The sequence below is a fragment of the Mesorhizobium norvegicum genome (genome assembly GCF_004919685.1).
GTDB lineage: Bacteria > Pseudomonadota > Alphaproteobacteria > Rhizobiales > Rhizobiaceae > Mesorhizobium > Mesorhizobium norvegicum.
This window is the reverse complement of sequence record NZ_SMYZ01000087.1, coordinates 1-55,075: the sequence shown is the minus strand read 5'-3', so window position 1 is coordinate 55,075 and position 55,075 is coordinate 1. Positions and strand designations below refer to the sequence as shown.

General features: G+C 60.2%; 59 protein-coding genes and 1 pseudogene (1 of these 60 cut by a window edge). 41 read left to right on the top strand and 19 right to left on the bottom strand.

Annotated elements, in window-relative coordinates; all coding sequences use genetic code 11:
• The 6 genes from FCU66_RS32695 to FCU66_RS32670 form a co-directional block, all read left to right on the top strand.
• Nucleotides 1-172, top strand: the end of a protein-coding gene (locus tag FCU66_RS32695; RefSeq protein WP_127385890.1) for an MFS transporter. 1,046 nt of this gene lie to the left of the window's left edge; only the last 172 of its 1,218 coding nucleotides appear in the window; its start codon lies off the left edge, out of view; its stop codon occupies nt 170-172.
• A 46-nt stretch (nt 173-218) separates the two neighbouring features.
• The gene (locus FCU66_RS32690) at nt 219-770 is read left to right on the top strand and encodes a phosphatase PAP2 family protein (RefSeq protein WP_127385889.1); all 552 of its coding nucleotides are present in this window, start codon (nt 219-221) and stop codon (nt 768-770) included.
• Between the two features lie 22 nt (nt 771-792).
• Nucleotides 793-1,500 (top strand): hypothetical protein, encoded by a 708-nt coding sequence (locus FCU66_RS32685; protein WP_245465263.1) that lies wholly within the window; start codon nt 793-795, stop codon nt 1,498-1,500.
• 64 nt (nt 1,501-1,564) lie between these two features.
• Complete coding sequence (locus FCU66_RS32680) at nt 1,565-3,640, top strand: bifunctional DedA family/phosphatase PAP2 family protein (protein ID WP_136620801.1); 2,076 nt, start codon at nt 1,565-1,567, stop codon at nt 3,638-3,640.
• A gap of 93 nt (nt 3,641-3,733) precedes the next feature.
• Nucleotides 3,734-4,663, top strand: coding sequence for a diacylglycerol/lipid kinase family protein (locus tag FCU66_RS32675; RefSeq protein WP_127385892.1), 930 nt, complete (start codon nt 3,734-3,736; stop codon nt 4,661-4,663).
• 21 nt (nt 4,664-4,684) lie between these two features.
• Nucleotides 4,685-5,569 carry a metallophosphoesterase family protein gene (locus tag FCU66_RS32670; protein WP_136620800.1) on the top strand — a complete coding sequence of 295 codons (885 nt, stop codon included), beginning with the start codon at nt 4,685-4,687 and terminating at the stop codon, nt 5,567-5,569.
• 103 nt (nt 5,570-5,672) lie between these two features.
• Here the strand turns inward: FCU66_RS32670 and FCU66_RS32665 are convergent, their stop codons facing one another.
• The gene (locus FCU66_RS32665) at nt 5,673-6,272 is read right to left on the bottom strand and encodes a TetR/AcrR family transcriptional regulator (RefSeq protein ID WP_246094137.1); all 600 of its coding nucleotides are present in this window, start codon (nt 6,270-6,272) and stop codon (nt 5,673-5,675) included.
• Nucleotides 6,273-6,510: 238 nt separating this feature from the next.
• Here FCU66_RS32665 and FCU66_RS32660 point away from each other — a divergent pair, with 238 nt between their 5' ends.
• A complete protein-coding gene (locus tag FCU66_RS32660; protein WP_206077172.1) occupies nt 6,511-7,632 on the top strand; it encodes a ferredoxin--NADP reductase in 1,122 nt (373 codons plus the stop codon).
• 54 nt (nt 7,633-7,686) lie between these two features.
• On the opposite strand, the gene FCU66_RS32655 is transcribed toward FCU66_RS32660, so the two are convergent.
• From FCU66_RS32655 to FCU66_RS32645, 3 genes are all read right to left on the bottom strand, one after another.
• Nucleotides 7,687-8,631 carry an NAD(P)/FAD-dependent oxidoreductase gene (locus FCU66_RS32655; protein ID WP_127385848.1) on the bottom strand — a complete coding sequence of 315 codons (945 nt, stop codon included), beginning with the start codon at nt 8,629-8,631 and terminating at the stop codon, nt 7,687-7,689.
• Nucleotides 8,632-8,653: 22 nt separating this feature from the next.
• Nucleotides 8,654-10,708 (bottom strand): multicopper oxidase domain-containing protein, encoded by a 2,055-nt coding sequence (locus tag FCU66_RS32650; protein WP_136620799.1) that lies wholly within the window; start codon nt 10,706-10,708, stop codon nt 8,654-8,656.
• Nucleotides 10,709-10,824: 116 nt separating this feature from the next.
• Nucleotides 10,825-11,028: a heavy-metal-associated domain-containing protein gene (locus FCU66_RS32645; protein ID WP_127385546.1), complete on the bottom strand. Its 204-nt coding sequence runs from the start codon at nt 11,026-11,028 to the stop codon at nt 10,825-10,827.
• A gap of 268 nt (nt 11,029-11,296) precedes the next feature.
• On the opposite strand from FCU66_RS32645, the gene FCU66_RS32640 reads away from it, so the two are divergent.
• The 4 genes from FCU66_RS32640 (at nt 11,297) to FCU66_RS32625 (ending at nt 16,295) form a co-directional block, all read left to right on the top strand.
• On the top strand, nt 11,297-13,762 hold the full coding sequence (locus FCU66_RS32640; protein ID WP_246094136.1) for a heavy metal translocating P-type ATPase: 2,466 nt from the start codon (nt 11,297-11,299) through the stop codon (nt 13,760-13,762).
• Nucleotides 13,763-13,831: 69 nt separating this feature from the next.
• The gene (gene cueR / locus FCU66_RS32635) at nt 13,832-14,296 is read left to right on the top strand and encodes a Cu(I)-responsive transcriptional regulator (protein WP_127385548.1); all 465 of its coding nucleotides are present in this window, start codon (nt 13,832-13,834) and stop codon (nt 14,294-14,296) included.
• Nucleotides 14,297-14,344: 48 nt separating this feature from the next.
• On the top strand, nt 14,345-15,841 hold the full coding sequence (locus FCU66_RS32630; RefSeq protein ID WP_127385549.1) for a multicopper oxidase family protein: 1,497 nt from the start codon (nt 14,345-14,347) through the stop codon (nt 15,839-15,841).
• Nucleotides 15,842-15,854: 13 nt separating this feature from the next.
• Nucleotides 15,855-16,295: a YqaA family protein gene (locus FCU66_RS32625; RefSeq protein WP_136620797.1), complete on the top strand. Its 441-nt coding sequence runs from the start codon at nt 15,855-15,857 to the stop codon at nt 16,293-16,295.
• On the opposite strand, the gene FCU66_RS32620 is transcribed toward FCU66_RS32625, so the two are convergent.
• Nucleotides 16,278-17,147 carry a cytochrome b gene (locus FCU66_RS32620; RefSeq protein WP_246094135.1) on the bottom strand — a complete coding sequence of 290 codons (870 nt, stop codon included), beginning with the start codon at nt 17,145-17,147 and terminating at the stop codon, nt 16,278-16,280. The genes FCU66_RS32625 and FCU66_RS32620 overlap by 18 nt on opposite strands.
• On the opposite strand from FCU66_RS32620, the gene FCU66_RS32615 reads away from it, so the two are divergent.
• A complete protein-coding gene (locus FCU66_RS32615; protein WP_246094134.1) occupies nt 17,121-17,732 on the top strand; it encodes a YdcF family protein in 612 nt (203 codons plus the stop codon). The genes FCU66_RS32620 and FCU66_RS32615 overlap by 27 nt on opposite strands.
• Nucleotides 17,733-17,880: 148 nt before the next feature.
• Here FCU66_RS32615 and FCU66_RS32610 read toward each other — a convergent pair whose 3' ends face one another.
• Nucleotides 17,881-18,597: a HoxN/HupN/NixA family nickel/cobalt transporter gene (locus tag FCU66_RS32610; RefSeq protein WP_136620795.1), complete on the bottom strand. Its 717-nt coding sequence runs from the start codon at nt 18,595-18,597 to the stop codon at nt 17,881-17,883.
• A 271-nt stretch (nt 18,598-18,868) separates the two neighbouring features.
• Here FCU66_RS32610 and FCU66_RS32605 point away from each other — a divergent pair, with 271 nt between their 5' ends.
• From FCU66_RS32605 to lgt, 6 genes are all read left to right on the top strand, one after another.
• Complete coding sequence (locus tag FCU66_RS32605; protein ID WP_127385554.1) at nt 18,869-19,144, top strand: metal/formaldehyde-sensitive transcriptional repressor; 276 nt, start codon at nt 18,869-18,871, stop codon at nt 19,142-19,144.
• 17 nt (nt 19,145-19,161) lie between these two features.
• Nucleotides 19,162-21,174, top strand: coding sequence for a heavy metal translocating P-type ATPase (locus tag FCU66_RS32600; RefSeq protein ID WP_136620794.1), 2,013 nt, complete (start codon nt 19,162-19,164; stop codon nt 21,172-21,174).
• 2 nt (nt 21,175-21,176) lie between these two features.
• Nucleotides 21,177-21,374 carry a DUF1289 domain-containing protein gene (locus tag FCU66_RS32595; RefSeq protein ID WP_127385816.1) on the top strand — a complete coding sequence of 66 codons (198 nt, stop codon included), beginning with the start codon at nt 21,177-21,179 and terminating at the stop codon, nt 21,372-21,374.
• Between the two features lie 255 nt (nt 21,375-21,629).
• Nucleotides 21,630-21,911, top strand: a complete 282-nt coding sequence (locus FCU66_RS32590; RefSeq protein ID WP_127385817.1) for a metal-sensing transcriptional repressor — start codon at nt 21,630-21,632, stop codon at nt 21,909-21,911.
• Between the two features lie 8 nt (nt 21,912-21,919).
• Nucleotides 21,920-23,260: a cation diffusion facilitator family transporter gene (locus FCU66_RS32585; protein WP_136620793.1), complete on the top strand. Its 1,341-nt coding sequence runs from the start codon at nt 21,920-21,922 to the stop codon at nt 23,258-23,260.
• 111 nt (nt 23,261-23,371) lie between these two features.
• The gene (gene lgt, locus FCU66_RS32580) at nt 23,372-24,226 is read left to right on the top strand and encodes a prolipoprotein diacylglyceryl transferase (RefSeq protein ID WP_136620792.1); all 855 of its coding nucleotides are present in this window, start codon (nt 23,372-23,374) and stop codon (nt 24,224-24,226) included.
• A 172-nt stretch (nt 24,227-24,398) separates the two neighbouring features.
• Here lgt and FCU66_RS32575 read toward each other — a convergent pair whose 3' ends face one another.
• The gene (locus FCU66_RS32575) at nt 24,399-24,602 is read right to left on the bottom strand and encodes a hypothetical protein (RefSeq protein WP_127385909.1); all 204 of its coding nucleotides are present in this window, start codon (nt 24,600-24,602) and stop codon (nt 24,399-24,401) included.
• A 228-nt stretch (nt 24,603-24,830) separates the two neighbouring features.
• Between FCU66_RS32575 and FCU66_RS32570 the strand changes: the two genes are divergently transcribed.
• Genes FCU66_RS32570 through FCU66_RS32555 form a run of 4 tightly spaced genes read left to right on the top strand, consistent with a single transcriptional unit; the run spans nt 24,831 to nt 28,808 of the window.
• Nucleotides 24,831-25,811, top strand: a complete 981-nt coding sequence (locus FCU66_RS32570; RefSeq protein ID WP_136620791.1) for a hypothetical protein — start codon at nt 24,831-24,833, stop codon at nt 25,809-25,811.
• Complete coding sequence (locus FCU66_RS32565; protein ID WP_136620790.1) at nt 25,808-26,551, top strand: transglutaminase-like domain-containing protein; 744 nt, start codon at nt 25,808-25,810, stop codon at nt 26,549-26,551. Before FCU66_RS32570 ends, FCU66_RS32565 begins: the two co-directional genes overlap by 4 nt.
• A 4-nt stretch (nt 26,552-26,555) precedes the next feature.
• A complete protein-coding gene (locus tag FCU66_RS32560; RefSeq protein WP_246094133.1) occupies nt 26,556-28,310 on the top strand; it encodes a peptidoglycan D,D-transpeptidase FtsI family protein in 1,755 nt (584 codons plus the stop codon).
• Between the two features lie 12 nt (nt 28,311-28,322).
• Nucleotides 28,323-28,808, top strand: coding sequence for a hypothetical protein (locus FCU66_RS32555; RefSeq protein WP_136620789.1), 486 nt, complete (start codon nt 28,323-28,325; stop codon nt 28,806-28,808).
• Nucleotides 28,809-28,867: 59 nt separating this feature from the next.
• Here FCU66_RS32555 and FCU66_RS32550 read toward each other — a convergent pair whose 3' ends face one another.
• From FCU66_RS32550 to FCU66_RS32540, 3 genes are all read right to left on the bottom strand, one after another.
• Complete coding sequence (locus FCU66_RS32550; RefSeq protein ID WP_127385867.1) at nt 28,868-29,200, bottom strand: four-helix bundle copper-binding protein; 333 nt, start codon at nt 29,198-29,200, stop codon at nt 28,868-28,870.
• A 45-nt stretch (nt 29,201-29,245) separates the two neighbouring features.
• The gene (gene copM / locus FCU66_RS32545; protein ID WP_127388846.1) at nt 29,246-29,662 is read right to left on the bottom strand and encodes a CopM family metallochaperone; all 417 of its coding nucleotides are present in this window, start codon (nt 29,660-29,662) and stop codon (nt 29,246-29,248) included.
• Nucleotides 29,663-30,300: 638 nt separating this feature from the next.
• A complete protein-coding gene (locus tag FCU66_RS32540; RefSeq protein WP_136620788.1) occupies nt 30,301-30,909 on the bottom strand; it encodes a transglutaminase-like cysteine peptidase in 609 nt (202 codons plus the stop codon).
• A 289-nt stretch (nt 30,910-31,198) separates the two neighbouring features.
• On the opposite strand from FCU66_RS32540, the gene FCU66_RS32535 reads away from it, so the two are divergent.
• Entirely contained in the window at nt 31,199-31,939 is a 741-nt protein-coding gene (locus FCU66_RS32535; RefSeq protein ID WP_136620809.1) for a pyridoxine 5'-phosphate synthase, read from the top strand.
• 49 nt (nt 31,940-31,988) lie between these two features.
• Here FCU66_RS32535 and FCU66_RS32530 read toward each other — a convergent pair whose 3' ends face one another.
• The 4 genes from FCU66_RS32530 to FCU66_RS42350 form a co-directional block, all read right to left on the bottom strand.
• Nucleotides 31,989-32,657, bottom strand: a complete 669-nt coding sequence (locus FCU66_RS32530) for a DUF1007 family protein (RefSeq protein WP_136620787.1) — start codon at nt 32,655-32,657, stop codon at nt 31,989-31,991.
• Nucleotides 32,658-32,794: 137 nt separating this feature from the next.
• On the bottom strand, nt 32,795-34,768 hold the full coding sequence (locus FCU66_RS32525; RefSeq protein ID WP_127385599.1) for a M23 family metallopeptidase: 1,974 nt from the start codon (nt 34,766-34,768) through the stop codon (nt 32,795-32,797).
• A 244-nt stretch (nt 34,769-35,012) separates the two neighbouring features.
• Complete coding sequence (locus tag FCU66_RS32520) at nt 35,013-35,912, bottom strand: acyltransferase family protein (RefSeq protein ID WP_246094132.1); 900 nt, start codon at nt 35,910-35,912, stop codon at nt 35,013-35,015.
• The gene (locus FCU66_RS42350; protein WP_246094131.1) at nt 35,909-36,154 is read right to left on the bottom strand and encodes a hypothetical protein; all 246 of its coding nucleotides are present in this window, start codon (nt 36,152-36,154) and stop codon (nt 35,909-35,911) included. Before FCU66_RS42350 ends, FCU66_RS32520 begins: the two co-directional genes overlap by 4 nt.
• Before the next feature lie 267 nt (nt 36,155-36,421).
• Between FCU66_RS42350 and FCU66_RS32515 the strand changes: the two genes are divergently transcribed.
• The 3 genes from FCU66_RS32515 to FCU66_RS32505 all read left to right on the top strand — a co-directional run bounded on the left by FCU66_RS32515 (nt 36,422) and on the right by FCU66_RS32505 (nt 38,387).
• A complete protein-coding gene (locus FCU66_RS32515; protein ID WP_136620786.1) occupies nt 36,422-36,958 on the top strand; it encodes a sigma-70 family RNA polymerase sigma factor in 537 nt (178 codons plus the stop codon).
• 1 nt (nt 36,959) lies between these two features.
• The gene (locus FCU66_RS32510) at nt 36,960-37,598 is read left to right on the top strand and encodes an NrsF family protein (RefSeq protein ID WP_127385596.1); all 639 of its coding nucleotides are present in this window, start codon (nt 36,960-36,962) and stop codon (nt 37,596-37,598) included.
• 174 nt (nt 37,599-37,772) lie between these two features.
• Nucleotides 37,773-38,387 carry a transglutaminase-like cysteine peptidase gene (locus FCU66_RS32505; protein WP_127385595.1) on the top strand — a complete coding sequence of 205 codons (615 nt, stop codon included), beginning with the start codon at nt 37,773-37,775 and terminating at the stop codon, nt 38,385-38,387.
• A gap of 32 nt (nt 38,388-38,419) precedes the next feature.
• Here FCU66_RS32505 and FCU66_RS32500 read toward each other — a convergent pair whose 3' ends face one another.
• From FCU66_RS32500 to FCU66_RS32490, 3 genes are all read right to left on the bottom strand, one after another.
• Complete coding sequence (locus FCU66_RS32500) at nt 38,420-38,608, bottom strand: DsbA family protein (protein ID WP_127385594.1); 189 nt, start codon at nt 38,606-38,608, stop codon at nt 38,420-38,422.
• A gap of 150 nt (nt 38,609-38,758) precedes the next feature.
• Nucleotides 38,759-40,603, bottom strand: a complete 1,845-nt coding sequence (locus FCU66_RS32495; RefSeq protein ID WP_136620785.1) for a peptidoglycan L,D-endopeptidase MepK — start codon at nt 40,601-40,603, stop codon at nt 38,759-38,761.
• 259 nt (nt 40,604-40,862) lie between these two features.
• A complete protein-coding gene (locus FCU66_RS32490; RefSeq protein ID WP_246094138.1) occupies nt 40,863-41,819 on the bottom strand; it encodes a L,D-transpeptidase family protein in 957 nt (318 codons plus the stop codon).
• A gap of 495 nt (nt 41,820-42,314) precedes the next feature.
• Between FCU66_RS32490 and FCU66_RS32485 the strand changes: the two genes are divergently transcribed.
• The 11 genes from FCU66_RS32485 to FCU66_RS32435 all read left to right on the top strand — a co-directional run bounded on the left by FCU66_RS32485 (nt 42,315) and on the right by FCU66_RS32435 (nt 50,399).
• Complete coding sequence (locus FCU66_RS32485; RefSeq protein WP_246094130.1) at nt 42,315-42,677, top strand: hypothetical protein; 363 nt, start codon at nt 42,315-42,317, stop codon at nt 42,675-42,677.
• 149 nt (nt 42,678-42,826) lie between these two features.
• Entirely contained in the window at nt 42,827-44,245 is a 1,419-nt protein-coding gene (locus FCU66_RS32480) for a multicopper oxidase family protein (RefSeq protein WP_136620807.1), read from the top strand.
• Between the two features lie 64 nt (nt 44,246-44,309).
• Nucleotides 44,310-44,750, top strand: coding sequence for a DUF411 domain-containing protein (locus tag FCU66_RS32475; protein WP_136620783.1), 441 nt, complete (start codon nt 44,310-44,312; stop codon nt 44,748-44,750).
• 169 nt (nt 44,751-44,919) lie between these two features.
• Nucleotides 44,920-45,522: a DsbE family thiol:disulfide interchange protein gene (locus FCU66_RS32470; protein WP_136620806.1), complete on the top strand. Its 603-nt coding sequence runs from the start codon at nt 44,920-44,922 to the stop codon at nt 45,520-45,522.
• Nucleotides 45,519-46,043 carry a TlpA family protein disulfide reductase gene (locus tag FCU66_RS32465; protein ID WP_136620782.1) on the top strand — a complete coding sequence of 175 codons (525 nt, stop codon included), beginning with the start codon at nt 45,519-45,521 and terminating at the stop codon, nt 46,041-46,043. Before FCU66_RS32470 ends, FCU66_RS32465 begins: the two co-directional genes overlap by 4 nt.
• A gap of 14 nt (nt 46,044-46,057) precedes the next feature.
• A complete protein-coding gene (locus tag FCU66_RS32460; RefSeq protein WP_136620781.1) occupies nt 46,058-46,384 on the top strand; it encodes a hypothetical protein in 327 nt (108 codons plus the stop codon).
• A gap of 44 nt (nt 46,385-46,428) precedes the next feature.
• Nucleotides 46,429-47,118: an SCO family protein gene (locus FCU66_RS32455; protein WP_136620805.1), complete on the top strand. Its 690-nt coding sequence runs from the start codon at nt 46,429-46,431 to the stop codon at nt 47,116-47,118.
• A gap of 179 nt (nt 47,119-47,297) precedes the next feature.
• Nucleotides 47,298-47,978 carry a DsbA family protein gene (locus FCU66_RS32450; protein WP_246094128.1) on the top strand — a complete coding sequence of 227 codons (681 nt, stop codon included), beginning with the start codon at nt 47,298-47,300 and terminating at the stop codon, nt 47,976-47,978.
• 12 nt (nt 47,979-47,990) lie between these two features.
• Entirely contained in the window at nt 47,991-48,725 is a 735-nt protein-coding gene (locus FCU66_RS32445; protein ID WP_136620779.1) for a cytochrome c biogenesis CcdA family protein, read from the top strand.
• 61 nt (nt 48,726-48,786) lie between these two features.
• Nucleotides 48,787-49,305, top strand: coding sequence for a hypothetical protein (locus tag FCU66_RS32440; RefSeq protein WP_181956579.1), 519 nt, complete (start codon nt 48,787-48,789; stop codon nt 49,303-49,305).
• Nucleotides 49,306-49,805: 500 nt separating this feature from the next.
• Nucleotides 49,806-50,399, top strand: a complete 594-nt coding sequence (locus tag FCU66_RS32435; RefSeq protein WP_136620778.1) for an SOS response-associated peptidase — start codon at nt 49,806-49,808, stop codon at nt 50,397-50,399.
• A gap of 2 nt (nt 50,400-50,401) precedes the next feature.
• Here FCU66_RS32435 and FCU66_RS32430 read toward each other — a convergent pair whose 3' ends face one another.
• Both FCU66_RS32430 and FCU66_RS32425 read right to left on the bottom strand, forming a co-directional pair.
• Nucleotides 50,402-50,746 carry a hypothetical protein gene (locus FCU66_RS32430; protein WP_136620777.1) on the bottom strand — a complete coding sequence of 115 codons (345 nt, stop codon included), beginning with the start codon at nt 50,744-50,746 and terminating at the stop codon, nt 50,402-50,404.
• A gap of 35 nt (nt 50,747-50,781) precedes the next feature.
• The gene (locus tag FCU66_RS32425; RefSeq protein WP_246094127.1) at nt 50,782-51,576 is read right to left on the bottom strand and encodes a hypothetical protein; all 795 of its coding nucleotides are present in this window, start codon (nt 51,574-51,576) and stop codon (nt 50,782-50,784) included.
• Nucleotides 51,577-51,694: 118 nt separating this feature from the next.
• On the opposite strand from FCU66_RS32425, the gene FCU66_RS32420 reads away from it, so the two are divergent.
• From FCU66_RS32420 to FCU66_RS32405, 4 genes and pseudogenes are all read left to right on the top strand, one after another.
• Nucleotides 51,695-52,156 carry a hypothetical protein gene (locus FCU66_RS32420; protein ID WP_023708333.1) on the top strand — a complete coding sequence of 154 codons (462 nt, stop codon included), beginning with the start codon at nt 51,695-51,697 and terminating at the stop codon, nt 52,154-52,156.
• A 561-nt stretch (nt 52,157-52,717) separates the two neighbouring features.
• Nucleotides 52,718-53,689: an ArdC family protein gene (locus FCU66_RS32415; protein WP_136620776.1), complete on the top strand. Its 972-nt coding sequence runs from the start codon at nt 52,718-52,720 to the stop codon at nt 53,687-53,689.
• Nucleotides 53,686-54,057 (top strand): DUF2958 domain-containing protein, encoded by a 372-nt coding sequence (locus tag FCU66_RS32410; protein ID WP_136620775.1) that lies wholly within the window; start codon nt 53,686-53,688, stop codon nt 54,055-54,057. The genes FCU66_RS32415 and FCU66_RS32410 overlap by 4 nt, the downstream gene beginning before the upstream one ends.
• A 177-nt stretch (nt 54,058-54,234) precedes the next feature.
• A pseudogene (locus tag FCU66_RS32405) lies at nt 54,235-54,873 on the top strand (ParB/RepB/Spo0J family partition protein); the annotation flags it as partial.
• Between the last annotated feature and the right edge of the window lie 202 nt (nt 54,874-55,075).

The window sequence follows — 55,075 nt, the reverse complement described above, 5'->3', positions numbered from 1 at the left end:
GTTCAACCTCGTCACCGGGTTGGCACTGCTCGTCGCCAGTGTCGTCGCTGGCGCGCTTTGGGACATGACAGGGCCGCAAGGCACTTTCCTCGCTGGCGCTGTCTTCACTTTGCTGACCTTGGCGGGCCTGCTCCCTGTCCGAGCGAGGTTGGGTAAGCGGAAGGCGTCATGACAGCAGGCCGTCTCGCGATTTCTTTTCGAAATGGAATGGTGATGGAATGGAAAAACTGGATGCGCAGGTTACGGGCTGGATCAACAACCTTTCAGGGCACAACAACCTGATCGATGTGTTCATGGTCGCCGTCACGCAGGCAGGCGTGCCCCTGTTGATCTTGGCCGTGGTGGCGTCCTGGTGGTGGGGTGGCGGCGGTCGTACCGAGAGGCACGTTGCGGTCGCCTGCGGCCTGTCGTTCCTGCTTGGACTGACTCTCAACCAGATCGTTCTGCTCCTAGTCCATCGCGTACGCCCTTATGACGCAGGTGTTTCACACCTCCTGATAGCGCGCAGCGCCGATCCGTCGTTTCCATCGGACCACGCCACCGCCAGCTTTGCCATTGTCTTCAGCTATGTGTTCAACGCCCGTGTCCGCAAGGCGCTGTGGTTCTTCGCTGCCGCCCTGCTCCTTGTGATTTCCCGTGTCTATGTCGGCACCCACTATGTCGGGGACATCCTGGGCGGGATCGCGACCGCGCTTATCGCCGCCGGGCTGGTCCGGATAGCTTATCGGGAGGGCACCCGGATCGATCGATGGGTGACCGGACTTCTCTAAATGAGCGTCGACGAAATCCTTGATGTCGGGGCAGGTGCCGCAGCTCGAAAATCGAGAGGGCTCAAAAATGGCGCACGAATCCTTTTCACCGAACCGGCTCAATTGCACCCGCTTGCGTGCCGTTGCCTACGTCTTGCTTGTCCTGTCGCTCGTGATCCCGGTTTCCACCAGCGCTGCTCTCGAAGCTAAAACGGCGGGCCTCGCGGATGCGACGGTGCTGATCATACGTCATGCCGAAAAGCCCGATAGCGGGACAGGGCTGTCTCCCGCGGGGGAGGCACGCGCGCAGGCGTATGTCGGATATTTTCAGCATCTGACACTGAACGGCGCCGTGTTTCGCCCTGATACGCTGATAGCGACCGCAGATTCCAAAAATAGCGCGCGCGAACGCCTGACCTTGGAGCCGTTAAGCCGGGCACTCGGGATTCCGCTGGACTTGAGATTCGACAACAAGAACATCGCGGGCCTCGTTCACGCACTGATGACCGAAAACCACCGAAAGTCTGTGCTCATTGCCTGGCATCACGGCACGTTGCCGCAGATCATAGAGGCGCTGGGTGGCGACCCGCACGCAGTCCTGCCGGATGGGTACTGGCCCGACAACGTCTTCGACGCCGTCGTGGCGCTTCGCTACGGCCATGACGGGAAATTCATTCCGGGCTCCGAGCAACTCATTCGCGAAGATTTCGCAAACCCGCCGGGCCTGGTCAGAGGAGCGAATTCCCAATGAGCCCCTCCCACGTAAAAAGCCTCCGCCGGGTGTTGCGGATCATCGGCCAAAACGAGGGACGATAATGTCTTTTTTCTTGGCGCTCACGGACTACATCGCTTCGCACCCGCATCTGGCGTATGCGGCGATCTTTCTTCTGGCTCTGTCGGAGTCCGTTCCGGTCATCGGCGCCATCGTTCCTGGAACGGCCATCATCGTCGGCCTTGCGGCTCTTGTCCCGAGCGGCGTGCTAATGCTCTGGCCGATGTTGATCGCAGCCTTTCTGGGCGCGATCGTCGGCGACGGGCTGTCCTTCTGGCTTGGCCATCGCTACCACCGTGAAATCCTCCTGCGGTGGCCGTTGAACCGTTATCCCGAACTCATCGCGCGCAGCGAGGCATTCTTCGAACGGCACGGCGGCAAGAGCGTCTTTATGGCGCGCTTCACGCCGGGCGTCCGCGCTTTCATCCCGCTCTTGGCAGGCATGTTGCGAATGCCGGCCCGTCGGTTCTACTACGCCAACATCCTCTCGGCATTCGTCTGGGCGCCTTCGCACATCTTGCCTGGCGTGTTCGTCGGCGCGTATTTCAGCTTTGCCGGCGCTGCCGCGGGTCGGCTCGCGGTGCTCCTTGTCGCGCTGATTATTATCCTGTGGGTCATCGTTTGGGTTGTGCGTCACATGGTACGCAGGGGCATTCCCATCCTTCTGGTCTATCTGGAGCGCCTTAGACGCTGGGCAGATGCCCGCGATACCTGGACGAGCCGTCAAATCCGCTCCTTGCTCGATCCGGCCCAGAAGGAAACGAAAATACTCGCGGCGCTGGCACTGCTGCTCGTCACCGCCGCCTGGACCTTCTTCGGCATCCTCGAGGATGTCGTCAGCGGCGATCCGCTGGTGCGCACCGATGCCGCAGTCTATCAAATCCTTCAGGATCTCCGAACGCCGTTGGGCGATTCCTTGATGGTCAGCTTCACGGAACTTGGTGACACGGCTGTCGTGATTGCGATTGCCGTCCTCGTGTTCCTTTGGCTGGCCTGGAAGCGCGCCTGGCGCACCGCCGCTTACTGGGTGGCAGCCATCGGCGGCGCCTCAGCCATCAACACGGGCATCAAGGTGGCCCTCCATCGCGCCCGTCCCACCGAGAACCTCTATTCCGGTTGGAGCGATTTTTCCTTTCCAAGCGGCCACAGTACAGAAAACGCCGTGCTGTACGGTTTTCTGGCTTTCCTGATCGCACGGCGCGTTCGGCCAGCTTGGGGTCTCCCGGTTGCGCTTGCGGCGGCCGTCTTGGTGGCCCTGATCGCCTTCTCCCGGCTCTATCTCGGTGCCCATTGGTTTTCCGACGTGGCGGGCGGACTGGCGTTCGCTACGGCATGGCTGGCCCTGCTCTGCATTGCCTACTTGCATCATCAACCGACCGAAAAGGGCGCCGGAGGTCTCCTGATCGTGGCGTGCGCAGGCCTGGTCGTCGCAGGCGGTGCCAATGTCTATCGCCGTCACGCTGCGGACATGGAGCGCTACGCAGTCCAATACGAGGCACCGTCGATCCTCGCGGCGGATTGGTGGGCGCGCGATTGGCAGCAATCGCCTGTGCAGCGGATCGATCTCGCGGGCGAGGCCGAGGAACCGTTGACATTCCAATGGGCAGGCGGCCTGGAACGCCTCGAAGCAGATTTGGCGCAAAAAGGCTGGCGCTCGCCAGCTCCGTGGACGTTGGCCGGCGCTCTCGTTTGGTTCACGCCGCACCCCGGTCCGATAGACCTTCCAACGTCGCCCTATATCGAGCGCGGGCGCTTGCCGAGTCTCACGCTGGTCCATCCGCGCGCCGAGTCGGACGGGACCAGTTCGCGCTTCGTGCTTCGCATGTGGGCAACCGACATTGACCTGCGGAACGGCCATCTGACGGAACTCTGGATCGGGTCCGTTGTCGACGAGAGGCTGGGCAATCGCTTCCCGCTCTTCACGCTGGCACAGGCGCAGCCCGACGCGAACGGGCCCCGCGACCTTCTTGCTGCGTCTCTCGGCGCCGGCCGCTTGGTGACCCGGGCCGATCATAGGTCAACCCCCGTTTGGGATGGTCAGGTCCTGCTGGCCCGTGAAGGAAGTATTCCCGCCAATCCAGGAATGGGAGCTTTGCCGGAAGGGTCTGCCAGCCGATAACCCAGAGGACTCCTGGAGGTGACGCCTCGCAATTATCAGATGCATGAGACGGGCAGAAGATACCAGTTTCACTCCTTAGCAAGTGGCACACATATGACAGTTTTGGTTCTACTCAATGCAGGGGCTGGCTCGATCAAGGGCGCCGACAGCGGTGACCTGGAAAACCGCCTTCGAAATGGATTCCAAGCGCGAGGGATCGAGACCGAGGTGCGCCTTGCGAAGGGCCGCGAGATCGCGGAGATGGCGCGTAAATTCGCAGTCTCGAAGTCTCGTGGCAAGAAGTCGCGGACGCTCGTGGTCGGCGGCGGCGATGGCACCCTCGGTTCCGCAGCGTCGGTCGTCGCGGGAACAGATGTTGTGCTTGGCGTCCTGCCGCTGGGCACCCTCAATCATTTCGCCAGGGATCTCGGTTTGCCGAACGATCTGGAAGCGGCCATGGACGTCATTGCGGCGGGCCACGTGCAGAAAATCGATGTTGCGGAGGTGAACGGCCGGGTCTTCCTCAACAACTCGTCCATCGGCATCTATCCGTTTCTTGTCGCCGAACGATCCGCAGAGCAAAAGCGGAGCGGGGTGGGAAAGCTTGCTGCTCTCGGCCCGGCGCTTCTCCTGACGCTCAAGGCATCATCCTGGCAAAGGGTCAGAATTTCAATCGACGACAAGGGGCGAGAACAGCGGACCCTGTGCGTGTTCGTTGGCAACAATTTCTACGATTTGAGCAAGCTCGGCCACCGCAGCAGCCCTACATCCGGGGAACTGTGCGTCTACGTCGTGAAGCAGCAGTCCTGGCTTGGACTTGCGCTGCTACCGTTCAAGGTCGCCTTCGGTTTGATCAACCCAGTCCACGATTTGGAACTATTCCGAGTGCAAAGTCTTGAGATCACAGCACGCCGACGACACATGCGAATTGCGATGGACGGTGAAACCGTCGAAGCGACAACTCCGTTGTGTTATCGGATACAGCCCGGTGCTCTGCGGGTTCTCGCACCCCTCTTGGCGAAGGCCGCCCCTCGAAACGCATGATGCTTTGATCGGATCGGCTTGATGAAGACGATTGCCCATCTTTCCGACCTGCATTTTGGCAGGATTGACCAGACAGTATCCGATGCACTCGCTGCCGAGGTTCGCGCAGCCGACCCTGACATTGTTGTCGTCTCGGGAGACATGACGCAGCGCGCACGCAAGCAAGAGTTCGCGCAGGCACGCGCATTTCTCGACACGTTGCCATACCCGCAGCTCGTCGTGCCTGGTAACCATGATGTCCCGCTCTACAACCTGTTCGCGCGCGCCTTCACGCCGCTCTCTCGTTACAAGCGCTATATCACAGCGGATACCGACCCGTTCTATGCCGGTCCGGAGTTAGCTGTCGCTGGGATAAACACCGCTCGTTCGTTAACGATCAAGGGAGGCCGCATCAACAGCGAACAGCTCGCGTGGGTGAGACGAGGTTTTGCCGATCAGCCGGATGAGACGACACGGATCGTGGTGACTCACCATCCCTTCGAAGGGGCCAGTGCAAATGACGATGACGGTATCGTCGGGCGGGCGAGGATGGCGATGGGAGTATTTTCACAAAGCCGCGTCGATGTGATCCTGTCGGGACATCTGCATCTGAACCGCATGGGCTCGAGTGCGGTCCGATACAATATTGAGGGCTACTCCGCCTTGCTGATCCAAGCTGGCACAGCGATTTCCTCACGCCGCCGCCAAGAGGCAAATTCTTTCAATCTCATTCGCATCGAGCGGCCAGAGATCCATCTGGAGTGTCGGGCATGGGACCTCGACGAGGTGAGATTCGTCAGATCGACGAGCAAGAGCTTCAAGCTCGGGCGGTCAGGCTGGGCGCCGACAAGCGGGACAACTATCCCTACACTCGTACAAAACGCTGACGACGGGATTGTACGGGCCGACCATCGAATCCACGGATAGCCGCCTTTAGAGACTATCGCCAATCTCCTCAGACTCGACGCAAGGGCATCTGCAAGGGAAACACCAGTTCCGCCGACTGTCCGACAGCAGCCGACCTTGTCGACTATGGCGAGCCGCCTTCAGCAAGGTGAGGCAGGATTCCATCGGTCGCCAAGCGCCTAAACATCCGATCCACCTCGGTGGGCGGCGGCTTCGCGCCGCGGTCGAGCCACCAGGTCAACACTGCCATGTAGGCGCCGACGACATACTGGACGACGAGTTCTCGCGGAATGGCGTCCGATGATTTCTTGTCGCCGGTTGCGGCAATTTCATCGCGGACTACATCGGACAGTATTTGGCGGATGATGCCAAGGGCAACCGTGCCGCCGCCGACGAGCCCCCGGTGAAGGTCGATATGGTCGCGGGCGTGCTCGAGCAATGTCAGGCTGAACCCCAGGCTTCGATGCCTAAGATCTCCTGGAGTTGCCAAAGCGTCCCGCTGCCGGTCAAAGAGCACCTGGCGCAAGTTCTCGATGCCGCTTCGCATCAGATCCTCCTTGCTCGTATAATGAGCGTAGAAGGTCGATCTACCGACGTTGGCCGCGTCGCAGATATCCCGGATGGTGATCGCTTCGTAGCCCTGTTTCAGGATCAGGGACATCAGGGTTTGGTGTAGCGTGGCCCTGGTGCGGGCGACGCGGCGGTCGATCGACGTCTTTGTCATCTGCATCACCATTCACGGTCAAATCGAACAGACTGCCCGGTACTAGACGTTCGTATCGATTTGTCCGGCAAAAGGATTTTGGACTGGATGCCCATTAACGTACACCTTGTCCAATTGTGCAACACCACTGTGAGTGGGGGCTCGTCCACAACAACCGACCGATCGAGGATGATGTGACGAAGGCCGCCGAGCCCTCGGCACACACGGTGCGTTATCGCGACGCAAAGGAAGACGCTTCATGGATGACGATCGCTATCGTCGCATGCATGGCCGCTCAGGCGCTTCGATGAAGCCGGCCTCATTTGAAGTGGAGTTTACGGGCAAGACGCAGATCGCGGACGACAGCTGGGCTTTCGTCTTTAAGAGACCGGACGGTTTTCGGTTCAAGGCCGGCCAGCATGTGCGCATCACGCTCATCGACCCCGCCGAAACGGACCGCGAGGGCGACAGCCGGTTTTTCTCGCTCGCCAGCACACCCCAGGAAGCCGATCTGGTGATCGCCATGAGAATGCGTGACACCGCATTCAAGCGGGTTCTCGGTCGGCTGCAAACCGGAGACAAGGTTCTCATCCAGGTGCTGCTGGATGTTCCGCACGGGGCATTTGCGCTGCATGAGGATCCCTCATGGCCGGCAGTTTTTCTCGCCGGCGGCATTGGCATCGTTCCGGCCTTCTCGATGATCAAGGACGCAATCGAGCGAAAGCTGTCGCACAGGCTGTTCCTGCTCTACTCGAACCGGCGACCGGAGGACGCCGCGTATCTGGAGGAGTTGCAGGCGTTCGCGGAGCAGAACCCATCTTTCAAACTGGTTGCGACGATGACCGAAGCGGCAGGCTCGCAGCTTTCTTGGACGGGCGAAACGGGGCGTATAGACCATTTCATGCTTGCAAGGCACGTCGATGATCCGCTGCTTCCGGTCTATTACATTTCCGGGCTGCCGGAGATGGTCAGCGCCATGAAGACGATGCTCGGCGGCTCAGGCGTGAGCGAGGCCAGCATACAGGCCGAGGAATTCACCGGATTCGATCTCAACAAGATCGGCCCAAATGAGATTGGCCACGTCGCCGGCCATGGGCGCAGGCGGATCATTCCGATGGTAGCAACGGCGCTGGCTGCGACCGCGCTGGTCATCTTGCACGCGGGCGCAGCCGTCTCGATATTTCGCAACGGCTTTGGTGGAGTCTCAGCTGCGAACCCGATCTGGTATGTAGTGATTGGGATGTTGCTCGTTCTTGGGATAATAAAGATCAGGTATCTTGCCGGTCACCATCTCTCAGGCAGGGACCGTGCCGGCAAGGCTTTTCGCGGACACGGCGATCATACAGAACATCCGCAGGATGGCCCCGTGGGCCCTTTGTAGATTGTTGCAGCACAGCACGCGGTCACCTGAGGTGATTTCATGGATCCCGCCAGGCTACCTCCGCAACGGGGTCGAGCGAGCCAGGTCGTTGCGGATTGCAACGGCGGCGACACCGCCTTGTCCCATTGCATAGGAGAGCTGATCAAGCCCGCGGACCACGTCGCCTGCCGCATATAGACCGGCTACCGAGGTTCTCTGGTGTTTGTCGACGATAAGACATCCGTCACGCGATACTTCGGCGTCCATCGCAACCGCAAGTTCCGATCGGACATCGGACCCTAAAGCCGCGTAGACCGTCGCGAACAAGCGGCGGCCAGTCGGTGTCGCGATCGCGATGCCATCCTGCAACAGTTCAAAACCGAGACACGGGCCGTCAACTGCTTGAATGGCGCCGTTATCGAGCCGCGATCTTTGCGCTGCGTCGAGCTCATGATCGCCCGTCTGTGCGATCAACGTCACATTGGCGGTGTAACTGCGCAGAAACTCCGCTTCGCTCGTTCCGTGTTCGCCGGTTCCTATCACCGCGACCGCGCTATCGGTCACCTCATAGCCATCGCAAATTGGACAATAACGCAATAAGCCACGCGACAGAGCCTCATCGTGGACATTGGCAGGCATACTCGGTCTCCGGTTAAAGACGCCCGTTGCCATCAACACGGAGCGCGCTTGAAACATCCCTTCCATTGTGTGAGCCACAAACAAGCCCGGCCCCCCTTTCAAGGAAACGACCTTTCCGGGCCAATGGCGTGCACCGTAGCGTCCTCCTTGCTCCCGCATGCGCGTGCGTAGCTCGGACCCTGCGATTCCATCGGGAAAGCCGGAAAAGTTACGGGTGAGGGGGATCAGATCAGCCCGGCTCTCACCACTATCTGCCACCAGGACGGAGAGGTGAAACCGAGCAAGGTATATCGCCGCTGTCAAACCGGCCGGTCCTCCTCCAATAATCAGACAATCGAGCGGCTCGGCTGCGTCGGAAGAAACATCAGAGACTGGGGGCATCGATCAAAAACCTCTGCCGACGCTAGTTAACATCGATGATCATCGTTAGCCCGCCGCCGCCCTTCTCCTCGACATTGTTGTTCGTCGTGTGATGCGGAATGTGGCAATGCAGCAGCCACTTGCCAGGCCGAAGCGCCCGCCACAGGACATCGAACCTTTGCCCAGGCCCGACATTGACGGTATCGGCCATATACCGTGCGCTCTGGGGCAGCGTCGCACCGTCGATGGCGGCGACCTCGAACGGGCCGCCGTGAATATGCATCGGATGGATGGCGGTGGTGTTTGATCCCACGAAACGGATCTTGAGCAATTGACCCACCTTCATTTTGATCGTGTCCGTCGCCGGGTAAGACTTGCCGTTGATGGTGAAGAAGTTAGGGAAGCCGCCGTCCATCGGCATGGACGGAAAGGTCAGCCCTTCCCGTTTCAGCCATTCCTGGAGTTGAACGGTGTATTCCAGGTCGGCGGTGATTGCGTCGGCCGGATTCTTCGGGTCGATGATCAGCGCGCCATAGAGGCCAAGCGCCTGCTGACGGTCGACATGATCATGGGTGTGATAGAAATAGGTGCCGGACTGTTCAACGGTATATTCGTAGGAGAAAGTTTCACCGGGTTCGATCGGCCTCTGCGTCACGTGGGCCGGTCCATCCATCGCATTGGGCACGTCGAGGCCATGCCAGTGCACGGTAGTGCTTTCGGGTAGTCGGTTGGTGACGTTGATGCGGACGCGATCGCCCTGGGTAACGCGCAGCGTCGGACCGGGAACCTGCTTGTTGTAGGCAAAGGCTTCGACCGTCACTCCGGGCAGAATCGACCAGCGGATAACCGATGCCTCGAGATCAAATACCTTCACGCCGTTCTCGATTCGCGGTTCGAGGACCGTGCCTCCTCGTGCCGCGGGATCAGCCTTGAAACTCACCAGCCTAGGATCGACCGCCGCCATATCGCGCATGGCAGCGGCCGGCGTGTCGCGATCCATGATCATGCCGGGCGGCATAATGGCTCCGCCGACATCGCGGGCCGACAGCGTCAGGTTCAGCCAGTTCGCCGGCGCCATCATGCCGATCGCCAGCGCAATCAGGGAAACCACACCGAGCGCAGCAATCTGAGGCGTGGTGGCGTCCGTCTCCATTTGATGGCCGCCGCTCTTTTTGCCCGCGTGGGAAGCCATGTCATGACCTTGCTGGGCGTGATTGCCAGCATGATGCATTTCCATCCCCTCATGCTGCCCCTTGGCGGGCTGAGCCTGTGCTGCATGGGAAGCCGATGCCTTCGCCTGTGACGGTGCTTTCGCTTTCATCGGTGCTTTCGCAGGCGCGGTCTTCCCGGTATGTCCGGCATGGCCTTCTTCCGCCATGTCGGATGCCCCGCCATGCGGTTGCTTTGTCTCCTGACCGGGTTCGGCGGCTTGCGGGCGCACCGTCATCAGCCCATGCTTCAGCTTGCGTGCGACCAGCCAGACATTGGCAGGGTAGGCGAGCGCAAAGCCGGCAATGACGCCGATCGACATCACGCCCCAGAACAAGAGCTCTGTGGGTTCCATCGCGCGCATGTCGCGGCCCATCATCAGAAAACTCATCACCGGGGCCATGCCGGCCATCATGAAATTCATGGAGATGAATTCTGGCAGAAAGCTTTTACGGACGTTTTCCCAATAGGTGCCGCCCATCATGGATTTCATGAACAGCGACTGGAATATGAACAGGCCGAAGGCGAAGCCGGCGAGATATTCGACGATGAGATCGAGCCACATCGGTAGACCAAGTGCTGCCGTGATCACGGCAGCGAGGATGATGCCCGTCGCATCTCCGGCAACGCAGTGGATGGTCGATCCGACGCCCTGCTTCCACAGAGGCTTGGTGAAGTCCTCGTGCTCGCCCGGGCGGGGTTCCTTGTCGGCAAGCACATAAAGCAGCAGTCCAAGCGGACCCATATAGAGAGTGACGAGGATGAAACCCCATTTCATCACGACCGGTTCGGGGTTGTTGCGGTACTGATCGAAGCCGACATAAAGTGTCGAGGCGGCGGCAATTGCGAACCAGGCGACGAGAAAATAGTCGATTGGTTGGATGAGCATCAGGGTCCGCCCTTGGTTTTCGCTGTATTCTATCAGAGGGCCCAGCGTACCAAGCCTCGACGTTAATGAACGCGGCCGGCGCGTTTATGATCCGCTCCGACCACGCCTGATATCCTTCAGGCCGCCAACTTCTCGTTGTCGTAGCCGGCAGACTTGATGACGTCACGGATAGCGGCGTCGTTCGCCTTGGTTTCCACGGCGACCGTCGATGCGCCGAGGTCGACTATGACCACGGCTGTAGGATCGACACTTCTCACGGCTTTTTCGATCGTGCTGGCACAATGGCCGCAGCTCATATCCGGAACTTTCAATTTCAACATGGCAGCTCTCCTTTTTTTGCTGATAGACACCTTATGGGGCTTCCCATCGTTGGAAGGTCAAGGGCCTATTTTCTCGTCGATGTAATCATCGCGGTTGCATTGGAGTGCTGATCGAAATTTGCCCCTTGACCTTCCTATCATGGGAACCTTTATATGGTGTGGCAGCCACCCAAGATGGAGTTGCAAACTCATGAACGCCGTTACCCCGCACACGCCAGCCGGACCCATCTCGGTTCCTGGTTCCACAATTCAGATAGGCATCGAGGGCATGACGTGTGCCTCGTGCGTGCGTCGCGTCGAAAAGGCGATCGCCTCTGCGCCGGGTGTTGTTGGGACATCGGTCAATCTGGCGACCGAACGTGCCGAGGTGACCTTCGCCGGCAAGCCGGACCTCGCTCCCGTCATCGCGGCGGTGTCGGCCGTTGGCTACGAGACGCGTGCGGACATGATTGAGTTCGCCATCGAAGGAATGACCTGCGCCTCCTGCGTCGCGCGCATCGAAAAGGCGCTGAAGGCAGTACCGGGTGTGGCCGATGCCAGCGTCAATCTGGCAACCGAGCGCGCCACCATCCGCATCGTCGCAGGCACTGTCGAGGCGGCCGCACTTGAGGGGGCTGTGGCGGCAGCCGGCTACGAAGCGCGCCAGATACTGCCGGACACAGACATGGACCGTGAGCGCGATGGGCGGGATGCTGAGATTCGGACGCTCCGTCGTTTGCTCGCGCTGGCCGCACTTCTGACGCTGCCGGTTTTCACGCTCGAAATGGGTTCGCATCTCGTGCCCGCCTTCCATCACTGGGTGATGATGACGCTCGGCGACTGGAACTGGCGCCTGCAATTCGTCCTGACCACGATCGTTCTGTTTGGCCCCGGCCTGCGGTTCTTCAGGAAGGGAATGCCGGCGCTGCTCAGGGGCGCACCGGACATGAACGCGCTGGTGGCGCTTGGGTCGGGTGCCGCCTGGGCATACTCGCTCGTCGCGACTTTCATCCCCAATGTCCTGCCGGAAGGCACTGCCAACGTCTATTATGAAGCAGCGGCCGTGATCGTGACGCTGATCCTGCTCGGCCGCTTTCTCGAGGCACGGGCCAAGGGGCGGACCAGCGAGGCAATCAAGAAGCTCGTCGGGCTGCAGCCCAAGACGGCGCGCGTCGTCAAGGACGGCGTTACCGTCGAGGTGCCGCTCGCAGAGGTGCGGGTCGGTGACGTGGTGGTGGTGCGCCCAGGCGAAAAGATCGCGGTCGACGGCGAGATCGTCGAAGGATCATCCTTCGTCGACGAGTCTATGATGACTGGCGAACCGCTGCCTGTCGCCAAGGGCGTCGGCGCGGAGGTCGTCGGCGGCACCATTAACAAGACCGGCAGTTTCTCGTTCCGCGCCACAAAGGTCGGCTCGGCGACGCTGCTCGCCCAGATCATCCGCATGGTTGAATCTGCGCAAGGCTCGAAGCTGCCGATCCAGGCGCTGGTCGATAAGGTGACTGCTTGGTTCGTGCCGGCTGTCATCGCGGCCGCCTTGCTCACCTTCGGAGCCTGGCTTGTTCTAGGACCGGAGCCTGCGTTGTCCTTCGCGCTGGTCAACGCCGTTGCCGTGCTGATCATCGCCTGCCCGTGCGCCATGGGCCTCGCCACGCCCACCTCGATCATGGTCGGTACGGGGCGGGCGGCGGAACTGGGCGTGCTCTTCCGCAAGGGTGAGGCTTTGCAGACACTGCGGGATGCTACGGTCATTGCTCTCGACAAGACCGGAACGCTTACCGAGGGCCGGCCCGAATTGACCGATTTCGTCGTGACAGACGGATTTGTCGAAGCCGACGTACTCCGGCTCGTTGGCTCGGTCGAGGCACGCTCCGAGCATCCCGTCGCCGAGGCGATTGTGCGGGCCGCAGAACGGCGCGGCTTGGTGCCTTCCGATGTCGAGAACTTTGAAGCCATTCCTGGCTTTGGGGTGAGCGCTGTGGTCGAAAGGCGCAAGGTCGAGATCGGCGCTGACCGCCTGATGATCCGACTCGGCCTGGACATCTCAACCTTTGCGTCAGCGTCAGTGCGCCTCGCCGACCAGGGCAAGACGCCACTTTATGCTGCCATCGATGGCAAGCTTGCCGCAATCATCGCCGTCGCCGATCCCATCAAGGCGTCGACGCCAATGGCAATTGCGGCACTGCATTCGCTAGGCCTTCGGATAGCTATGGTGACCGGCGACAATCGCCGCACGGCCGAGGCGATCGGGCGGCGTATCGGTATCGACGAAATTGTCGCCGAGGTATTGCCCGACGGCAAGGTCGAGGCGGTCAAGCGGCTTGGCCAGCACGGCGCTCGCGTCGCCTTCGTCGGCGACGGCATCAACGATGCCCCGGCGCTTGCTGCGGCGGATGTTGGCATAGCGATCGGCACCGGCACGGACATCGCCATCGAAAGCGCCGATGTTGTTTTAATGTCGGGCGATCTTCGCGGTGTGGCCAACGCTATCGCGCTCTCCAAGGCAACGATCCGCAACATCGGCCAGAACCTGTTCTGGGCCTTTGCCTACAATATCGCGCTCATCCCAGTGGCCGCTGGCGTGCTTTATCCGCTGAGCGGCACGCTCCTGTCGCCGATGCTGGCGGCTGGTGCGATGGCACTGTCCAGCGTCTTCGTTTTGACCAATGCCTTGCGCCTCAGGCGTTTCCGGGCACCGATCGACGTCAGGACACAGTCCGATCAATTCTCCGTTCAAGTCGTAGGACAGATTTGATGCCGATCCCTTTTGCCCTAAGTTCCGGATCTGATTTCGCCGGGACTGCCAACCTGCAGGGGTGCAACTATGAACATAGGTGAAGCTGCCGCGGAATCAGGCGTCTCGGCCAAGATGATCCGCTACTATGAGTCGATCGGGCTTATCGCGAACGTTGCCCGAACCGACGCTGGCTACCGGGTCTATTCGGACGATGAGGTCCATGCGCTGCGCTTCATTCGCCGGGCGCGAGATCTTGGCTTTTCGGTCGACCAAATGACCGACCTGCTCGCTCTCTGGAGCGACCGCTCGCGGGCGAGCGCCGATGTCAAGCGGATCGCCATGGAACATGTCGCCGAACTCGAGCGGAAAATGCGAGAACTCCGCGACATGTCCAAAACGCTGCGTCATCTGGCAGAACATTGCCAGGGTGATGGTCGCCCGCATTGCCCGATCATCGAGGAGCTTTCCAGCGGGCAAGAGGCCGGACCAGCCAAGTCGTCCAAGCGCCCGAAGCTAGGCGGCGAGATCGCCAGGCAACGGCAGGCTTTCTGATCATACCGCGTGCCGACGCGCGCCAGTCTTTGACTTAGGAGATAACAGATGCATCGACGCGCTTTTCTGACGGCAGGTCTTGTGACGGTTTTTGCGAGCCCGCGCGCCATCGCTCAAATGAAGATGGATGACATGCCCGGAATGGATATGGGCGGTCACGACATGGGCGCAGCGCCGCAAGGCGCAAGCATGCTGCCCGAAGGGGAGGCGCTGCGCGAACTGCCCCTGCTTGCCAACGAAGCCGGCACGCCCGGCCTATTCAGGGCGAAGCTGACCGCCGAGCCGGCCACGGCGCGTTTCGCGGAAGGGCTCGACACGCCGATCCTTGGCTACAACGGTGTGAGTCCAGGGCCATTGATCGAAGCCACCGAGGGCGACCGCGTTGAGATCACATTCGCCAACCGAATTCCTGAAGAGACAAGCACCATCCATTGGCACGGCATGCCCGTTCCGGCTGACCAGGACGGCAATCCGATGGACCCTGTCGCCACCGGCGCCGACCGCACCTACAGCTTCGACCTACCGGAAGGCAGCGCCGGCTCCTACTGGTATCACCCGCATCCGCACGGCAAGACGGCAGAGCAAGTCTATCGCGGCCTTGCCGGGGCGTTTGTGGTCAAGCCGAAGGTCGATCCCATTCCGGCCGGCTATGGCGACACGGTGCTGGTGTTCACCGACCTTCGCCTTGCTGCCGACGGCACCATGCCGGACAACACGATGGTCGACCTGATGAACGGGCGCGTCGGCGATCATGTGCTGGTCAACGGACAGAAAAATCCTTCGCTAACGGTTCCCTTTGGCACGAAGCGGCGCTTCCGGCTCTACAACGCCACCAACGCCCGTTTCCTTCGACTGTCGTTTGAAGCGTCAATGACAGTTATCGGAACGGACGGCGGCCTGTTGGAAGCACCGATCGCAGCCGACGAGATCCTTCTCAGTCCCGCGGAACGCGTTGAACTGATTGTGTCTTTTGACAAGCCCGGCCCAGCTACGCTGTACACGCTCGATTACGATCGCGGCTGGATGGGCGCGGGCCGGCCTGCCGATGCAGGCCTGACACTGCTTACGGTCAATGTTTCGCAGACGCCTGCAGAGGCGCTCCCGCCGCTACCGGACAAGCTTCGGCCGATAGCGCGACTCAGCGCCCCCGCAGTCAGCCGACGCTTCGTCTTCACCGAGACCATGGCCATGAACGCCAACGGCATGGAGATGGGATTCCTGATCAATGGCGCCGCCTTCGATATGAACCGCGTCGATATCGTCGCCAAGGCAGGCGACGTCGAGCTTTGGGAGATCATCAACAAGGCCGACATGGACCATCCATTCCATGTGCATGGGACGCAGTTCCAGGTGGTCGAGCACGAACGCGACGGCAAGGTCTCGAAGCCGGCCTACCTGGCCTGGAAGGACACCGTCAACGTCGCGCGCGGCGAGACTGTGCGGCTCCTGCTGCGCCAGGACCGGCCGGGGCCACGCATGTACCACTGCCACATCCTCGAGCACGAGCAACTTGGCATGATGGGCATTGTCGACGTGCAGGCATAGGCCGGCGTTCGACGTGGCAGCACTGGCAATCTATGGCGGTTTGTTCATCAGCGCGTTCCTAGCCGCAACGGTTCTGCCGGTGTCATCGGAGGTCGTGCTCGCGGGCTTGATCGCCACAGGCCGTGGCGACCCGGCGCTACTCTTTGCGGTTGCCACAATCGGCAACACGCTCGGCTCGGTGGTGAACTGGATTCTGGGGCGAGGCATCGACTCGCTCCGGACCAGGCGCTGGTTCCCCGTAACTCCTGAGCGCTATGAGCAGGCAAGCCGGACGTTTCGACGCTTTGGCGAATGGACGCTGCTTTTCGCCTGGCTGCCGGTTGTCGGAGATGCCTTCACCCTTGCGGCAGGCGCGGCACGCGTGAATTTCGGCGTGTTCGTTGCTCTCGTCGCATTGGGCAAAGCGGCCCGGTACGCTGTGATCATTGCGGGAGAATTATGGGCGCTCGCGTGAGCAGCCGGCTTCATCGCCGACCGCAAGCAGCGCTTGCTCTTGCCGCGAAGCGATGTCCGGCCGCCCAAAGTACATGGTGCGCATGACACCATCGCGAAGCACCAGGAAATGCACCAGCGCACCCAGGATGTGAACGCCGACAAATCCAAGCAATATCCAGACCAGTTTTGCATGGACGAAAGCGAAAGCGCGTGCCGACAGCCCGCCGACCGATGGCGCCAAAGGCAAATGCAAGTATCCGAAAAGTCGTGCGGGAGGCATGAAAGGCATGGGCCGGTAGCCGAGCCATCCCGTTAGCAGGACGGCAAGAATCATGACGTAGAGAAACATGTGGAAGAAAGCAGTCGCAATCCGCACCGAGCGTGAGGGTTGCCTGACAGGAGGCTGGGTGAAGATGCGCCAGCAAAGCCTGAGGACAATGATGGCAAGGATCGTCACGCCGATCGACATGTGGAGCGGAAGCCAGTTCATCGTCGCCATTCCGGGGCCGTTCATGGGTCCCAAGGCAATGGCGATTTGCATTGCGAGCGCAGCTACGGTCAGCCAATGCAAAAGACGAATGCCGAAATGCCAGCGTAGGCGAGGCTTCTCTCTCACCGGTGAGGCCCGCCGGTTATCAGATGCGTGCGCGAGGGTTTGATGTTTTTCGTCATCTCCAAGCTCATCGAGTTTTTCCTGCTCCCTTCCAATCTTGTCGCGCTCCTCGGCCTGGCCGGCATTCTGGCCATTCTCCTTGGAAGATCCCGCTTGGGACGGGCATGCATCGTGGCGTCCATTCTGGCGTTGACCATCTTTGGTTGGAGCCCACTTGGGCCAGCGGCGCTGATGGTGCTCGAGGATCGCTTCCCTCAACCCACCCTCGACAAGCCTGTCACCGGCATTATCCTCCTTGGCGGCGCCGTCGATACGCATATCAGCAGCGACCGTTACACCTTGGCGATCAATGAGGCAGGAGAACGGCTGACCGCAACCGTCGATCTCAGCAGGCGGTATCCGGATGCGCGAATCTTTCTGTCCGGAGGATCGGGTCATATCGGCGGAGCCGGCACATTGACTGAATCCCAAGTCGCCCGCGATATCCTCATCTCGCTAGGCGTCTCGCCGCAGCGTATCGACATGGAGGAACGATCCCGAAATACCTGCGAGAACGGCACCGAAAGCGCCGCCTCGGTCCAACCGAAGCCAGGCGAACTCTGGCTTCTGGTCACGTCAGCCAGTCACATGCCCAGGGCGGTCGGATGCTTTCGCGCCGCTGGATTTGATGTAACCCCTTATCCGGTCGACTATCGAACGCGAGGAGCAGCGGATCTTGAACGCCCGACCAGTTCGATCAGCGTCGGATTGGCCGAGACCGATCTCGCTGCGCATGAATGGTTCGGATTGCTGACCTACAGGATTGCCGGCCTGACGGCTGAAATGTTTCCTGCGTCACATTAGACCATAATTCCAGCTTGGGCTGAGCGATGGCGCCCCCCGATGGTGCCCTGACAGGGAACTGGATTTGGCGATCTACGTATGGGAGCGGCCAGTTTCGTCTTCGCGCCACTGGCTTCGTCCGCCCGACGCGCATTTTCTCACGCACTGCTCATCTCGACGTGATCTGCCAAAGCGCCACGCTCGCGAGCACCACCCCGGCGGCACCTTCGATGGTTCGGGAAATGATGTCGAACAGGCGTGGCCGGCTGTCGAAAAAATGCACCAGACGCTCGCGAAACAGGATCGACAGAACCGCGACGCAAGATAACGTCAACGCCACCCCCGCCATCATGGTGATTGCAAATAGGATGCCAGCGACCGGAACGCCTCTGGAAATCGCGAAGGTCATCACAAAAAGCGTGAGCGGGCAGGGGATCAAGCCCGCCATGACACCGACGGCCTCGCCTTCATGCTTGTGGTGATGATGACTATGGCGGAAGGCGCGCCAGATCATCCAGCCACCGATCAGGCCGAGCAGGCCCCGACTGACATCTTCCAAAAACGGCGCGCGACCAACGCTGCCTAAGACAATCGAGACCAGCGGCAGCGAGAGAGCTGCAATCAGCACGGCAATCGTCACATGCGTGAAGGAGAGCGTCAGCGACACAGCAAGGCCTCGCCGGACGCTGTTGTCCGACCCTGCCAGATAAGTGGCCAGTACGGCTTTGCTATGGCCAGGTGTCAAGGCATGCGCCGCACCGAACAGAATGCCCATCGGCAGAAAGGCCATGAAGGCCAGCCAGCCGCCCCCGGCCGACAGAAGTTTGATCTGCTCGCCGAGCGTCAGATAGATCGTGCGCTGGAATTCGATGAGGGTTTGGAACATCAGGCGAAGCTAGCAGAAAGACCCCGCCGGAGCGACCGTCGGTGCCCCTCATGAGCATGTGGATGGTCACCGTACTCATGCTCTGCCGAAAACTGGACGTTCGCCGCAGCCAAGGCCCGCATATGCTTGAACAGCTATCAAGTAATTTGAAAGCTCGCCGGCCGGGAGCCGCAGGGTGAGTTCGTCCTACGACTCGAACATTGCGGACGTTACAGGTTCAAAGCTTGAATAATATAGGGGGGGATACTATTTTTGGGAAAAGGAGCGCTACATGTCGCATACGACCCGCGAGAAAACGAAGCTCATCAACCGCGTGCGCCGCATCCGCGGCCAGATGGATGCCGTCGAGCGGGCGCTCGAGGACGAAAAGGGCTGCGCCGACGTTCTCCAACTGATCGCCGGCGTTCGCGGCGCCATCAACGGCCTGATGGCGGAAGTGGTCGAGGATCACATCCTGCTGCACGTCGCCGACGGCGACCTGGCCCAGGAAGAACGCAACGAAGGCGCCGCGGAACTCATCGATGTCGTGCGCGCCTACCTCAAGTAACAACGGAGTTCGCCGTCATGGCTAGCCAGGATACCACCCATCGCCAGACGCTGGTCGACAGTGCGGAAGCTCGCGGCATCGCCCCGACCGCCGCGCCTCGTCGCAACGACCATGATCTCCATGAGCATGACCACGAAGATCATGAACACGGGCATGATCATGACCATCCGTTTGAATGGGCGGAAGCCGTGCGTATCGCCGTTGTAGCGATCACGGCGGCCGCGGTGTGGTTCGGCGTCTGGGAGCCGTTCCCGGCGGTAAGCGTCATCGGCGTCGTCGGCCTATTGATCGGCGGCTGGCCGATCCTCAGGGAAGCCTTCGAGAACGTAGTCGAGCGCCGCATGACCATGGAGCTGTCGATGACGATCGCCATTGCTGCGGCCGCCGCAATCGGCGAGTTCTTCACCGCGCTGGTCATCACCTTGTTCGTTCTCGTGGCAGAGGTGCTGGAGGGATTGACCGTCGGAAGGGGCCGAAAAGCGATTCGGGACCTGCTCGAATTCCTGCCGCGCGAGGTTTCTGTCCGGCGATCCGGCTCAATCCGGTCCGTCGCGGCGGAGGAGCTTTCGCTTGGCGATGCCATCCTGGTCGCGCCCGGCGGGAGAATCCCGGTCGATGGCGCGGTTCTCTCCGGCCATTCCTTCGTCGACGAATCCCGCATCACTGGCGAATCCATGCCAGTCGAGAAAACGGCCGGCACTCAGGTCTTCGCCGGCTCCATCAACCAGTCCGGCGCATTGGAAGTCACTGCGGAACGGATCGGCCGCGACACGAGCTACGGCAAGATCATCGAGGCGGTCGAGCGGGCCGAGAAATCCCGCGCTCCGGTCCAGCGTCTCGCCGACCGCCTGGCCGGCTATCTCGTCTATTTCGCGCTCGGCGCTGCCGTCTTGACATTCCTGATCACGCGCGACGTCTATTCGACGATCTCGGTTATCATCGTCGCCGGCGCCTGCGGCATTGCCGCGGGCACGCCGCTTGCCATTCTCGGTGGCATCGGCCGATCCGCGCGCCTGGGCGCCATCGTCAAGGGTGGCGTGCATCTCGAGACCTTGGGCAAGGTCGATACGGTCGTGCTGGACAAGACCGGCACGCTAACCTTCGGCCGCCCGGAGGTGCAGCAGTTATTGCCTTCTCCCGACACGACCGATGATGAACTTCTCGACGCCGCCGCGTCGGCAGAGCTGCGCTCCGAGCATCCGCTCGGCAGAGCGATCGTCTCCTACGCCCGCAGCCAAGGGCGTAAAATTGTCGAGCCAACAAGTTTCGCCTACACGCCGGGCCGCGGCATCGCGACCCGTATTGGCGAGAGCACCGTCCTGGTCGGCAATCGGGCGTGGATGGCGGAAAATGGGATCGGCATGCCCGCCTCCGATCATGACGTTGCGGCGGGTTCCGAGGTTTTTGCCGCCCGCGACGGACGCCTGCTTGGTTCGCTTGCCGTTGCTGACACTGTACGCCCCGAAGCCAAGCGCGCCGTCGAAGCGTTGCACCGGCTGGGCATCAGAACGGTCCTGCTCACGGGGGACGCACGCCATGTCGCAGCCGCCGTTGGCGGGGCGCTGGGCATCAAGGAGATCGAGGCGGAACTGCTGCCGGAGGACAAGCTCAAGCGCATCCAGGCTCTGGTGGCGCAAAAGCGCGTCGTTGCCATGGTCGGTGATGGCGTGAACGACGCGCCGGCGCTTGCCGAAGCCAGCGTCGGCGTCGCGATGGGCTCCGGCACCGACGTGGCGCAGGAGAGCGCAGACGTGGTGTTGCTCGGCAATGACCTTGCGCGCTTCGTCGAGACACTCGCAGTTGCCAGGCGGACGCGGGGCATCATTTGGCAGAACTTCGCCGGCACCATCGGCGTCGATGCGCTCGGCATCGTGCTTGCAGCCTTTGGCTTTCTCAACCCGCTGTTGGCGGCAGCCATCCATGTCGTCTCAGAGCTGGTGTTCATCCTTAACTCGGCCCGGTTGCTGCCGACGCCTGAGAAGACGGTCACGGCGAAACCCGAACTCATACCCGAACTCGCGAAGGTTTAGCCGTGTCCCTGGCATCGCCATGTCTCGATATCTGCAAGTTCGACCGCAAGGCTGACCTCTGTGTCGGTTGCTTCCGCACCGCGGCCGAAATCCGCCAATGGCGGAAGTTCACCGATCACAAGCGGCATCAGATTCTAGCCGAACGAACTCGACGCGAGGCCAAGCTTTTGGCCCGTCGCGGCCATCGCGACAAGGAGTGACATGGGTTATGTCGCGGACAATACGGTGCATGTGGGAAGAACTGGAGGTCGCGCTCGACGGCGCATCGGTCGATATTGCAATGGCTGAGGTCTATCCAAACAGCGAACATGCTCGATCACACACTTTGCCAGGCGATTGAATAGCAGCTCTTCGGACATTCTACGGCACCAATTGCACCGCTTTGCCTAATACGAAAGAGCCCCAGTCGACGATGTTCACTTGACGATATCCTCTCCAGGGGGATAGGAAACGGTATGAGCGAACAGCCACACGTCCACGAAACTCACCCTAATATCGTCAAGCGCCTGAAACGAGCCGACGGTCATCTCAAAAGTATAATCGAGATGATCGAGGCGGGCCGCCCCTGCCTCGACATCGCCCAGCAACTTCATGCCGTCGAGAAGGCGGTCTGCCAGGCAAAGCGGACCCTAATCCAGGACCACCTCGATCATTGTCTTGAAGATGTCGTCGGTCCGCTGGCGCGGGAACAGCGCCGCTCGATCGATGAGTTCAAGGAAATCACCAAGTACCTGTGAGGCGCACCATGATGGATAAAGTACGCGACTGGTTCGGTTTCGGCCCCATGTCACAGGGTTTCGGCGGGCATGGCCATGACCATGGAGACGGTGGCCACGGGCACACCCATGGCGTGATAGATCCTACGATCGCGACGACAACGCGGGGCATTTGGGCAATCAAGTGGTCGTTCGTCGTGCTGGCCATCACGGCAGCGCTTCAACTCGTCGTCGTGTTCCTTTCCGGGAGCGTGGCGCTGCTGGCCGACACAATTCACAACGTCGGTGACGCGGTTACAGCCATTCCATTGTGGGTGGCGTTCGTATTGGCCCGCCGCAAGCCGAGCAAGACCTTCACCTATGGCTTGGGCCGGGTGGAAGACCTGGCCGGAATCTTGATCGTTTTGATCATCCTCTTCAGCGCCATAGTCGCCGGCTACGAAGCGATTGACAGGCTGATCAATCCGAGACCCATCGCATTTCTCGGCTGGGTGGCGATCGCCGGCATCGTCGGCTTCGTAGGCAATGAAGCCGTCGCCGTCTTTCGTATCCGTGTCGGCCGCGAGATCAACAGCGCGGCGCTGATTGCGGACGGCTACCATGCCCGCACGGATGGTTTCACCAGCTTGGCGGTTGTGCTTGGCGCAATCGGCGTATGGCTCGGCTTTCCGCTCGCCGATCCGATCATCGGGCTCCTGATCACGCTGGCGATCTTCGCGATCGTCTGGCAGTCGTCGAAAGCAGTCCTCACGCGCATGCTCGACGGTGTCGAGCCCGGCATTGTCGATGAAATCCATCATGCCGCCGAGCACGTGTCCGGCATCGAGCGTGTCCAAAGCGTGCAGGCGCGCTGGATCGGCCACCGCCTGCATGCGGACGTCGCCATCAGCGTATCCGACGGAGCGACGGCGAAGGACGTGCTGGACGTCACTGGAGCCCTTAAGGAGGAACTGTTTTCACACTTGCCGGCGTTGGCCGAAGCCAATGTCCGCCTGGAAAGCCCGGCCGGGTCTGCCGCGAAGGGCACGGAACCTTCTCACGCTCATGGTCATCATGCGCCGGCCCCTTTCAAGGTCGCGTGCGACCTGGCTGCTGGGACATTGGAAATCGTCGACACCTGCGCGGGAGAACGCATGCGCCTCACGATCGACCGGCATGCAGATGATTTGACGGCCACTGTGATTATCGACCGCCCTGGCGGGCCGGAGACGCTTACTCTCGAACCCGTCGCCGATAACCACCATCGCCTCGAGAGTACTGTTGCTCCTGCCGAGCCGCATGAATTTCAGGCGAGGCTGATCCTGGTCGCGAAGGGACGCGAACAGCTGCTGCCGTTCGAGATGGTCGAACCCGAAGGCCACCATCACTGAGATCCGAGAACTATATGGGAGCCGTTTACGGCTCAACGAGCTGTCACGTACTGCAAGAAGACAGACATCTGCTTCAGATACTCAAACGCGATCGCAACCGAGAGCTCCCCGTTGAACGAATATTTCCTGCTGCCGCTGGCCTCGCTGCCCTTTCCCAACATCAACCCGATCCTCATCCAGATCGGACCGCTGGCGGTGCACTGGTACGGCATCGGCTACATCGTCGGCATCCTGTTCGCCTGGTGGTACGCCAAGCGGCTCGCCGGCAATGCCAGGCTGTGGCCGGACGGCGTCCTGCCGATGAAGCCGAAAGACCTCGACGATTTCATCGTCTGGGCAGCCATCGGCGTCGTGCTGGGCGGACGCACCGGCTATGTGCTGTTCTACGACCTGCCGCGCTACATCGCCCACCCGCTCGATATCTTCGCCGTCTGGCAAGGCGGCATGTCGTTCCATGGCGGCCTGCTCGGCGTCATCCTCGCCATGACCCTGTTTTCCATCAAGCGCGGCATCCGCACCTGGTCGCTGTTCGATGTCGTGGCGGCCGGCGTGCCGGTCGGCCTTGGCCTGGTGCGCGTCGCCAATTTCATCAATTCCGAGTTGTGGGGCCGGCCAACCGACGTGCCGTGGGCGTTCGAATTCCCCAATGGCGGGCCGTTTGCCCGTCATCCGAGCCAGCTCTACGAGGCGCTGCTCGAGGGCGTCGTCCTGTTCCTCGTGCTGCGCATCCTCACCCATTCGCGCCTCAAGCTGAAGACGCCGCGCTTCGTCGGCGGCGCCTTCATCTGCGGCTATGGCCTGTCGCGCATCTTCGTCGAGTTCTTCCGCGAGCCCGACCAGCAGCTCGGCTATCTCCTCGGCACCAACTGGCTGACCATGGGCATGATCCTGTCGTCGCCGATGGTGCTGGCCGGTATCTGGGCGATGGCGACCGCCAAGCCGGTGGCACAGCCGCAGCCGGCATGACAAGGCTGAAAACCCGCATCTCCCTTCGCCGCCCAAACGGACATCGTATGGACACTTTGACCGCCCTAGGACTAATCTCCCGCTTGGAAGCGTCTGTGATTCGACAGACGCTGCCCGCCTTTAACCAAAAATAAACGCTGTGATGCGAACTGGAATTATGTGGACCACCGGTTCAAAATGGCAGGCTCGTCGCCTCATTTCGATAGCCATCGCGTTCGCGATGCTGCTGTCGGCGTTTGCAGCGCATCCGCCAAGGGCTGAGGCCGCCGACATTCTGGTTGCAGCGATTACTCACGTTCACGACCAGGGCTCCAAGGACGTTGGGACCGTATCGCACAGCGCTCTGCATCACGATCATCATGCCGAAATGATCCATCAGTTTGCTGTTAACTTTGTCGGTACCATCAGTCGTCCGACCTTTTCCTCCAGTCAGGACGGCGCTCGCACTGTCCAGATATCCCTAGATCGCCCTCCAAGAGTCGCTTCGTGCTGATGCACTGAGCGTATCTTTGCCGGCGCAGAACTGCGTCTGTCTCCATCCGCTCGGTGTTCGCCCGTCGATCGCAATGCGATCGACCGATCAAGCTAGAGCGGAATTTTCAGGATGTTTATCGCAGCTGCGCGCGCGCGCAAATCTATTCTACGCAACTTTCAAACTATCGGATACGAGCCGGACGAGGCCGCATGGCGGTCGATAAGCATGGGCGTAAAACGGGATCTTCAGGCCCGCCGCCTGCGTCCCAACGTGCCGATTCCCTCACGGCGAAACCCGATCAAATATCTCAACGCCGTGTATCGCGAGACGGGATCGATCCGCGATACTTTTGTTTCATTTCTCCACGACGGAGCGTGGACATCGAGCGGCGGATCGTTTCGGCTCGCCGAGCAACTCGGCTTCGATCTTCTTCATGAGGCAAATCACCGCCTTCGTATGGACGGAGCGTTGCACTATCTGGAAGTAGGTGGCGGCTGGGCAGGGTTGAGGAGCCCTGCTTCAACGAGGCCCCGCGATATCGCAAGCCTCGCCGCGCATTTCAGAAACGGCCTTGGCCAGAATGTATCTTTTCACTTTACCAATCTGACCCAGTGGCACGACGAACTGCCGGTGGGTATCGTCGAGCATCCCTACGTCACAGCCGCCGGCCTTTCCGTTTTGGACACCCAAGGCATGCAAGCCGGCACAGTCGACATTCTCTACTCGCAAGCAGCTGCCTATTTCGAAACAGACATCAAATCATTTCTCATGGCAGCTTCAACCCTGCTGCGAAACGGCGGGCTGCTCATATTCAACCTTCGGCCGGAATTTGCCGGATTGGTTTTGGATTGTACGCGTGCAAACGGATTGGCAATGCGCAAATGGTGCAACGCCGGTGGCATGAACGGCGTCATTGTCGCGTTCGAAAAGCAGCTGACTGCACGTAAGACCAAACCGCGAATCGGCACCGCCGGAATGCCCTTGTCCCACGCGAAATTGCTACGACCCGGGGAGAGCTCCGCCATGCTGGCCGAACTCGGTCATCATCCTGCAAATCAGCGGGACGCAGGAGAGTTGGGCTTCCCGCAAATGCTGGAGGTCTTTCGATGAACAGACGCATGTTTTTGATCGGCGCTGGCGCAACGGCTCTCGCGCCAAGCCGCGTAGCGGCACAAGGTCAGACACCTCAAACACTTGACGCTCGCATCGCGAACGTTCAGCGCGAGCTGCAAACGCAGCGCGCCGACGGCAAAACGCCTTCTTGCAAGTGGATTGCTGAACAGCTGCAAGTCGGCCTGACCGATCGAGATCGGCGGATAGCGGCGTTCAAAATCGTGCAAGAAGTGCCGTACAAGCTGACGGCATGGACCGGCAATCCGGACAGTCTGTTCGCGATTGATCGCGGGGATTGCCGCCACAAATCGGCAGCCTTGATTCAGCTAATGCGGGCTTGGAAGGTCGATGCTAGGCCTGTCCAGGTTCCATTTAACTGGGCCGATTTGCCGATACCGCAATCGGTGCTGCAACCCTTGGCCGAAACACGCGGCTTCCACGATACCGTGGAGGTCGATGTCGACGGCAAAATGATCCTGGTCGATGCCACTTGGGATTTGGCCCTGGGAAAAGCAGGCTTTCCGGTTCTTGCCAATTGGAACGGCGTTGACCCGACACCGGCCATCACCCCTCGTGCGAAGGTCATCCTGCGAGAAGGAGACATCAAGGCAGGGACCGATCTCTACGCCTATTTCGGGTTCAAATGGCCCGAACGCAAACGCACATTGGCCTTCAACCGCGCCTTCAACGCCTGGACCGATGAACTGCGTGCGCGTGAGAATGCGGTCAAAGGCTAGCTTCATGGAAAATGCATCGAACGCTGTCCATCAGCCTGCCAAGTACAGGGCTCGAATCTATACCGTTATGGCAATGTTTGCCTTTTTCTTTGCTGCCATAGGCGTGCGTCTGGTGATGCTTGGAACCATGGATCGGCCCGATCGAGCCTACGCGGCCGTACCGCCGTCTGTTGCGCGGCCGGACATAGTCGATCGGAACAACGTGACCCTTGCGATGGATATCGCAAGCTTTTCCGTCTACGCCGAGCCGCGCCGAATTATCGATGTCGACGAGGCGGCTGAGGGCCTGACAAGCATTTTTCCGGACCTCGATATGATGGACCTTCACAAACGCCTAGGCAGCGCCAGTGGCTTCATCTGGATCAAACGAAGCGTAACGCTCGCTGAAAAGGATCGGCTCTGGGCGCTGGGAATCCCAGGGGTGGGAGTTCGGGACGAAACTCGTCGCCTTTATCCCAATGGGCCTGCGGCTGCGCATGTTTTGGGGTCAGTCAACATAGACAATGCCGGGATTGCTGGCATCGAACGCTGGATAGACGAACAAGGACTGCAGGATCTCAGATTAGCCGGCTTGAATTTCAATCGACGGGATCTCGAGCCGATTGTTCTCAGCCTGGACCTGAGGGTCCAATATGCGTTGAGCGACGAGTTGAGGAAAGCTGTCGCCCGCTTCAGCGCCATCGCTGGGGCAGGGCTGGTATTGGATGTCACCAATGGGGAAGTGATAGCGCTGGTGTCGCTTCCCGATTTTGACCCCAACATTCCCGCTGATGCACTGAAACCAGACCGCATCAATCGCATCAGTGTCGGTACATACGAAATGGGGTCTACCTTCAAAGCCATGACCACCGCCATGGCGTTGGATTCGGGCATGTTCAACATCCATTCCGTCCTTGACGCCAGTCGACCTTTGCGATTTGGCCGGTTTACGATCAACGACTACCGCGGCCAGGGAAGGCCGCTGACTGTTCCCGAGGCATTCATCTATTCATCGAACATTGCGATGGCCCGGATGGCCATGGGTGTAGGCGTCGAAAACCACAAAACCTTTCTGAAAAGGCTGGGTCAGTTCGATCGCCTAGCCACCGAACTGCCCGAGAATGCTGAGCCGCTTATTCCTCCGAACTGGAGCGAACTGAGCACCGCCACGATCGCCTTTGGCCACGGCATGGCCGTCACGCCGCTACAGGCGACGATGGCGGTCGCGGCGCTTGTCAACGGCGGGAACCTTATCCGGCCGACTTTTGTCAAGGGAACCCCCTTGGAATCACGAATTTTAGCCACGGACGTGGTGACATCGGAAACAGGGCAGGCGCTGCGGTTCCTAATGCGGCTGAACGCCGAAGTCGGTTCGGCCAAGAAAGCCGACATTCCGGAGTATTTCATTGGAGGCAAGACGGGCACTTCTAACAAGGTGGTCAACGGGCGCTATTCTGGAGACCGGGTGCTGACGGCCTTCATGGGCATAGTTCCTGCGGACCAGCCCCGCTATCTATTCCTGACAATTCTCGATGAGCCCCAGGCACTGCCGGAAACCAGCGGATTCAAAACGTCGGGCTGGAACGCGGTTCCGGTGACGGGGGACATCATGAAGCGGGTTTTGCCGCTTCTCCCGATCGCACCTTACAGGGAACGGCCGACCGACCCGTTTCCGACCATGGTGCGGATCGCAGCGTGGGGTTCCGAACGCTTTCGGCCGGTTCTCCCCGTCGCCAACAAACCCACCGTGGAAGCTGTGGCTGCCCCAGTAAAACCGTAACGGAGTGAAAAAATGGAAGACACCATTCGAATTGGAAGAAACACGGAAGCGAGGATGCCATTCAGCTCATATGTCAAGGGCGCGTTGGTGGCGATTGGTTCTTTCGCCATGCTCGGAACCGTTGCGGCGTTGTGGGCAAACCCCTTCTTCATACGCATGACGCCGACAAGCGGCTTCGAAGTCGGGCTGCTTGCATTGCAGGCGATTTTACTCGGGATCTATGTCACGATTCCGGTTCCGGCATGTGGTCTGAAACTCGCCAGCCTTGGCGGCATCGCCAACTACGTCGGTATAGCTTGCCCGATCTGCAACAAGCTCTTGCTCTTGCTGTTTAGCGCCAATGCGCTTTTGACTTATCTGGAGCCCGTCCGGATTTACCTGGCAGCGGGCGGAGCGCTCGTGACGATGGTCGCTGTTTACGTCCGGTGGCGCAACTTTCGGCTCGTTTCGCCTCTGCCTACGCCTTCCTTTCGCGACCAGCCTCCCGCCACCGTCTAGGCAGGCTGCAGTCGATGAGAAGCGGGGCGCTATAGTCGCGCCCCGCATTGGTTTTGTGTCTATGCGGCCATCATGTTGCAGCTTTCGGCGCATTGGCGGCATGCGTCCACGCATTCTTCCATATCGCCGAGGCGTTCGCAGTCATTCGCGCACTGGCCGCAGATCTCGGCGCATTCACGGCAGACGTGCTTGTGATGCTCGGAGCCGAGCAACATGAAATGCGCCGATGTTCGACAGATTTCGGCGCAGGCCATCATCAAGGTGAAATGCTTCCTCTCGGTGTGCTCTCCGCCCATTTCCAGACAATGTCCCATCGCAGTCGAAAGGCATGTTGAATAGCAGCGTAAGCATTCCTCGATGCAGGCCCTCATTTTCGGGTTCAGTTGGTGCATGGAAATTCTCCTATGAACGTTCGTGTCGAATGCAGTCGCGCTTGACTATTTTGCATTGGTCTTTAGCCACTTCGCGTAGTCCTTGATTTCCTTCTTTTGAGCATCAATGACCACCTGCGCCTTTTTCTTAGCGTCGGCGTTGTCGCCGTATTTGAGCTCGACCTCCGCCATATCGATCGCGCCCTGGTGATGGGCAATCATCCCGCAGATGAAGGCCACGTCGGCATCCTTGGCTTTGATACCCTCCATCATGGCGGGTTCCATTTTCATCATTGATGCCATGTATGCTTGGTGGGCCTCGTCCATGGCTGATGCATCCATCTTAGGCGTATCCATGCCTGCCATTTGTTCAGCGCCGGCTTGACGGCATTGCTGTGGGAGGGGGTTCTCTTGGCTGAAGGCGGCCGAACTTGTTCCTGTGAGTAAAGTAGCGATCGCAAGGGTGGCGATGACGTTGCGCATGATCTTCTCCTATGTGTCTGATGTCGACGGGTAGGCAGCTAGGCTGCGGCTATTTCATCGGGATTGAGGATATGGCAAAAAGGGCTGCTTTGGCGGTCGCTCCAGGCGCCATATGGACTGAGACCGAGGCGAGTCCGGCGTCTCAGCAGCAACCTCTGAGCTAAACGGACTATATGCTTGCGTGGCGGCTGTGAGGACAATGCCGACCGCGCAATGCAGCGCCGCACAACAATTGCCGTTCTTGACGACTTTATCGCAATCAGTGACTTCGTTTGGCCCAGATACCGCGACTTCTTCCACCGAAGCCCTAAGCGGCAAAGGTTCCGAATGAGAGGCGCGTGCCACCATAGAGGCCGCAAACGTCATCGCTACCGCGATGCAGACCGTTGCAAGAATGAGGGTGTTTGTCCGCCGGTCATTCACGAAGCTGATAGCCTTCAGTTTTTGGGCTAACGAGCACCTGTCGGTATTTGTTCCTGATGAAGTGCAGAAGACCGGAAAATGCCTCGCTCGTGACGGCTTGAAAAGCCGCGGCGATGCGTCTCGCCACGGATGGCGGACCTACCCCGAGGACTGGATAGGCTCCGTGCAACGATCGCTGCTGAGGGGAGGTTGGTCCGACTTTGCGTTGCGCGCCCTCAGCGAACGCTGCCCACGGCGTCGGCGCGGCCATCATTGATCGCCACCCAAACGCCTGAATTCTCCGTGGATTGGCGCTTGAGGTAGGTATAGTCGGTGTCCGCGAAGGAGAGCACCCTTGCTTCCAGATTGTCGAGGATGAACTCGCCGAGGTTGGTGCGGACGGCCAACACAGCGTGTCCTTCGCCGTTAGGCAGACGCACCACTGTCATCAGCAAGTCGCCGGCTGGAACACCCGCACTCATCAGTTCGCGGCGCTTCTCCAGAGCGTAATCCTCGCAGTCGCCGAATCCATTGTCGAGGACAGTCCAATAGTCCTCGACGCCATTGTTTTCCAGGTCCGTCTTCGGCTTGATCCTTACATTGATGCTGTTGTTGACCTTGATGATTTCGGCCCAGAGATTGCGGGAGAGCACTACCGGCGGCTCTTTCGGTGTGATCTGGCGGCACTCGCCCGGCAGGCGCTTGCAGAATTCGTAGTGGCCAACCGGCTGTGTAGTGCGGCCGCCTGTGTGCATAAAAGCCGGCGCTGCCGCGTTTGCTGTTCCCAAGGCGGATAGCTGAATGACCGTTGCCAAAAGCAACAGTCCGGACTTCTTCCTTTTCATTGTTCTATTCTCCCCGTTAGAGGAGATACTGACACAGGAGTGCTTATTTGACGCAAAATCGGGAAGTAGATATTAATTAAAGTGTGGATAAAATAGGAATAAAGTTTGAATTGTTTTGGTAGCAGTTATTTAGAGTTCTCGCTGCGCGGTCTGACGGTGTCTGCGAGAACGGCTAGGCGGAGGCGCAAAGGATCGGCTTGGAACACCCGAAACCCTCTGTCTGTCCCCGCCAAAGGCGTTATAGATGGCCGCCGATACAGCGCGTGCCATTAGATACGGACCCGAAGCCATGCCCGCAAAGCTTTCCGTCAATCTCAACGCCATCGCCATGCTGCGCAACCGGCGCGACCTGCCGTGGCCGAGCGTGATCGGCCTCGGGCGCCTGGCTCTTGCCGCCGGCGCGCATGGGCTGACGGTGCATCCGCGCCCCGACGAACGGCACACGCGGCACTCCGACCTGCCGGAGATCAGGGCGCTGATCGACGACGAGTTTCCCAAAGCGGAGTTCAACATCGAGGGCTATCCGAACGAGGATTTTCTGGCGCTGGTGGAAAAGCACCAGCCGGAACAGGTGACGCTGGTGCCCGACGATCCGGCGCAGGCGACCTCGGACCATGGCTGGAACTTTGCCGCCGAGGCGGCGTTCCTTAACCCCATCGTCAAGCGCCTGAAAAAGGGGGGCCTTCGCGTGTCGCTGTTTTCCGATCCGGATCCCGCCGGCGTCACTGCTGCGCGCGACACCGGCGCCGACCGAATCGAGCTCTATACGGGTCCCTATGGCAGCTGCCATTTCGATTCAGCCAAGGCGGCCAATGAGCTGGAAAAATTGGGAAAAACCGCTGACGCAGCCCTTGCCGCCGGGCTCCAGGTCAATGCCGGGCACGATCTGGTGGTGAACAATTTGCCGGCACTGGCAAAGCGCATCCCGGCCTTGGCCGAAGTGTCGATCGGGCATGGGTTGACAGCCGATGCGTTGGAGTATGGCATGGCCGGCACGGTGGGGCGGTTTCTGAAAGCCTGCGGGTGGTAAACCGCTGTCCCCCGGAAGGTTGGAGAAACCTCCCCGCAGCCAATAGTTGCTAGCCCTTTGCGCCACAGGACAATTCAAGCTTCGTCGCAAATATCTTGCTCATGTCGGTCCCGGCGGGATCGTTGAAAAACGCGTCCGTCAGGGTTTTCTGATTCTGCGAAATGGCGTCGTCGGCATTCGGTCTGATGACAGAGCGAGTGCACGTCGCCGGCAGCTCATCGACCACCAGCTTGTCATCAGTCAAGAAATCGATGGCGGTGTAGAAGGTCGGATCGTACACGCCGAAATCAATCTTGCCGGCAAGCATCAGCGGCTGTTTCGGCTTCGATTCGAACGAGACGATCAGTTGATCATTCTCGAACTTTGTCGTGAGTGCGGGTGGAGGATCCATCACAATGTCTTTTCCATCGACGGTTACGAGCTGAAAATAGTTATAATCAGCAAGGGACGCATAGACCGTTTCGGAGACAAGATTCATTTCTGCCTTGTCGAGCTTGAGATCGAGATTCTTGTCGAACTCCATCATCACCGTGCTGGAAAAGATTTCGTCGAAGCGCCACAAGTGCCGCAGCGAGTTGACGGAGGACCGGTCAGGGGAAAGGGTGATACTGAGACTTGCTTCGGCAAAAACGTGTGGGTGTGCGCTTGCCTGGCCCGCCAAGAAAAAGGTGATCATCGGCGCGATTGACGCGATTCTAAATGCCGATTTGCGATTCATCGATACGCCTCCAAGGCAGGAGAGCAAAGCTTGGGGCTGTTGCGACAAAAGCTTGTTTCTCACAGGCTCCCAAATGGATGGCTCAATTTCAAACGTATACCTGGTGTCGACGGGCGTGCTGTACCTGTCGCAGAATCTTAGCAAATGGTTGCACAGTCGTCGCCCTTGACGCTTGCTACCCTCAAGTGATCGCTGTCTTCCTGTTTGAGGAGGTCGTCAATGCGCTGGCGCTCGCGCTTGAAGGCTACAAGGTCATCGCCCTTCAGCACCTTGCCGACCGGAAGGCGAACGCGCATCGCGTCGACCTTGGTGCCGTTGACGATCAGCTCGTAGTGGAGATGGGGACCGGTGGAAAGACCGGTCGAGCCAAGATAGCCGATGACCTGTCCTTGCCTCACTTGAGCCCCCGGCACGATGCCCTTGGCGAAGCCGTTCTGGTGGTTGTAGGAGGTCTCATAGCCGTTGGCGTGACGTAATATTGTCTGCTTGCCATAGCCGCTGGCCCATCCGGCCTTCTCGACGATACCGTTTCCGGCGGCAATGATTGGCGTTCCGATCGGGGCTGCCCAATCAGTTCCGGTATGCATTTTGACGTAACCCAGGATCGGGTGACGCCGAAGTCCAAAACCAGAGGTAAACCTGCCATTGGGAACCGGATTGCGTAGCAGGAACTGCTCGGCGCTGCTGCCGTTCTCGTCGAAATAGTCGGTGCTGCCATCCTGCATGTGGAAGCGGTAGAAATTGTGCACGGTGCCGCCAAAGGTCGATGATACATAAAGCAGTTCGGACTCGTCGGAAGGTTGGTCGTCGCCGTCCGGCTGCGAGAACAGAACATCCATGCGGTCCGACGGGTTGAGCCGGGACTGGAAGTCGACGCCGGATGCCAAAAGCTTGACCAGTTGCTGGGTCATCTTCTTCGACATGCCGTAGGAATAAGCGGCGCGGTAGATCCCGTCATAGATGTTCGGCAAATTGCCGCGCACCGCCACCGGCGGCGAATCGTCGAACGCGGTCAGTAATTCGGGATTGGGTTCAGGCTCCTGCGCCGGCACATACTGGCCGTGATCGTCGAGCGCAATGGTCACGATGTGCTGGGTTTTGTCATAAACGCTGGTGCGGACAACCTTTGCCTGCTCGCCGCGAACCTCCAGCCCAACGCGCAGAACGGTTCCTGCCTTGAGCGCAGTCGCATTCAACAACTTGGCGATCGCTTCGGCCATGCCTGTGGCGTCTGCACCCGTGTAGCCGGAATCAGCAAAAGCCTCAGTGACGTCGAGATCCTTGGTGAAGGGAATGATTTCTTCGGCGAAGGCCGGCGCTTTGTCGTCGGCGATGGCACGCGGCGACACCGAGACGTTTTCTGGCACGACCTTGACGTCATAGGAGCCGGCCATGCTCTGCGCCAGTTGGTCTCCAAAGCGCTGAGGGTCAACATAGTGCAGCGACGCCACCTGCACCGCGCCATCGCTCAGCCCGGTGCCGGCCCCGCGCACCACCTTTTCCACCTCCTCGGCGGACAGATCGCTCTTTTCGTCGAAGGAAGCTGTTTCGATCGGGAAATCGACGGTCTTCAGGCTCATCTCGCTTTCGACCTTGGCGCCATAGATCTGACTGACGCCAGTGTCGCTTGGCGCGGATTGCTCGGCGCCGTCGTCGGCAAACACCTGCATGGGGTCGAAAGGCGGGTAGGGACGGCTGGTTGTGTGCCCGGCGGCAAGCGCCATCTTGATCTGCACGAAAGGCACAGTGTTGATGACGTCGCGGTCGCCGACCTTCGTCACCATCGACACTTCCATGCGCCGGCGGTCCTTGGCCTTGGCGATCTGGCGTAGCGCCACTAGCCTCGTCGTCTTGGCGACGTCGCCGGAATCGCCGCCGTTTTCGAGGTGACCCAATTCGGCAATCTCGGGTGGCGTCGCCAATTGCTGGCGGCCGTCAACAGCGGCGAACAGCGCCACTCCCATCAGCACACTCGAGGTGACGCCGGTCAGGAAGGTGCCCGACAGCCAACGCGCCGAGATCTCGCGCCGGTCAGGCGGGCGGCTGCGGCCATCCGCGACCAGCGGCGGCTCATTGCCGAGCGCAGCGATGACATCGGCTGTATCGTGCATCCAGAAAGGCGCTTCTTCCCCGAGACGGAACGGCTTTTCGCCGTATTGAGCCGAAACAGTTGCCCGTCACAGCCGGCAAAGTCAACGACGCGGCTGGCCAAAGCGGTGCTCTGTTGGTTCGGCCTCATCGTCCAGACCGGTTTCCAATGGCAATGAGGCGGCAGTTTGGTCCGAATGTGGCGGTCCCAGCTTTGCAATGAAGTTGGACCTTCGCCCTGATGCAGCGCGTAGTCGTTGAAACCTCTCACTCCACGGTTTTGAGCCTCGCGCGTGAAGGAACCTGCCCTTTCGGCGCGGGCAGGGCGTCCGATCCTGCAAGACGCGCCCAGTTTGGCCGTTCAAACAAGAAGGCACCAATGCCAGCGCGCTTGAGCAGCATGTAGAGCAGGACGGGGCTGGCCAAGGAGACAATGAGAACCGCGAGGCTGAGTGCCCCCGTTTCGGTGATCAGCCCAGTCCTTAAGGCGGCCGCGCGAAAGACTGACATCGGAAGCGTGAAGGCGACGTAAATCACCAGGGAATGCTCGCCGAGCCAGCGCAGCCAATCCATGAAAGAAAGCCTGACAAGCAGCGCGCCCAGTACGCAAAGCGCCAGGGCGCCCAGTACGGCGAGGCCAAGATGCAGCGGTGGAAAGGTAGCCAGTCCCATATGTGTGACCGTTGGTTGGACCGAGAATCCCGGTGAAAAGACCAGCAGGCCGTTCGCGAGCGCCCAGACGAGCAAGCCTGCGACGGACAGCACAGTATGGCGCTGCGTCCATCCGACCAGGCGGAATACGAACGGCGCCGCCGCATAGCCGATATAGAAGAAAACGAAATAGGCAACGAATTGCGTCAGGATGTAGCTGGTCGCTTCGATGCCCGACATCCGCAGCAAGGCCGCCAGTGCGATCACGATGGGATCGGGGATTTTCAACTGCCACAACAGCCTTGCCACGAGGCCGAATACAGCCAGCATGTAGATGAACCACAAGACGCCATACGGTTCGACGGCCGACATGGCGATGTCACGCAGCATCGAGCTGGGGTCCCGGCCATAGATGCCTATCTTCAGGCCGATCATGATGATCGCCCAGACGGCATAGAAATAGGCATAGTGTAAGATTCGCCGGTCGGCATAGCGGCGCCACGGTCGATCGATCACCTGCGAAAGGAAAGCCCTGAAATCAGAAAGAACTCGGGCATCCGAAAGGGAGTGGCGAAACCGATGACGTAATGCAGGAACCCGACTTGCCCGGTATATTCCCCGGTGTTGTAAGCCGCGTACATCATCACAACCAGGATGATCGAAAGGCCTTTTGCCGTATCTACCCAAGGCATTCGCGGGGCGGCGCTCGCAGGCAAAGCTCCGAGTGGGTTGCGTGTTTGCGGCGAGTGATCGTTCATGTTCGCACAGTCAATTTCCCCCTTCTTGATCCTCTTTGGTTAATGTAACTATCCAACGACGCGTGATTGGCTTGGAAAATCTTGTCCTGGTAAACGAACTCGCACTGCCGAAGGGTATCTAGTCGCCACGAGCCAGCGACCGTTTCGGGACGTTCGCATTGTATTTCGGCGCACACGAATGAGTTATTGGCTGGCCATTAGGCGGAACAATAATTTGCAGCCGAGGTAACAACGGCAGGTTTTTGACGAACTCGGGAGAAAGGGCTTTTGAGCACCTTGGCCGAAGACGAACTCGCCCGGCTGTTGAGAGCCGCAATTGCTGGCGACGAAAACGCTTATGAGCGATTTCTTCACCAAGCAGCACGCTGTGTTCGAGGTTTCGTCCAGAAGAGGATTGTAAAGGGCGGCGTTGATCCAGAGGACGTGGTGCAGGAGACGCTGCTGGCTATCCATCTGAAACGTCATACTTGGCGGGAAGACGGACCCGTCATGCCATGGATTTATGCAATTGCGCGCCACAAACTGATAGACGCCTTTCGCCGGCAGGGTCGCCGGATCCACGTGGAGATAGGAGACGTCGCCGATAGCTACGCCGAGCCGGAACCCGATGCAGTCAGTGAACTTGAGATTGGTCGGGCACTCAAAACGCTTACTCCAGGTCAGCGAGCGGTAGTATCGGCCGTCTCAGTCGAGGGGCATTCGATCGGCGAGACGGCCATGTCCCTAGGCATGAGTGACACGGCGGTGCGAGTTGCGCTTCACCGTGGCCTGAAAGCCATCTTCCGGCGATTTGGAACGAATTGAAATGAAGACAGATGATCTCATCAAGACGTTGACCATGGACGCAAGGCGCCCTGTGCTGTTGTTCCCCTCCATATGGTGGGGGGCGATAGGACTGGCAATTCTGGTGGCCGCATCGGTCTTTTTCGCTACGCTCGGCCTTCGACCTGACTTTGCCGCGGCTGCGCAGACGCCGCGGTTTCTGTTCAAATTTGTCGTCACCATATCGCTGGCGGCGAGCGCGTTCGTTCCGGCCCGCGCACTGTCAACTCCAGGTAATGCGTGGCGAAAAACAATTCCGTATTTGGCGGTCGCTCCCATGCTCATCGCCGTTGCGGTAATCGTCGAACTCTTCCTTCTTTCACCGGATATCTGGTCGGCGAGAATGATAGGCAGGAACAGCATGGTATGCCTAACCTACATACCGCTAATTGGCATCGGTCCCTTGGGCATTTTCCTGGCAGTCTTACGCCATGGCGCCTCGACACGGCCGACCCTAGCAGGCGCGGTCTGTGGGATATTTGCAGGAGCGATTGCGGCGACGCTCTACGCGGCCCAGTGCACGGACGATTCTCCGCTGTTCGTTGCTACTTGGTACACGATCGCCATCGCGGGCCTGGCAGTGATCGGGGCAGTCGGCGCGAACATAGTCGCTCGTTGGTAGTGTCGTCACTCCAATGCCGAACGGCGGCATCGCGCTCGTTGTCTTGAGCTGTTGCATAACGGCCGCTGCTCTAGCCGTCCGGGTAACCATGCTGCCAATCCGGCTGTCGATGCAATTGACACGAACTGTAAAACCCCTTTAACATTTCGTTAACTAATAAGGGCGAGCGGGACAATGAATTCCTTTTCGACGGCGCGGGTAGTGCGCGCGTGTGTCGGGATTGCTGCCGGACTGGCTTGGTCGGCAGCGCCTGCGCTTGCCGCTCATCCCATGGCAACGGGCGGCCCGACCTCGCAGCCGATCGGACACTATGATTTCTGCAAGACCAATCCCGCCGAATGCTCGATTCGTCCGAGCAACCTCGCTCCAGCGAGGATGACTGACGCGCTCCTTCGGAAGCTGACCAGCGTCACCGTTAGAGTCAACGCCGCCGTCAAGCCAATGAGCGACTACGACATCTACGGCAAGGACGAAGTCTGGGCTTATCCAGACAAAGGTGTTGGCGACTGCGAAGATTATGTTCTGGAAAAGCGACGGGAGCTTTTCCGCATGGGATTGTCGTTTGCCGATCTTCTGATCACTGTCGTGCGGAAGCCCGACGGTGAGGGCCATGCTGTCCTGACCGTGCGCACCGACAAGGGCGATTTTCTCCTCGACAATCTGACCGACGAGGTCCGCCTGTGGGATGAAACGGACTATAGCTTCCTGAAGCGACAGGCGGTCGATAACACGGGGCGCTGGGTTTCGATCCGCGCGGGCCAACCGGTTTTGGTTGGCGCCGTACAGTAGGACCTTACGCTCTATATTTGCCCATGGACCATCTATGAACGGGCCAGCCTCATCGCGCCGAGATCCGGATCAATAGCGGTTTTCAGCGTTTCATAGGACTGCGCACCGACAAGCATTTGTGTGCCGATGAGAAACGAGGGCCTTCCGCCGATCCCCATGGCATTGCCTTCGCCCGCGTCGGCTTTCAATGCCTTGCTGCAGTCGGTCGCGCGGCTACCCATTAGGTTTCGACGCTCCCTTTGGCGGCAGTCTAGCGGCCGTCGCGTTTCATAGAGGTTGGTGCAATCGTCTTGAAGTCTCTGACGACGGCGAAATCGCCACCGCCTGATTTTCTTAGCCGTGGTTCCTAAATCCTCCAGATCAGCAAGTCTTCACCTGGTCTGGAAGCGGGCGATCGACATGAACCTGACGGCGTTGCCGGTAAATCTGTTGGTGTCGGCCATTTGATTGTTCGGCTGGAAACCGGCCGTATAGACCTCGCTCGGCGGGGTGTGCACGATATTGTAGGCATAGCGCGGCGCTGTCGTTGCGCTTGAGACTGTGGCGATATTTTCTCCGCTGTTCAGCGCCCAGCGTGCGGCTCGCGGCGCAGCGGCGACCACCAAGGATTTGGGATTGTGCTTCGGGTCCCCTGCGGTTGCCCTGGCTTCCTTGGGCGTGGTTTTCACGCCTGCGCCAATCGCTGTAGCCGGATCGGAACCGGCCGGCAGGGCAGAGATCGCGCTACGCGGCGACGCGGGAATAACGCCAGCCGGATCGGAATCGGCGGGCAGGGCAGAAATCTGGCTGCGCGGCGACAAGACATTCACACCGGCCGGATCACTGAACGACGAGCTTGGCTCCGGCAAGGAGGCGACCTGATATTCATCGAGGACGGCCTTGACCTCGGCGTTGTCAGGCCGGGCAGTTGGCTTCACCCAAGATACATCACTGGCAGTCTGGTCATGTGAGGCGGTATCCGCCAGCGCCAGCAGCACATGCTTGTCTTGCGGTGCGAGGTCAGCCGGCAGCGATCGGTCGGGACGCCAGGCCGGTACCGGAATGTTGTTGACCGCGACCACAGCTGGATAGGCAACGATGGCAGGATCAGTCATGCCTGACGGAACGCTCGTCGGCGCTTGCGCCGTCGCCACCGTCTGCTCGGGGGCGGCGGTGGCATCCGCCATGCCGAGCGGAACATCTCTCGGCGGCTGCGCGCCGACATCGGCCTTCGGACGCGGTGCGAAATCAGGCAGCGGAATGCTGCGCGCCGGCAGCGCCGCGATAATGGTCTCGGGCGTGTCCTGCTGCGGCTGCGAATCGGCAGCGTTGTCATCGGCAATCTGCGTAATGTCGGCGCGTTGCGCATCCTGCGGCGCCACAACGGCTATGGCCGGGAGGTTGCTGCTCCTTGCGATCGCTGTCGGCTTCACGGCCCTCGGCTTGGGCGCAGGCGCGGCGGTCGCGACATCAGCGCTATCATCCGACTCGTCAGAACCGCTGCCGAAGAAAGCAGCCAGTAGACCACCGGATTTCTTGTAACCGCCGCTTGCGCTGGCCATCTCGATTGTCGGAGCGCCAGCGCCCTTACGTGCCTTATAGGCGGCGAGCGCAAGCTCATAGCCAGGCAGCGGCTTGCCATCGCTCGGCACATGCAGTGTCTTGCCGTTGGGGAACAGGCTGACGAGTTCCTGGCGGCTGATGCCAGGCCAGTGGCGCACGTTGCCGACATCCATGTGGACGAAGGGCGAACCGGATGACGGATAGTAGCCGACGCCGCCGCCCTGCAGCTTGAGGCCGATGTTGCGCAGCTTCTTCAGCGGTACGCCGGGAATGTAGAAATCCAAAGCCTTGCCGAGCATGTGCTGGCTTTCTTTGGCTACACCCCTGCTGCGGCTGCGAAGCATCGAGTTCGTCGCCGGCGAGCGATAGCCGCAGACGACCTGGATGTAGTCGGTGGCGCCGCTGGCGCGGTACGATTCCCAGACCAAATCCAGCAAACGCGGATCCATCTTGGTCGGCTCGTTGCGACGCCAGTCGCGCAGAATGATGTTGATCTTTCTCAGACCCTCCGGATCGTAGCGGCCATTGCGTTTGTAGACGATCTCGGCCTTTTCTTGTGTATGGAGGTGATAGAGTTTCAGCGAACGTGTTTCGGCGTTTGCGCCACCAGCCATCGTGGCAAGAACCCCAAAGGCAACAATCACAGCTGCCAGCCATCTCGGCCAGACGCTCATGTGATAGTGCCGACCGTCTGGGTGTCGTTCGATGCTGTTCAAATCAAAAGGCCTTGCAGGCTGCCGTTTGTCCCCGGATTTGCCCAAACGGATGCGTCGTTTTCACATCCGAATATCGATCCTAATGGTTAACCCTCGCTTATTAACCATCGCTTATTGAAAGCCGAAATGCGGTAATACCGTGGCCAAATCTGGCAACATGAGGAAACACTGCGATCCCGCCTCGACAGGATCGAACGGCATTCTGGGCTTCTGCATGTCATTCGCTCGGCGCGTGGGGATCCGCCAGCGCAGCATCCGGTCGACTAATCGGAACGTCATCCAATGATGTTTTCTGAGCAAGCACCGCAGGCCCCCGGCTTTTCAGCAGTTTCCGAAAACTTGGATGCATGCCGCCATCTGAATATGCATGGGCCGATATATTTGTGCCGGAGGCAAGGTCCGCTTCCATCTTGCGTTCATCTGAAACGCGTCGAGCGACCACGGCACCGTTTTCTGCATTTAGCATCGGTGGACATGAAGCCAGCGGGTCGCGAGGATCGCCACCCTCAAAGGTCGCGTCGAAGACGTATCGTCTGCCGCAATAAGACACCCTGGGTTGACGACCCGTGACCTCCAAAATGTCGTAGCCCTGTTTCAGGTTTGTCCAAAAATCGAAATTAGGGTCATTTCGATTCCGTGCCATGTTTTCAGGCGTCATCCGGAACGGAAAAGCCTGCACCTGAAAGGAGGACTGGCCGCCCCTGATGGCTTCACGGGCAACGGCGTAGATTTCCGCGACGCCTGCATCCGTGAGCGCAAAGCATCCTGAAGACGAACAGGCGCCGTGAACCATCAAGGCTTCGCCGCTATAGCCAAGGGCGCTTTCCAGTTTGTTCGGGTAGCCCAGATTGAAAGAGAGATAATATTGCGAGTTCGGATTCAGCATGCCTGCGGATACGTTGTAAAATCCTTCTGGCGCCTGCCGGTCCCCATTTCTCGTTTTTGGGCCGAGTTTCCCGGACCAGCGGCACATCGGAAAGGTCTTCAACAGGGCATAACGCCCGGTGCGATCACGTTTCCAGATCTCAAGCTCGCTTTCATCCTTGAAGATGCGGATCAGAATGGGATCGGCCGGCGTCATTTTGCGCTTGCTCATATCGCTGATGAGGCTCGCCGCAATTGGTTGATTTGCCTTGTTGTCGACGTCAAGAACCGTCGACACGCAAGCTGACATAACCAGGGCGAGGGCGGGCAGGGTCAAAAAACCGAGCAGTCGCTGAAACAAATTCATCTCTGTCCCTTGTGGATCAGCCCCTGCTGTCTGCTCTGCCGTTGACAACTCGATGTCGCGTTTCGCGTTATTAGCAATAACAGCATCGTTCGTCAGCAAGGTTAACAAAATTCGAATTTTGGCACGACGGCTTCGACTTTTCTTGGTTCCGTCCCGTTCAGCCAAACTCGAAGTCGCCGGGGTATTGAGCCTTGTTATGACGAAGGTGGGGCCGCGTGGTATGAACTTTATCGCGACGACGGGTCTAGGCGAGGGAGACGAGTGAACGGATAAGGGCGCGATCGCGAGTCCTTTCGCGAAATCGATTGCTTACCATCACATCTCGGCGAGTGGGACTGTTTCAATGTTGCAGTCTCTTGTTTTGACTTGCCAAACGCACATTTCGAGACCAGCCTGAGGGCTATGATGGCATGCTCGTCGCCAAAACACGTCCTTGTCATGCTGCTCGCGGTCTTCCTGACTGTCGGGTTTAGCTTTTCTGCCGCTCAGGCCAGCATGATGTCGGCCAAGATGACGATGATGACCGGCAGCGGCATGACCATGCCCGCCGACGTCGGCATGGCCACCGGTTCCGCCATGAATGGCGATTGCAAGGCTTGCCTCAAGGGCGCGAGCGACAGCGGCAACCCGATTCACTGTCCGCCGGTATGCGTCGCACCTGTCCTGGCTGTGTTGCCGCAAGATCTCGCCATCAGGATGCTTCTGCGGGCGCAGCAGCCATCGGCGCTACCAGCCCCGTTCCTGCGCGGGCGAAGTTCCGTGCCCGACCCATTCCCTCCAAGACCCATCGATCTCGTTTGAGGCCGGTTCAGCCGTCCTGCGGCTGATTTCTGGCTTTTGATCATCCGCTGCGCGCGTTTGCTCGGCGGGTGCGGACAGCAATCAATCGATGGCCGCCATCGATTGAGATCGCGAAGGGCACAAGGGTGAATTCCGATTTCAGTCATTTCATGTCGCGCCGCGGATTTCTCGTTGCGGCGACGGGCTTTGTCTCGACAACCCTGTTGACCACGAGGTCACCACGGGCATCTGAGCTCGATGAGCGTGAGCTAAAGGCGGCGCACGGGCGCGCCAGCCTCGCTGGTCCGGATAGTCCATGGACCGCTGTCTGGGCTTATGACGGCACGGTGCCCGGCCCGATACTACGTGTGCAGCAGGGCAGGCCAGTTCGCATCACGGTCCAGAATGGGCTCTCCGAGGACACTACGGTTCACTGGCATGGCATCCGGCTGCAAAACGCCATGGACGGCGTGCCTGGCCTGACACAAGCACCGATCAAGCCGGGAACAAGCTTTGTCTATGAGTTCACGCCGCCCGACGCCGGCACCTTCTGGTACCATCCGCATGCCGACAGCCTCGTGCAGCTCGGCCGCGGACTTGCCGGCGCGTTCATCGTCGAGGAGGCTGAGCCGATTGTTGTGGATCGCGACCTTGTGTGGATGCTGCAGGACTGGCGGCTGACCGCCGATAGGCAGATCGTTCCCGGCTCCGGCAGCACGATGGACGCGGCCATGTCGGGCCGCGTCGGCAATGTCGTCACTCTCAATGGCACGGTGCCGGCCGACCAACGCGTGAGAGCTGGCGAGCGCGTCAGGCTGCGGATTATCAACGCCTCGCTTGCCCGCATCATGGCACTGCGCTTCGAAGGCCATCACCCGATCATTGTGGCGATCGACGGCCAGCCCTGTGACCCGTACGAAGCGGAAGACGGCCGGCTGGTTCTCGCGCCTGCCATGCGCATCGATGTCGTGGTCGACATGCAGGGCGACCCGGGCAAGCGCCACGCGGTGATCGACGACTATTATGACGGCCTCGCCTATACGCTGATCACGCTTGCTTACGACAACGCGCCGCCGCTAAGGGCTCATCCTCTCGACGCGCCTGTCGGCCTGCCGCGCAACCCCTTATCCGAACCCAATCTTGGCAATGCTGAACGCCAGGAGATCGTCCTGCAAGGCGGCATGATGGGTGGCGGCAAGCTCGCCGGAGTCGGCGGCATGATGGGCATGGCCACGCCCGGCATGAACGGCTCCCCTGCCTGGGCGATCAACGGCATGTCGATGACCGGCGACGGCCACGCCGGCATGGCGCCGCAGTTCACGCTGAAACGCGGCACCACTTGTCATCTCACCATGCGCAACGAAACCGCCTGGTGGCATCCCATGCACATCCACGGTTTCAGCATGTCCGTACTTGCTCGCAACGGTTCGCCGGTGCCGCACCGGCAATGGCAGGACACGGTGCTGCTCGCCCCCAAGGACACGATCGAATGCGCCTTCGTCGCCGACAATCCCGGCGACTGGATGCTGCACTGCCATGTCGCCGACCATCAGATGGCCGGCCTGATGACCGTGTTCCGAGTCACCTGATTCCTTCGCCAATCGCTGAACCTTTTCGCCAACCAGACCAACCAATGAACCAAGGAGAACTGCAATGAAACCGACCTTCGCCCTCTCCGCCTTCGCAGTCGCGATAGCAATGCCGCTGCCCGCTGTAGCGGCAACGATCAACGCTGTGATGTACAAGAACCCGCAATGCAGCTGCTGCGAATCCTATGCCAGGTATCTGGACCACAACGGCTTCAAGGTCGACATCAAGCCGGTCAACAACTTGTCCCAGATCAGCAGCGATGCCGGCGTGCCCGCCGACTTGGAAGGCTGCCATACGTTGATGGTCGACGGCTATGTCGTCGACGGGCTGGTGCCGGTCGATATCGTCAAGAAACTGTTGACCGAACGGCCTGCCATTACCGGTATCACGCTGGCCGGCATGCCGACAGGCGCGCCCGGCATGGGCGGCGAAAAGGCTGGGACCTGGACGATCTACGCTTTCACGAAGGACGGCAAAGCACCTACCGTTTACGCAACAGAGTGAGGCATTGCGATGATGGCCAATATGTCCGATTGCCCTGCCAAAACCTGGCTGGCCATGACGTTTCTGTCCGTTGCGGGCTTTCTTGTCCTGGTAGTTCTGTTGCTCACAGTGGCAGCGCTCGCAAGATATGTGCGAACGGGGCAGGGAATCACATTTGGGCGGTGGCATGATGACCCGCGGTGACATTCTTGGATCAGATCGGCCGGCCATCCGGCCCGTTTGGCGGCTGCTGCTGGTGGTCCTGCCTGTGGTGGTTTTTGCAGGGCTCGCCATTGTGCTTGCCTGGGGACTTACCCGCAATGCGTCGGACATTCCCTCGGCGCTGATCGGTAAGCCGGTGCCCGCCTTCAGCCTGGCACCTGTCCAGGGACGCACGCTCGGCTTGTCGAGCGGCGACCTCCAGGGCGAGGTTTCGCTCGTCAACGTCTTTGCGTCATGGTGCCTCGCCTGCCGCGAGGAGCATCCCGTGTTCATGCAACTGGCGGCAGACAGCAAGGTGCCGCTCCATGGCCTCAACTACAAGGACAGGCCCGATGACGCCGCGAGATGGCTCGACACGATGGGCGATCCCTACACGCGTACTGGCGCGGACCTGAACGGCCGCGTCGCCATCGACTGGGGTGTCTACGGCGTACCCGAAACCTTCGTGGTGAGCGCCGACGGCCAAATTGCCTACAAGCACATCGGCGCGGTGACGCAAGAGGCACTTGAGAAGACGATATTGCCGCTGGTCGAGCGCTTGAGAGCCAAAGCGAAGGAAAGGCAGCCATGAGAATGCTTGCTCTCGCCGTCTTGGGCGCCTTGGTGGCGATGACACAGCCCGCATTGGCCGTCGAGCCGCCGCAGAATTTTGCCGTTCATGAGGCTCCTGTGCCCCTGCCGGAAATCAGATTCGAGGACGCCGACGGCCGGCCGAGAACACTCGCCGAATTTTCCGACAAGGTCGTCTTGCTTAACATCTGGGCGACATGGTGCGTCCCCTGCCGCAAGGAAATGCCGACCCTCGACCGGCTGCAGGCCGAGATTGGCGGGCTGGATTTCGAGGTCGTCGCGCTGTCGATAGATCGTAGCCCGGACATGGTGAAACAGTTCTTCAAAGAGATCGGCATCGCGCATCTCGCCCTCAACATCGACAAGTCGAGCAAGGCAATGTTCGCGCTCGGCGTCTTCGGCCTGCCGACAACCTTGCTGATCGACAGCAAGGGCAAGGAAGTCGGTCGGCTGATCGGACCGGCCGAATGGGACGCGCCCGACATGGTCGCGTTCATCCGCCGCCATGTCGCCGCAGACTGAGAAAGGAAAATGAGATGCCCGCTACGGAAATGACCCGAGCCAAGGACTCGCCCGGTGGCGGCTTCGCCATCCGGAACTATCTCGGCGGCCGGCGCGGCCTGATCGCTGCAGGCGCGGTCATTGCCATCGCCGGCCTCGCCTTCAACTGGAGCTGGCTGGTTGCGGTCGGCGTCGCGCCGCTGCTGCTCAGTGTCCTGCCCTGCGTCGCCATGTGCGCGCTTGGCCTCTGCATGAACAGGATGACCGGCCGAGCCTGCTCGACCAAAAATGTTGCCCCAAGCGCCGACGGTGACAGTGATGGCGCCAAGGCAGTGCCCATCAATCCGAAAGGCAATAGGTGATGCTCGTCCGGGTCCAAAACGGGCCTAAGGCTCTGTCGCCGGGCATGCCCCCGCTGCGCAGCCTCATCGCGCTGACGGCGCTGGTTTTCAGCTTTGTCCATAGTGCTGAAGCGCACACGCTGGATGAAGTCAACGCCATGCTTCAGAGCGACGAGAAATATTTCCAGCAGATCGACAAGCCGGCGCCCGATTTTACGCTGCGCTCCGCCGAAGGGCGCGTCGTGCGAATGGCCGATCTGCGTGGCAAGGTCGTCGTCCTTCACTTCATCTACACCTCGTGCCCGGATGTGTGCCCTCTCCATGCCGAGAAGATTGCCGAGATCCAGACGATGGTGAACGGCACGCCGATGAAGAATCAGGTCACCTTCGTGACCATCACGACGGATCCCACGAGAGACACGCCGGACGTGCTGCGCAATTACGGGCCGGTCCATGGGCTCGACCCGGTGAACTGGTTGCCCCTGACCACGACCCAGGAACAGCCGGAGGACACGACCCGCAAATTGGCGGAGGCCTTCGGCCACAAGTTTGCCCTGACCGATGACGGCTATCAGATGCACGGCACCGTCACCCATGTGATCGACAAGCAGGGCCGCTGGCGGGCGAATTTCCACGGCCTGAATTTTGCGCCGATCAATCTCGTCACCTTCGTCAACGCACTCACCAACGACGTCGAGCGTCCGCACCATGAGCAGGACGAGGGCTGGCTGGCAAAACTGAGAGACCTCTTTTGACGCAGTTTTCATCGGCGGCATGCCGACCCGGCCGCCTTAACGGATAACAAGGAGAGACGTACATGGTCAGCAGGCTAAAACAGGCAAATCGATACGGGGGCTGGCTTGTCCGCACGCTTCTGCTTGCCGGAGTGACAGGATGGCTCCTGCTCAACCCGGGCTTTCAGGGCGCGCAGCAATTGGCGATCGCGGCCGGCGAAATGTCCCAGGACCAGTTCGACCAACGGGTGCATGACTACATCATCGCGCATCCCGAGGTCATCATGGAGGCGATACAAGGGATGGAGGCACGCCAGCGCGAGGCCGATGCGGCCGAGGCAAAGGCGACGCTTGCGTCGCGTGCCGACGATATCCTTCGAGACAAGCACAGCCCTGTTGGCGGCAACGTGGAAGGCAACGTCACCATGGTCGAATTCTTCGACTACAACTGTCCCTATTGCCGCCAGGTAGCACCTATCATGGCGCAAGCCGTGGCCGACGATCCGCAACTCAAGATCGTCTACAAGGAATTCCCCATCCTCGGGCCAGCTTCCGTGTTCGCGGCCAAGGCAGCACTCGCGGCCGACCAACAAGGGAAGTACGTGGAGTTCCACAAGGCGTTGTTCGGCGCCAAGACACGGGTGACCGAGGCGGTGGTGCTCAAGGTCGCGGCCGAGGCCGGCCTCGATGTCCCGCGCATGCAGACCGACATGCAGAGCCCGGAAATCCAGGCGTCGATCGACCGCAATATGGAACTAGCCCAAGCGCTAAAAATTACCGGAACGCCAGGTTTTATTGTCGGGGATCAGATTTTTCCCGGCGCCACCGATCTTGATACGATGAAAAAACTGATCGAGCGGGCGCGGGGCTTGCAGAAATGAGGTAGCTGATCGATGCCCGAACTTTCCAACATCGGCGTGCTGACCGCGTTCGCGGCGGGCATCGTCTCGTTTCTCTCGCCCTGCGTGCTGCCGCTGGTGCCGGGCTACGTTTCCTATGTCGCCGGTAGAACGCCGACTGACGGGCCGGCCGATCGGACGGCCCGCTTGTCGGCGGCAGGTCTCAGTCTGTGCTTCGTGCTCGGATTCTCGACCGTCTTCATCGTGCTCGGTGCCAGCGCCACGGCGCTTGGCCGATTGCTGCTCAGCTACCGCGTCGAGCTCAATCTTGTCGGCGGCGCCATCGTCATCCTGTTCGGCCTTTTCCTCATCGGGCTCGTCCGCCCGGGCTGGATGATGCGCGAGGCGCGGTTTCATGCCGCCGCGCCCGGCGGCCGCGCGATGTCCGCTTACGCGCTCGGTCTGGCATTCGCCTTTGGCTGGACGCCTTGCATCGGTCCGATTCTTGGCTCAATCCTGACCGTGGGTGCTGCCTCCGCCACGGTCGCCGACGGCGTCGCCCTGCTTGCGATCTACTCGCTTGGCCTTGGCGTTCCGTTCCTGCTTGCCGCGCTGTTCACCGACAGCCTGGCGCGGCGGCTGAAGGCGATGCGCCAGGCGGGCCGGCTGCTGCAACCGGCCGCCGGCGCAATCATGGTGATCATGGGGCTCGCCATGATCACCGGACAGATGTCGACATTCTCGTTCTGGCTGCTCGAACAGTTTCCAATATTCACGCGCATCGGCTGAAGGCCGGGAAAGGAATCTTCTAATGGCTCCTATTTCGAACCTCGCGAGAAAAACGCTCGCCATGGCGGTCGCGGTCGCCGGGTTGATGGTCTTCCTGAGCGCCAACACAGCGGTCGCTGCCAGTGATCCGTGGTTGATCAAGCGTTTCGAGGATCTCAGCCATAATGGCAACAGCTCCTGCTCGAGCAAGTTCACGGACTCAATCGCCACTATGCCGGCCATATCGCGGATCAAGGGCTCGTGTTGCAGCCCGATGGACCTAAAGCGCTATTCAGAACAGACGGATGGCCTGACCAAATACCGCGACATCGCGATGATCCCGCAGGATCCTTACGACATACCGGTGGCGACCGCGCAACAGGCAACGGCCTATTATGACATGCAGCTCACCGGCGATGAGCAGAAGGCTTACGACTACGCGATGGCCAATTCCAACGAGAAAGGCCCGTGCTGCTGCCAATGCTGGCGCTGGAAGATGTATGGCGGACTGGCGAAATACCTGATCCATGAACACGGTTTTACCGGCAAGCAGATCGTGGATGTTTGGAACCTGTCCGACGGCTGCGGCGGTGGTATGTAAAATTGGCGTGGCGGCATGACCGAGTGAAGCGGCCTGCCGCCGTAGCGATCCATCCATCAGGCCAGGACCGACATCAGGGCGCCTACCACGAACTGGATTAGCGCGCCGCGAGGACTGGCACACGATAGATGTCGCGGAAGTTCTGCGCCTGGTCGAACAGCGGCAGTTTGCCGGTGTGCGACAGGAGTGGGCTACGCTTGAGGCAATCCGGTCCCCGCTCTCTATGTCCGGCTTTCCTGGTCCAGTCGTAGCCTTCTATGACTAACCCGCAAGGGGTACGGCCGACGATGACCGGCAGAAGACATGTCGCTGCCCGTAAAAAGGCTGCCTCGGCGTTCTCGAGGGGCTCAAAGAGACCCGCGACGCTCGCAAGCCTTCGTTGGGGCCGCAAGGAGACCGATGTCCTGGTTGAACGAGATCCTTGGGTTGAGTGCCGACCGCGTTCCGTCACGTCTCTATATGCCGTAGTGTGATTAGAGCGCCCACATCCGGAGCCGTCCATGTGCAACGATTACGAACAGCATATAATTTGGGCTGAGTATTGCCGGATGATGGCGTCGCTGGCGCTCAAAGTCCCGATCCACCAGACGGAACTCGATTTGCCACAGGCGGACGACATTCGCATCAAGGATCCCGCTCCTATAATGCGCGCCGCCGGCGACGCGATCGAACTGGCATCGATGACGTTCGGATTTCCACCGACCGGACCAAAGGGCGGGCCTGTGTTCAACTTCCGCTCCGAAGGGCGGCAATTCGGGAATAGCAAGCGCTGCCTCATCCCCGCCTCCGCATTCTTCGAATTCACCGGGACAAAGTATCCGAAGGCGAAACATCGCTTCACGCTCACCGGCTCTCCATTCATGGCCGTCGCTGGGCTTTGGCGTGAAGCCGTCGGCAACAAGCCGCCCACCTTCACCATGCTGACGACCGATCCTGGGCCAGATGTCGCGCCATATCACAACCGCCAGGTGGTCGTCCTTCAGCCGCAGAATTGGGCGGCCTGGATCAATTTGACGAAGCCTGAGGCTGAGCTTTTGCGGCCTCTTCCAGCCGGTTCGCTTTCGGTGGAGACGGTTCGCGCCGAAAGCTCGTGACTTTAGCTTCGCAATATCTCCGGCACGCTCAGAGGGCCGAGATCGAGAACCGGCGTGTATTCGCCCGTGCGGCGCCAGACGCCGCGCACTTTTCCATACTCCCGATCTCGCTTCGGATCGAACATCAGCCCCTCGAAGTGATCAAGAAACACCTTTGCAGACGCGGCTTCGCCGAAGCAATGGAGCCGAAAGGTTTCATATTTCCCGTTCGGCCATATCGCCTGCACCTGCCGCGTCTGGTGCTTAAGCCCTCGTTCCTGGCAGAACGTCGCGATCATGGTGAAGTTCCGTTCAGTGCAGAGGTCATCCGGCAGCGCAACCTGGTGTGGCCAGTCGCGGTCGATCACCGATGGCCTTGGTGAGCCCCGACTGCGTTTGACCACTATTCGAAATGCATTGACTGGCCGCGCATCATTGCCAGCGTCAGCGCGATTGCAGGATTTGCCGGCGGCTTTTCCATATGCAAGGAGCCGTCGAAATCACGCCATGCCGCCATGCGCAACTCATCACCGTCATCGCTGGCCGTCGCGTCGAAAACGTGGGCATCACAGGGATCTCGGTCAATCTCGATTGTCCAGTCCTTGAGCGCCTTGCGCGCCATCTCTTCGACCTGGGCCAGGTCGCTGGTGAAGAAGGGGATACGGTCTCCATCTTCCGAAAGCGGCTCAACCCGATCCAGCGTCGGCCGCTCGGGAACCCAGCCAAGAACAAAGGCAATATCGAAATCGATCTGGCGGTCCGGGCCGGTCGTGATTTCCAGCCGCTTGACGACGGCAGGATAGAGCTGCTTGCGCTCCGGCCACGTGTCTGGAATCGCCTCACTTTGCAACTTCGTGCGGGGAACGTTGATCAGTTCCATGACCTGATGATGCGGAACTTTTTCCGCCGGCCAGCCCGCACAACATGCCGCCGCCGCCGCCTCGTCGGCTTCCAACCAGATTGTGGCAGCCCGATCCTCGTCCTCGGTCGGCTTGTCGTCTTCTGGAAAGCCTTTGATATCCCAGCCTTCCAACGCGAACAGTCCTTCCGCGCCTTGCAAAGCCGTAATGCCGGCGCGTGCAAACACCGCTTCGGCTGCCGCGATGCCGCGTGCGAGCTCTTCGGGTGTTGCGTTCTCGATGTTCAAGCGAAGTCCCATGGTTCGCCTCCTATGGCTAATTCTGCCAATAGTGAACAAAAAGAGAACGCAGAGTCAAGCGCACCCTTGACGAGAGAGGAATATGTTCCTTATTTCAGCGTGATCTGAGCAGCAAAGGGACCATGGTTCGGCGTGAAACGCGCTGGCCGGCGAAGCTATGGCAAAAACCGCGGAAGACAATTTTCGGATCGAGGTTTGGGATCGCGACGAGCAGGCTTTGTCAGAAACCATTTCGCGGTCCCCCGATTCAACGGTGAGCCAGGCCGCATGGCAAGCTGCCATCCGGCGCCGGCCGGGCATGTTGCTAATCCACTACAACAGTCGGCATGTGATGGAGAAAATCCTGACACCAGGCGAGGTCAAGATCCCACCGCAGGCCATCATTGATGGCAGCGTTCATGCAGGCCTCGATGTGGCGCTCGGCGATCTTCGCGAGTGGCATGTGTTGCGGGCTTGGTGCAGATCCTGTTCGCACCATGCAACGGTAAAGCCTGCCGGGCTCATCGAACGCTATGGAAAAGGCGCCCTGTTCAGTTCGGTCGAGCGAGCGCTCTTCTGCACAAGTTGTGACAGGGGAGGGCCTGTCAGGCTGGAAATTCACAAGCTGCCACGCAATTGAGGGGGGAAGGGATGCAAGACCTCATCGAATTCGTCCAGGCTAATTCGGCGCTGGGCTGGACAATCCTATCGCATCGTCGCCCATCAGCGGCCGGACTGTCGAGAGCCGGAAATGCGCGCGATCTCGCCGGTCGGCTTCGACGCAAAACATGTGGACCACCGCGGACGGGGACAGTCGGTCCCGCGTCCCGTCCTGCGGCCGGCGCTATGCTGACGCTCCTACGGCTGTCCCGTTCACCGCCCGTGGCGGGGGCGAATTTCCTCCGTCCTGCGCGCGACAATGATCCGCTGTTGCGGCCGCGCGCAGGACTGCGGCTTATACGCCGTTCTTCCTTTGAGCGCCGACGGTCGCCGGCGCGGAGATCCTTGAGCATGGAACCGAATCCCAGGCGGGGTATTGAATCGGACTATGTATCCGAGCTCCGCATTGCCCAAATTCGAGAGCGTCCTCCTTCTGCGGGAGGCCCCCGCAACGCCGACTAGAGTGAGAGTACGGACCGGTTTGCCGTGACGGGTTGAGAGCTGGAGGAGAGGCCTCCGGCGCCTGTCGCGGAGAACCGCGATGTCCAGACATTACGCTCGCGCCGGCGCCGACCGGGCAAGCCTCTATGACGATATCACCAACAAGATCATCGCCGAGCTGGAAGCTGGGCGCTTTCCCTGGGTGCAGCCCTGGGGCACGGCGGCGGCGCAAGCGCCCCTCGCCATGCCGGCCAATGCCGCCACAGGCCGCGCCTATTCCGGGATCAACGTGCTTATCTTGTGGGGTGCGGTCGTCGAGCATGGCTTTCCCGTCCAGGGCTGGCTGACTTTCCGCCAGGCGCTATCGCTGGGCGGCCATGTCCGCAAGGGCGAACACGGGACCACCGTCGTCTATGCTGACCGCTTCATCCCTGACGACGAGAAGAATCGCGCGCGGGAAACCGGCGAGGCGGCACAGGCCATACCGTTCCTGAAGCGCTTCATCGTGTTCAACGTGGCGCAATGTGAAAATCTGCCCGACGGTCTGGCCGCGGCTCCGGTTACACCGGAGCCCGGACTGATCGAGCCGGCCGTCGACGCGCTGATCAAGGCGACAGGTATCGATTTCCGCATCGGTGGCAATAGCGCCTATTATGCGCCGGCGCACGACTACGTGCGGGTGCCTCCCCCGCAGGCCTATTTCGAGACCATCGACTGGCACCGCACCGCCCTGCACGAGCTTGGGCATGCGACCGGCCATGCCTCCCGCGTCGGCCGTGACCTTGGCGGCGCCTTCGGCACCAAGAGATATGCTTTCGAGGAACTGGTCGCCGAGATGAACGCTGCCTTCTGCTGCGCCTCGCTTGGCATCGTGCCAACCGTGCGCCACGCCGACTACCTTGCCTCCTGGCTTGAGGTCCTGCGCGAAGACAACCGCGCCATCGTTCGTGCCGCCTCCCAGGCCAGCAAGGCGGCTGACTGGCTGCTCGCCTTCCTGCCGCAACCTGGCAGCGGAGCCAAGGCAGGCTCCGCCGAGGTCGATGAGACCGAGATCGACAGGAGGGCGGCATGATTCTCCTCACCGACGACCTGCGCGAGCGCCTGCTCATCAATGGCCTCGAGCGCGACACCGACCATATCCCAGTGGTCAAGTTCTTCAATCCGCTGGGTGAGGGCGTATGGCTCGCCACCGAGCTCGACGCCGATGGCAACACCATGTTCGGCCTCGCTGATCTCGGCTATCCCGAGCTGGGCACGTTCTCGCTTCTCGAAATGACGTCGATCCGGCTGCCCTTCGGCATGGGCATCGAGCGCGACATGCTCTTTGCCACCGACCTGCGGATATCTGTCTGGGCAGAGGCCGCCCACCGGGCCGGAAGCATTCGCGACGCGGAACGCATCCTCTGCCACGGCGCTCTGTCTGGCCGGGACGGCGCATGAGATCTCAGCCCTCGAAATCCGCAAAGCCGCAGATGCGCAAAGACGTGTCCGCGGCCCTGTGCCCCTCCCGGTCTTTCTGGATTCGGCGCCGTCCTCAGAGTCAGAGGGCGGCGCCGGTCTTCATGACGGGTTTGGAGGTCGAGAGAGTCTCGGCCGCCCGTCGCGGAGATAGTCCACATGGTTACGCCCAAGCAGAAGATCACCCTCAACGCCTCGCGTGATATCCCCTTCAACAAGCTGATGCTGAGCCAGTCCAATGTCCGGCGCATCAAGCGCGGGGAAACGATAGAGGACCTCGCCGCCTCGATCGCACGACGCGGCCTGCTCCAGAGCCTCAATGTCCGGCCAGTGCTGGATGGCGAGGGCAACGAGACCGGCATGTTTGAGGTGCCGGCTGGCGGACGCCGCTATCGCGCGCTGGAACTGCTGGTCAGGCAGAAGCGCATGGTCAAGACCGAGCCTGTTCCCTGCGTCGTCACCAACGCCAATAGCGAGGTCCCGATCGAAGAGGATTCGCTGGCCGAGAATTTTGAGCGCGAGGATTTACATCCGCTCGACATGTTTCGCGCCATCCAGATCCTGCACGACCAGGGCGCCAGCCATGAGGAGATCGCGGCACGCTTCTTCGTGTCCGCAACGTTCGTGCAGCAGCGCCTGCGGCTCGCCAGGGTCTCGCCCAAGCTGCACGATATCTACGAGCAGGAGGGCATGAAGCTCGAGCAACTCATGGCCTTCACCGTCGACCGTCGTGTAGGCCGTTACGACGCTGTTGAGGCCGGGCTGTGCCGTGCCCTTCGAAATGGCCAGAAACAGCCCGAATGCTGTACCCAGGCAGCCGCTAACAAGAGCCAGGCTTATGGTCACGGTGAGTGCGACAACAAACTGAGTAGTAAAACCACCCATGGGGCGCTTTCCTTGACTCGCAATACCGTGAGATACGACGGTCCTTGTCGTTAGGACCTAGTCGTATAACCCAAGGTTGCGAACTGTTATATTTGTAATTTGGAGTTAATTGGAG

What these genes read in the sequence shown, in the direction of transcription:
- FCU66_RS32690 (WP_127385889.1), top strand. Translation starts at nt 219, where the DNA reads ATGGAAAAACTGGATGCGCAGGTTACGGGCTGGATCAACAACCTTTCA.
- FCU66_RS32685 (WP_245465263.1), top strand. Translation starts at nt 793, where the DNA reads ATGTCGGGGCAGGTGCCGCAGCTCGAAAATCGAGAGGGCTCAAAAATG.
- FCU66_RS32680 (WP_136620801.1), top strand. Translation starts at nt 1,565, where the DNA reads ATGTCTTTTTTCTTGGCGCTCACGGACTACATCGCTTCGCACCCGCAT.
- FCU66_RS32675 (WP_127385892.1), top strand. Translation starts at nt 3,734, where the DNA reads ATGACAGTTTTGGTTCTACTCAATGCAGGGGCTGGCTCGATCAAGGGC.
- FCU66_RS32670 (WP_136620800.1), top strand. Translation starts at nt 4,685, where the DNA reads ATGAAGACGATTGCCCATCTTTCCGACCTGCATTTTGGCAGGATTGAC.
- FCU66_RS32665 (WP_246094137.1), bottom strand. Translation starts at nt 6,272, where the DNA reads ATGACAAAGACGTCGATCGACCGCCGCGTCGCCCGCACCAGGGCCACG.
- FCU66_RS32660 (WP_206077172.1), top strand. Translation starts at nt 6,511, where the DNA reads ATGGATGACGATCGCTATCGTCGCATGCATGGCCGCTCAGGCGCTTCG.
- FCU66_RS32655 (WP_127385848.1), bottom strand. Translation starts at nt 8,631, where the DNA reads ATGCCCCCAGTCTCTGATGTTTCTTCCGACGCAGCCGAGCCGCTCGAT.
- FCU66_RS32650 (WP_136620799.1), bottom strand. Translation starts at nt 10,708, where the DNA reads ATGCTCATCCAACCAATCGACTATTTTCTCGTCGCCTGGTTCGCAATT.
- FCU66_RS32645 (WP_127385546.1), bottom strand. Translation starts at nt 11,028, where the DNA reads ATGTTGAAATTGAAAGTTCCGGATATGAGCTGCGGCCATTGTGCCAGC.
- FCU66_RS32640 (WP_246094136.1), top strand. Translation starts at nt 11,297, where the DNA reads ATGACGTGTGCCTCGTGCGTGCGTCGCGTCGAAAAGGCGATCGCCTCT.
- cueR (WP_127385548.1), top strand. Translation starts at nt 13,832, where the DNA reads ATGAACATAGGTGAAGCTGCCGCGGAATCAGGCGTCTCGGCCAAGATG.
- FCU66_RS32630 (WP_127385549.1), top strand. Translation starts at nt 14,345, where the DNA reads ATGCATCGACGCGCTTTTCTGACGGCAGGTCTTGTGACGGTTTTTGCG.
- FCU66_RS32615 (WP_246094134.1), top strand. Translation starts at nt 17,121, where the DNA reads ATGGTGCTCGAGGATCGCTTCCCTCAACCCACCCTCGACAAGCCTGTC.
- FCU66_RS32610 (WP_136620795.1), bottom strand. Translation starts at nt 18,597, where the DNA reads ATGTTCCAAACCCTCATCGAATTCCAGCGCACGATCTATCTGACGCTC.
- FCU66_RS32605 (WP_127385554.1), top strand. Translation starts at nt 18,869, where the DNA reads ATGTCGCATACGACCCGCGAGAAAACGAAGCTCATCAACCGCGTGCGC.
- FCU66_RS32600 (WP_136620794.1), top strand. Translation starts at nt 19,162, where the DNA reads ATGGCTAGCCAGGATACCACCCATCGCCAGACGCTGGTCGACAGTGCG.
- FCU66_RS32590 (WP_127385817.1), top strand. Translation starts at nt 21,630, where the DNA reads ATGAGCGAACAGCCACACGTCCACGAAACTCACCCTAATATCGTCAAG.
- FCU66_RS32585 (WP_136620793.1), top strand. Translation starts at nt 21,920, where the DNA reads ATGATGGATAAAGTACGCGACTGGTTCGGTTTCGGCCCCATGTCACAG.
- FCU66_RS32575 (WP_127385909.1), bottom strand. Translation starts at nt 24,602, where the DNA reads ATGGATCATTTCGGCATGATGATCGTGATGCAGAGCGCTGTGCGATAC.
- FCU66_RS32570 (WP_136620791.1), top strand. Translation starts at nt 24,831, where the DNA reads ATGTTTATCGCAGCTGCGCGCGCGCGCAAATCTATTCTACGCAACTTT.
- FCU66_RS32565 (WP_136620790.1), top strand. Translation starts at nt 25,808, where the DNA reads ATGAACAGACGCATGTTTTTGATCGGCGCTGGCGCAACGGCTCTCGCG.
- FCU66_RS32560 (WP_246094133.1), top strand. Translation starts at nt 26,556, where the DNA reads ATGGAAAATGCATCGAACGCTGTCCATCAGCCTGCCAAGTACAGGGCT.
- FCU66_RS32555 (WP_136620789.1), top strand. Translation starts at nt 28,323, where the DNA reads ATGGAAGACACCATTCGAATTGGAAGAAACACGGAAGCGAGGATGCCA.
- FCU66_RS32550 (WP_127385867.1), bottom strand. Translation starts at nt 29,200, where the DNA reads ATGCACCAACTGAACCCGAAAATGAGGGCCTGCATCGAGGAATGCTTA.
- copM (WP_127388846.1), bottom strand. Translation starts at nt 29,662, where the DNA reads ATGCGCAACGTCATCGCCACCCTTGCGATCGCTACTTTACTCACAGGA.
- FCU66_RS32540 (WP_136620788.1), bottom strand. Translation starts at nt 30,909, where the DNA reads ATGAAAAGGAAGAAGTCCGGACTGTTGCTTTTGGCAACGGTCATTCAG.
- FCU66_RS32535 (WP_136620809.1), top strand. Translation starts at nt 31,199, where the DNA reads ATGCCCGCAAAGCTTTCCGTCAATCTCAACGCCATCGCCATGCTGCGC.
- FCU66_RS32530 (WP_136620787.1), bottom strand. Translation starts at nt 32,657, where the DNA reads ATGAATCGCAAATCGGCATTTAGAATCGCGTCAATCGCGCCGATGATC.
- FCU66_RS32525 (WP_127385599.1), bottom strand. Translation starts at nt 34,768, where the DNA reads ATGCACGATACAGCCGATGTCATCGCTGCGCTCGGCAATGAGCCGCCG.
- FCU66_RS42350 (WP_246094131.1), bottom strand. Translation starts at nt 36,154, where the DNA reads ATGAACGATCACTCGCCGCAAACACGCAACCCACTCGGAGCTTTGCCT.
- FCU66_RS32510 (WP_127385596.1), top strand. Translation starts at nt 36,960, where the DNA reads ATGAAGACAGATGATCTCATCAAGACGTTGACCATGGACGCAAGGCGC.
- FCU66_RS32505 (WP_127385595.1), top strand. Translation starts at nt 37,773, where the DNA reads ATGAATTCCTTTTCGACGGCGCGGGTAGTGCGCGCGTGTGTCGGGATT.
- FCU66_RS32500 (WP_127385594.1), bottom strand. Translation starts at nt 38,608, where the DNA reads ATGGGTAGCCGCGCGACCGACTGCAGCAAGGCATTGAAAGCCGACGCG.
- FCU66_RS32495 (WP_136620785.1), bottom strand. Translation starts at nt 40,603, where the DNA reads ATGAGCGTCTGGCCGAGATGGCTGGCAGCTGTGATTGTTGCCTTTGGG.
- FCU66_RS32490 (WP_246094138.1), bottom strand. Translation starts at nt 41,819, where the DNA reads ATGTCAGCTTGCGTGTCGACGGTTCTTGACGTCGACAACAAGGCAAAT.
- FCU66_RS32485 (WP_246094130.1), top strand. Translation starts at nt 42,315, where the DNA reads ATGCTGCTCGCGGTCTTCCTGACTGTCGGGTTTAGCTTTTCTGCCGCT.
- FCU66_RS32480 (WP_136620807.1), top strand. Translation starts at nt 42,827, where the DNA reads ATGTCGCGCCGCGGATTTCTCGTTGCGGCGACGGGCTTTGTCTCGACA.
- FCU66_RS32475 (WP_136620783.1), top strand. Translation starts at nt 44,310, where the DNA reads ATGAAACCGACCTTCGCCCTCTCCGCCTTCGCAGTCGCGATAGCAATG.
- FCU66_RS32470 (WP_136620806.1), top strand. Translation starts at nt 44,920, where the DNA reads ATGACCCGCGGTGACATTCTTGGATCAGATCGGCCGGCCATCCGGCCC.
- FCU66_RS32465 (WP_136620782.1), top strand. Translation starts at nt 45,519, where the DNA reads ATGAGAATGCTTGCTCTCGCCGTCTTGGGCGCCTTGGTGGCGATGACA.
- FCU66_RS32460 (WP_136620781.1), top strand. Translation starts at nt 46,058, where the DNA reads ATGCCCGCTACGGAAATGACCCGAGCCAAGGACTCGCCCGGTGGCGGC.
- FCU66_RS32455 (WP_136620805.1), top strand. Translation starts at nt 46,429, where the DNA reads ATGCCCCCGCTGCGCAGCCTCATCGCGCTGACGGCGCTGGTTTTCAGC.
- FCU66_RS32445 (WP_136620779.1), top strand. Translation starts at nt 47,991, where the DNA reads ATGCCCGAACTTTCCAACATCGGCGTGCTGACCGCGTTCGCGGCGGGC.
- FCU66_RS32440 (WP_181956579.1), top strand. Translation starts at nt 48,787, where the DNA reads ATGGCGGTCGCGGTCGCCGGGTTGATGGTCTTCCTGAGCGCCAACACA.
- FCU66_RS32435 (WP_136620778.1), top strand. Translation starts at nt 49,806, where the DNA reads ATGTGCAACGATTACGAACAGCATATAATTTGGGCTGAGTATTGCCGG.
- FCU66_RS32420 (WP_023708333.1), top strand. Translation starts at nt 51,695, where the DNA reads ATGGCAAAAACCGCGGAAGACAATTTTCGGATCGAGGTTTGGGATCGC.
- FCU66_RS32415 (WP_136620776.1), top strand. Translation starts at nt 52,718, where the DNA reads ATGTCCAGACATTACGCTCGCGCCGGCGCCGACCGGGCAAGCCTCTAT.
- FCU66_RS32410 (WP_136620775.1), top strand. Translation starts at nt 53,686, where the DNA reads ATGATTCTCCTCACCGACGACCTGCGCGAGCGCCTGCTCATCAATGGC.